This window comes from Acidovorax sp. (genome assembly GCF_046291265.1).
In the GTDB taxonomy this organism is placed as follows: Bacteria; Pseudomonadota; Gammaproteobacteria; order Burkholderiales; family Burkholderiaceae_C; genus Acidovorax.
In genome coordinates this window covers 1-47,894 of sequence record NZ_JBKBTV010000037.1, presented here as the reverse complement: position 1 = coordinate 47,894, position 47,894 = coordinate 1, and the positions used below count along the sequence as shown (strand labels likewise).

General features: G+C 64.3%; 45 protein-coding genes. 14 read left to right on the top strand and 31 right to left on the bottom strand.

Annotation, left to right across the window (positions count from 1 at the left end; all coding sequences use genetic code 11):
- The 7 genes from gshB to ACK41V_RS14775 form a co-directional block, all read right to left on the bottom strand.
- The coding region (gene gshB, locus ACK41V_RS14805; RefSeq protein WP_409783364.1) for a glutathione synthase at positions 1 to 846 on the bottom strand (846 nt) is incomplete at its 3' end.
- A gap of 131 nt (positions 847 to 977) precedes the next feature.
- Positions 978 to 2,165: a benzoate/H(+) symporter BenE family transporter gene (locus ACK41V_RS14800; RefSeq protein WP_409783363.1), complete on the bottom strand. Its 1,188-nt coding sequence runs from the start codon at positions 2,163 to 2,165 to the stop codon at positions 978 to 980.
- A 137-nt stretch (positions 2,166 to 2,302) separates the two neighbouring features.
- A complete protein-coding gene (locus tag ACK41V_RS14795; RefSeq protein WP_409783362.1) occupies positions 2,303 to 4,171 on the bottom strand; it encodes a potassium transporter Kup in 1,869 nt (622 codons plus the stop codon).
- 182 nt (positions 4,172 to 4,353) lie between these two features.
- Positions 4,354 to 5,649, bottom strand: a complete 1,296-nt coding sequence (gshA, locus tag ACK41V_RS14790) for a glutamate--cysteine ligase (protein ID WP_409783361.1) — start codon at positions 5,647 to 5,649, stop codon at positions 4,354 to 4,356.
- 87 nt (positions 5,650 to 5,736) lie between these two features.
- Positions 5,737 to 7,203, bottom strand: a complete 1,467-nt coding sequence (locus tag ACK41V_RS14785; protein ID WP_409783360.1) for a TrkH family potassium uptake protein — start codon at positions 7,201 to 7,203, stop codon at positions 5,737 to 5,739.
- A gap of 24 nt (positions 7,204 to 7,227) precedes the next feature.
- Positions 7,228 to 8,685, bottom strand: a complete 1,458-nt coding sequence (gene trkA, locus ACK41V_RS14780; RefSeq protein ID WP_409783359.1) for a Trk system potassium transporter TrkA — start codon at positions 8,683 to 8,685, stop codon at positions 7,228 to 7,230.
- A gap of 330 nt (positions 8,686 to 9,015) precedes the next feature.
- Positions 9,016 to 10,296, bottom strand: coding sequence for a glutamate-5-semialdehyde dehydrogenase (locus ACK41V_RS14775; RefSeq protein WP_409783358.1), 1,281 nt, complete (start codon positions 10,294 to 10,296; stop codon positions 9,016 to 9,018).
- Between the two features lie 85 nt (positions 10,297 to 10,381).
- On the opposite strand from ACK41V_RS14775, the gene ACK41V_RS14770 reads away from it, so the two are divergent.
- Positions 10,382 to 10,660, top strand: a complete 279-nt coding sequence (locus ACK41V_RS14770; protein WP_409783357.1) for a hypothetical protein — start codon at positions 10,382 to 10,384, stop codon at positions 10,658 to 10,660.
- Between the two features lie 95 nt (positions 10,661 to 10,755).
- Here the strand turns inward: ACK41V_RS14770 and ACK41V_RS14765 are convergent, their stop codons facing one another.
- Together ACK41V_RS14765 and holA are read right to left on the bottom strand one after the other, a co-directional pair.
- Complete coding sequence (locus ACK41V_RS14765) at positions 10,756 to 11,877, bottom strand: hypothetical protein (protein WP_409783356.1); 1,122 nt, start codon at positions 11,875 to 11,877, stop codon at positions 10,756 to 10,758.
- 120 nt (positions 11,878 to 11,997) lie between these two features.
- Positions 11,998 to 13,053 carry a DNA polymerase III subunit delta gene (gene holA / locus ACK41V_RS14760; protein ID WP_409783355.1) on the bottom strand — a complete coding sequence of 352 codons (1,056 nt, stop codon included), beginning with the start codon at positions 13,051 to 13,053 and terminating at the stop codon, positions 11,998 to 12,000.
- A 263-nt stretch (positions 13,054 to 13,316) separates the two neighbouring features.
- Between holA and ACK41V_RS14755 the strand changes: the two genes are divergently transcribed.
- Complete coding sequence (locus ACK41V_RS14755) at positions 13,317 to 14,417, top strand: ornithine cyclodeaminase (protein WP_409783354.1); 1,101 nt, start codon at positions 13,317 to 13,319, stop codon at positions 14,415 to 14,417.
- On the top strand, positions 14,414 to 15,370 hold the full coding sequence (rocF, locus tag ACK41V_RS14750) for an arginase (protein ID WP_409783353.1): 957 nt from the start codon (positions 14,414 to 14,416) through the stop codon (positions 15,368 to 15,370). The genes ACK41V_RS14755 and rocF overlap by 4 nt, the downstream gene beginning before the upstream one ends.
- Positions 15,371 to 15,489: 119 nt before the next feature.
- Here the strand turns inward: rocF and lptE are convergent, their stop codons facing one another.
- From lptE to ACK41V_RS14720, 6 genes are all read right to left on the bottom strand, one after another.
- Positions 15,490 to 15,993 (bottom strand): LPS assembly lipoprotein LptE, encoded by a 504-nt coding sequence (lptE, locus tag ACK41V_RS14745; protein WP_409783352.1) that lies wholly within the window; start codon positions 15,991 to 15,993, stop codon positions 15,490 to 15,492.
- A 5-nt stretch (positions 15,994 to 15,998) separates the two neighbouring features.
- Positions 15,999 to 18,722, bottom strand: a complete 2,724-nt coding sequence (leuS, locus tag ACK41V_RS14740; RefSeq protein ID WP_409783351.1) for a leucine--tRNA ligase — start codon at positions 18,720 to 18,722, stop codon at positions 15,999 to 16,001.
- 124 nt (positions 18,723 to 18,846) lie between these two features.
- Positions 18,847 to 19,296, bottom strand: a complete 450-nt coding sequence (locus tag ACK41V_RS14735) for an ExbD/TolR family protein (protein WP_409783350.1) — start codon at positions 19,294 to 19,296, stop codon at positions 18,847 to 18,849.
- Between the two features lie 23 nt (positions 19,297 to 19,319).
- Positions 19,320 to 20,003 carry a MotA/TolQ/ExbB proton channel family protein gene (locus tag ACK41V_RS14730; RefSeq protein WP_409783349.1) on the bottom strand — a complete coding sequence of 228 codons (684 nt, stop codon included), beginning with the start codon at positions 20,001 to 20,003 and terminating at the stop codon, positions 19,320 to 19,322.
- Positions 20,004 to 20,017: 14 nt separating this feature from the next.
- Positions 20,018 to 20,866, bottom strand: coding sequence for a 4-hydroxy-tetrahydrodipicolinate reductase (gene dapB, locus ACK41V_RS14725; RefSeq protein WP_409783348.1), 849 nt, complete (start codon positions 20,864 to 20,866; stop codon positions 20,018 to 20,020).
- Positions 20,867 to 20,930: 64 nt separating this feature from the next.
- The gene (locus tag ACK41V_RS14720; protein ID WP_409783347.1) at positions 20,931 to 21,491 is read right to left on the bottom strand and encodes an outer membrane protein assembly factor BamE; all 561 of its coding nucleotides are present in this window, start codon (positions 21,489 to 21,491) and stop codon (positions 20,931 to 20,933) included.
- An 88-nt stretch (positions 21,492 to 21,579) separates the two neighbouring features.
- Between ACK41V_RS14720 and fur the strand changes: the two genes are divergently transcribed.
- Positions 21,580 to 21,996, top strand: a complete 417-nt coding sequence (fur, locus tag ACK41V_RS14715) for a ferric iron uptake transcriptional regulator (protein ID WP_409783346.1) — start codon at positions 21,580 to 21,582, stop codon at positions 21,994 to 21,996.
- Between the two features lie 174 nt (positions 21,997 to 22,170).
- Here fur and hprK read toward each other — a convergent pair whose 3' ends face one another.
- From hprK to ACK41V_RS14695, 4 genes are all read right to left on the bottom strand, one after another.
- Positions 22,171 to 23,127 (bottom strand): HPr(Ser) kinase/phosphatase, encoded by a 957-nt coding sequence (gene hprK / locus ACK41V_RS14710; protein ID WP_409783345.1) that lies wholly within the window; start codon positions 23,125 to 23,127, stop codon positions 22,171 to 22,173.
- A 37-nt stretch (positions 23,128 to 23,164) separates the two neighbouring features.
- Entirely contained in the window at positions 23,165 to 23,632 is a 468-nt protein-coding gene (locus tag ACK41V_RS14705; RefSeq protein ID WP_409783344.1) for a PTS sugar transporter subunit IIA, read from the bottom strand.
- Between the two features lie 114 nt (positions 23,633 to 23,746).
- Positions 23,747 to 24,082 (bottom strand): ribosome hibernation-promoting factor, HPF/YfiA family, encoded by a 336-nt coding sequence (hpf, locus tag ACK41V_RS14700; RefSeq protein WP_409783343.1) that lies wholly within the window; start codon positions 24,080 to 24,082, stop codon positions 23,747 to 23,749.
- Positions 24,083 to 24,335: 253 nt separating this feature from the next.
- Positions 24,336 to 25,562 carry an MFS transporter gene (locus tag ACK41V_RS14695; RefSeq protein WP_409783342.1) on the bottom strand — a complete coding sequence of 409 codons (1,227 nt, stop codon included), beginning with the start codon at positions 25,560 to 25,562 and terminating at the stop codon, positions 24,336 to 24,338.
- A gap of 267 nt (positions 25,563 to 25,829) precedes the next feature.
- On the opposite strand from ACK41V_RS14695, the gene ACK41V_RS14690 reads away from it, so the two are divergent.
- Positions 25,830 to 26,753 carry a phosphoribosylaminoimidazolesuccinocarboxamide synthase gene (locus ACK41V_RS14690; protein WP_409783341.1) on the top strand — a complete coding sequence of 308 codons (924 nt, stop codon included), beginning with the start codon at positions 25,830 to 25,832 and terminating at the stop codon, positions 26,751 to 26,753.
- A gap of 25 nt (positions 26,754 to 26,778) precedes the next feature.
- On the opposite strand, the gene ACK41V_RS14685 is transcribed toward ACK41V_RS14690, so the two are convergent.
- Positions 26,779 to 27,597, bottom strand: a complete 819-nt coding sequence (locus tag ACK41V_RS14685) for an META domain-containing protein (RefSeq protein ID WP_409783340.1) — start codon at positions 27,595 to 27,597, stop codon at positions 26,779 to 26,781.
- A 79-nt stretch (positions 27,598 to 27,676) separates the two neighbouring features.
- On the bottom strand, positions 27,677 to 28,585 hold the full coding sequence (gene trxA / locus ACK41V_RS14680) for a thioredoxin (RefSeq protein ID WP_409783339.1): 909 nt from the start codon (positions 28,583 to 28,585) through the stop codon (positions 27,677 to 27,679).
- 330 nt (positions 28,586 to 28,915) lie between these two features.
- Between trxA and purE the strand changes: the two genes are divergently transcribed.
- The 4 genes from purE to ACK41V_RS14660 all read left to right on the top strand — a co-directional run bounded on the left by purE (position 28,916) and on the right by ACK41V_RS14660 (position 32,723).
- The gene (purE, locus tag ACK41V_RS14675; RefSeq protein ID WP_409783338.1) at positions 28,916 to 29,407 is read left to right on the top strand and encodes a 5-(carboxyamino)imidazole ribonucleotide mutase; all 492 of its coding nucleotides are present in this window, start codon (positions 28,916 to 28,918) and stop codon (positions 29,405 to 29,407) included.
- Between the two features lie 79 nt (positions 29,408 to 29,486).
- Positions 29,487 to 30,659: a 5-(carboxyamino)imidazole ribonucleotide synthase gene (locus ACK41V_RS14670; protein WP_409783337.1), complete on the top strand. Its 1,173-nt coding sequence runs from the start codon at positions 29,487 to 29,489 to the stop codon at positions 30,657 to 30,659.
- 17 nt (positions 30,660 to 30,676) lie between these two features.
- Positions 30,677 to 31,693 (top strand): L-threonylcarbamoyladenylate synthase, encoded by a 1,017-nt coding sequence (locus tag ACK41V_RS14665; protein ID WP_409783336.1) that lies wholly within the window; start codon positions 30,677 to 30,679, stop codon positions 31,691 to 31,693.
- A 76-nt stretch (positions 31,694 to 31,769) separates the two neighbouring features.
- The gene (locus ACK41V_RS14660) at positions 31,770 to 32,723 is read left to right on the top strand and encodes an SGNH/GDSL hydrolase family protein (RefSeq protein WP_409783335.1); all 954 of its coding nucleotides are present in this window, start codon (positions 31,770 to 31,772) and stop codon (positions 32,721 to 32,723) included.
- Positions 32,724 to 32,865: 142 nt separating this feature from the next.
- Here ACK41V_RS14660 and ACK41V_RS14655 read toward each other — a convergent pair whose 3' ends face one another.
- The 3 genes from ACK41V_RS14655 to dacB form a co-directional block, all read right to left on the bottom strand.
- Complete coding sequence (locus tag ACK41V_RS14655; protein ID WP_409783334.1) at positions 32,866 to 34,164, bottom strand: lipase family protein; 1,299 nt, start codon at positions 34,162 to 34,164, stop codon at positions 32,866 to 32,868.
- 159 nt (positions 34,165 to 34,323) lie between these two features.
- Positions 34,324 to 34,593, bottom strand: coding sequence for a SemiSWEET transporter (locus tag ACK41V_RS14650; protein ID WP_409783333.1), 270 nt, complete (start codon positions 34,591 to 34,593; stop codon positions 34,324 to 34,326).
- Between the two features lie 63 nt (positions 34,594 to 34,656).
- Positions 34,657 to 36,132 carry a D-alanyl-D-alanine carboxypeptidase/D-alanyl-D-alanine-endopeptidase gene (gene dacB / locus ACK41V_RS14645; protein ID WP_409783332.1) on the bottom strand — a complete coding sequence of 492 codons (1,476 nt, stop codon included), beginning with the start codon at positions 36,130 to 36,132 and terminating at the stop codon, positions 34,657 to 34,659.
- Positions 36,133 to 36,219: 87 nt separating this feature from the next.
- Between dacB and ACK41V_RS14640 the strand changes: the two genes are divergently transcribed.
- The 5 genes from ACK41V_RS14640 (at position 36,220) to corA (ending at position 40,499) form a co-directional block, all read left to right on the top strand.
- On the top strand, positions 36,220 to 37,236 hold the full coding sequence (locus tag ACK41V_RS14640) for a DMT family transporter (protein ID WP_409783331.1): 1,017 nt from the start codon (positions 36,220 to 36,222) through the stop codon (positions 37,234 to 37,236).
- A 48-nt stretch (positions 37,237 to 37,284) separates the two neighbouring features.
- Positions 37,285 to 37,998: a tRNA (adenosine(37)-N6)-threonylcarbamoyltransferase complex dimerization subunit type 1 TsaB gene (gene tsaB, locus ACK41V_RS14635; RefSeq protein ID WP_409783330.1), complete on the top strand. Its 714-nt coding sequence runs from the start codon at positions 37,285 to 37,287 to the stop codon at positions 37,996 to 37,998.
- A 5-nt stretch (positions 37,999 to 38,003) separates the two neighbouring features.
- Positions 38,004 to 38,498, top strand: coding sequence for a ribosomal protein S18-alanine N-acetyltransferase (gene rimI / locus ACK41V_RS14630; RefSeq protein WP_409783329.1), 495 nt, complete (start codon positions 38,004 to 38,006; stop codon positions 38,496 to 38,498).
- Between the two features lie 27 nt (positions 38,499 to 38,525).
- Positions 38,526 to 39,299: a uracil-DNA glycosylase family protein gene (locus ACK41V_RS14625; RefSeq protein WP_409783328.1), complete on the top strand. Its 774-nt coding sequence runs from the start codon at positions 38,526 to 38,528 to the stop codon at positions 39,297 to 39,299.
- Positions 39,300 to 39,512: 213 nt separating this feature from the next.
- Complete coding sequence (gene corA, locus ACK41V_RS14620) at positions 39,513 to 40,499, top strand: magnesium/cobalt transporter CorA (RefSeq protein ID WP_409783327.1); 987 nt, start codon at positions 39,513 to 39,515, stop codon at positions 40,497 to 40,499.
- A 291-nt stretch (positions 40,500 to 40,790) separates the two neighbouring features.
- On the opposite strand, the gene ACK41V_RS14615 is transcribed toward corA, so the two are convergent.
- From ACK41V_RS14615 to ACK41V_RS14585, 7 genes are all read right to left on the bottom strand, one after another.
- Positions 40,791 to 41,564: a 5'-methylthioadenosine/adenosylhomocysteine nucleosidase gene (locus ACK41V_RS14615; protein WP_409783326.1), complete on the bottom strand. Its 774-nt coding sequence runs from the start codon at positions 41,562 to 41,564 to the stop codon at positions 40,791 to 40,793.
- A gap of 75 nt (positions 41,565 to 41,639) precedes the next feature.
- Complete coding sequence (locus ACK41V_RS14610; RefSeq protein ID WP_409783325.1) at positions 41,640 to 43,319, bottom strand: long-chain-fatty-acid--CoA ligase; 1,680 nt, start codon at positions 43,317 to 43,319, stop codon at positions 41,640 to 41,642.
- Between the two features lie 144 nt (positions 43,320 to 43,463).
- Positions 43,464 to 44,888, bottom strand: coding sequence for an NAD(P)(+) transhydrogenase (Re/Si-specific) subunit beta (locus ACK41V_RS14605; protein ID WP_409783324.1), 1,425 nt, complete (start codon positions 44,886 to 44,888; stop codon positions 43,464 to 43,466).
- Positions 44,885 to 45,214, bottom strand: a complete 330-nt coding sequence (locus ACK41V_RS14600; protein WP_409783323.1) for an NAD(P) transhydrogenase subunit alpha — start codon at positions 45,212 to 45,214, stop codon at positions 44,885 to 44,887. Before ACK41V_RS14600 ends, ACK41V_RS14605 begins: the two co-directional genes overlap by 4 nt.
- A gap of 19 nt (positions 45,215 to 45,233) precedes the next feature.
- Complete coding sequence (locus ACK41V_RS14595) at positions 45,234 to 45,779, bottom strand: phenylacetic acid degradation protein (protein ID WP_409783322.1); 546 nt, start codon at positions 45,777 to 45,779, stop codon at positions 45,234 to 45,236.
- Between the two features lie 37 nt (positions 45,780 to 45,816).
- Positions 45,817 to 46,536 carry a hypothetical protein gene (locus ACK41V_RS14590; RefSeq protein ID WP_409783321.1) on the bottom strand — a complete coding sequence of 240 codons (720 nt, stop codon included), beginning with the start codon at positions 46,534 to 46,536 and terminating at the stop codon, positions 45,817 to 45,819.
- 23 nt (positions 46,537 to 46,559) lie between these two features.
- A complete protein-coding gene (locus tag ACK41V_RS14585; RefSeq protein WP_409783320.1) occupies positions 46,560 to 47,702 on the bottom strand; it encodes a Re/Si-specific NAD(P)(+) transhydrogenase subunit alpha in 1,143 nt (380 codons plus the stop codon).
- Positions 47,703 to 47,894 lie beyond the last annotated feature (192 nt).

The following is a 47,894-nucleotide window of genomic DNA, read 5'->3' as shown; positions in this document are numbered from 1 at the left end:
GATCTCGGTGACGCAGTCGCCGATCACATCCACGCCAGCCAACAACAGGCCGCGCTCCCGCAACACCGGGCCAAGGGCATTGCCAATTTCCCAGTCGCGTGTGGACAGCGGACGGGCTACACCCTTGCCGCCAGCTGCCAGGTTTCCGCGCACTTCACTGCCTTGCGGAATGCGTGCAAGACAGAACGGGACTGGTTTGCCCCCGATGATCAAGACCCGCTTGTCGCCCTCCACAATCTCGGGCAGAAACTTCTGCACCATCACACTCTGCGCGCCATTGCGGTTCAAGGTTTCAGTGATGCTGCCCAGATTGAGGCCATCCGGCCCCACGCGAAAGATGCCCATGCCTCCCATGCCATCCAAGGGCTTGAGGATGATGTCCTGGTGCTCGCCATGAAAGCGCTTGATGTCCTCTGCATCGCGCGTGACCAAGGTGGGGCCGATGAACTGGGGGAATTCCATGATCGCCAGCTTTTCCGGATGGTCGCGCAACGCCCTGGGCTTGTTGAACACCCGGGCGCCATCGCGCTCAGCCTGTTCCAGAAGGTGCGTTGCATAGAAGTATTCGCTATCGAAAGGCGGGTCCTTGCGCATCAACACCGCATCGAAATCGACCAGAGCCACACTGCGCTCAGGGCGTACGTCGTACCAAACGGTGGTGTCCCCTGTAAGCGTGATGTCCTGCACACGCGCCGTTACCTTGCTGCCGCGCTGCCAGGAAATGTCCTGGGGCTCACATACGGCCAAGGTGTGGCCCCGCCGCTGGGCCTCGCGCATCATGGCGAAGGTGGTGTCCTTGTAGATCTTGAAGCTTTGCAGCGGGTCAGCGATGAAGAGCAGTTTCATGGTGTCAGATCAGTAGATTAGAGTGCGCGCCCCCAGGAGGGGAGCGCGTACATACATATAGAAGAGGGAGAACAAGGCGAGAACGGTCTGATCCGCCTTCGCGGTACATGCCCCGAGGCATGCCGCCCAAATCAGCCGCCCTTGGCGCGCGAACGCCTGTACTGTTGCACAAATAGCGCAAAGCTGCCCGCGACCACCCCCCAAAAGGCCGAACCCACTCCGGCAATCACGACACCACTCAGGGTGACAAGAAAGGTGATCAGCGCCGCCTCGCGGTGCGACTCCTCCTGCATCGCGGCCGCAAGGCCGTTGCCGATGGTTCCGAGCAGCGCAAGCCCCGCAATCGCCACGACCAACTCATTGGGAAACGCGGTCAACAGCCCGGTGATGACCGCGCCAAAAAGCCCTATCGCCACATACAGCGCACCACACGAAACCGCTGCAGCGTAGCGTCGGCTGCGGTCCGCATGCGCCTCCGAGCCCATGCACATCGCAGCAGTGATGGCGCTGAAATTGAGGGCAAACGCACCAAAGGGCGCCAACACCAAGGTGGCAAGACCTGTCAGCGTCAGAAGTCGGGACACCGGCAGGTCGTATCCCGAAGCGCGAATCACCGCCACACCTGGCAGGTTCTGGGAAGCCATGGTGACGACAAACAGTGGAATGGCCAAGCTGACCGTCGCCGCCACGCTGAACACGGGCGCTGTAAAAACCGGTACCGCCAACTCCAACTGCACGGCGGACCAGGTCATCTGACCCTGCGCCGCCACATATACCACGCCCACCGCCAGGGTGATGACCACCGCATAACGCGCCACCCACCGGCGCGACACCAGATAGACCCCCAGCATCAGCAGCACCAGCGGCAACGCCGTCTGGGCCGCAGTAAACGCCTGCAAACCAAACCGCGCCAGCACGCCGGCAAGCAAGGCGGCTGCAATTTCCATCGGAATACGGTTCATCACCCGCTCGAACCAGCCGGTCGCGCCCGCCAGGGTGATCAGTGCAGCGCTGACCATGAACGCCCCCACGGCATCGCCCATGCCAAAACCGCCTGCAGCGCCCGCCGTGGCCAACACCGCAGCGCCCGGTGTGGACCAGGCAATCATCACCGGCTTGCGCAGTACGAGGGACGGCACCAGCGAACACAACCCCATGCCCAGCCCCAGCGCCCACATCCAGGACGTGATCTGCGCAGGCGTGGCACCAAACGCCTGCGCGGCCTGGAAGACAATGGCCACCGAACTTGTGAAGCCCACCAACACCGCCACAAAGCCCGCAGTGGCTGCTGACAGGCTCAGATCTTTGAAGAATTGCATGGGCAGGATTCTGGCACCGCGCCCCGGATTGCGCCCCGCCTTGGTGCAGACCGCTGCCTCAGGGCTGCAAAAACTACCAAATTGATAGCTATCAGCGCTTTATGGATAAGCGCTAGAGGCCAAAAAGACCAAAACTTTTAGATTTCGATCTTGGAGCCCAGCTCCACCACCGCGTTGTTGGGCAGGTGCAGAAAGTCGGCGGCGCCGCTGGCGTTGTGGTGCATCTGGGCAAACAGCTTCTCGCGCCAGGGCGCCATGCCGCCACCCATGGTGGGGATTACCGTGTCACGCGACAGAAAGTAGCTGGTGGTCATGGCCTCCAGCTCGCAGCCGCGGCCGCGCAGCAGTTCCAGCGCACGCGGCACATCCGGGTCGTTCTTGAAGCCGTAGTGGATCACCACTTGCCAGCAGTCATGCCCTAGCGGCTCGACCTGCAAGCGCTTGTCCAGGCCAATCCAGGGTGTCTCGTGGTTGTGCACGGTGACGAACAGGTTTTGCTCGTGCAGCACCTTGTTGTGCTTGAGGTTGTGCAGCAGCGCATTGGGCACCGCGCCCGCCTCGGCCGTCAGGAACACCGCCGTGCCCGACACCCGTGTGGGCGGGCTGATGAACACCGACTCCAGAAAATCCTTGAGATCAATCGCGTCGGCACGCAGCTTCTCGTTGAGGAGACGACGCCCTTCCTTCCAGGTCATCATCAGCGCAAACACGATGCCGCCGATCATGAGCGGGAACCAGCCGCCCTTGAACAGCTTGAGCAGGTTGGATGCAAAAAACGCCAGATCCACCACAAAAAAGCAGCCCGTGGCCGCTATGCACAAAGCCAGCGGGTAACCCCAGCCATAACGGATCACGAAGAACGTGAGCGTGGTGGTGATCAGCATGTCCAGCGTGACGGCGATGCCGTAAGCTGCGGCCAGGTTGCTGGACGAGCGGAACATCACCACCGCCAGGACGATGGCAAAAAACAGCCCCCAGTTCACCAGCGGGATGTAGATTTGTCCGGTGTCACGCACGCTGGTGTGCTGGATGTTCAGGCGCGGCAGGTACCCCAGCTGGATCACCTGCTTGGTCACGCTGAACGCACCAGTGATCAGCGCCTGCGACGCAATCACGGTGGCCATGGTGGCCATGACGACCAGCGGAATCAGCGCCCAGTCGGGCGCCATCATGTAGAACGGGTTTTTGACGGCCTCGGGCTCGGCCAGCAACAGTGCGCCTTGGCCGAAGTAGTTGAGGGTGAGCGCGGGCATGGCCACCGCAAACCAGGCGATGCGAATGGGGCGTTTGCCGAAGTGGCCCAGGTCGGCATACAGCGCCTCGGCGCCCGTCACACACAGCACCACCGCGCCCAGAATGATGAAGGTCGTGCCCGGATAAGACCACATGAACCCCAGCGCATGGTGCGGACTGACGGCCCAAAGGATCTCGGGATGGCCCACGATGTGCGAGACACCCAGCACGGCAATGGTGAAGAACCACACCAGCGTGATAGGCCCAAAAAACTTGCCGATGCCGCCGGTGCCGCGCTTTTGCACGGCAAACAGGCCAAACAACACGACCAGCGTGATCGGAATCACGTATTGCTTGAAATGCGGGGAGACCACCTCCAGCCCCTCAACCGCCGACAGCACCGAGATGGCGGGGGTGATGACGCCGTCGCCATAAAAAAGCGCCGTGCCAAACATGCCCACCGCCAGCAGCACACTGCGCAACTGGGGCTTGTCTTTGACGGCCTGCGAGGCCAGGGCCAGCATGGCCACCAGCCCGCCTTCGCCGTTGTTGTCGGCGCGCAGCACCAGCACCACGTACTTGAGCGAGACGATGACCGTCAGCGTCCAGAAGAAGATCGAGAGGATGCCGTAGATGTTGTCCGGGGTGAAGGGCACGTGGCCCGACCCAAAGACTTCCTTGACCGCGTACAGCACGCTGGTGCCGATATCGCCATACACAACACCGATGGCGCCGAGCGTGAGCGCTGCGAGCGATGACTTGGAACTTTGCACTGACCGCCCCCGGGCGCAGGGCCAGACGGGGTTCCGTTACTTTTGGGAACGCTATTGTGCGCCTGCGCTCCAGGAACCGTCTGGAGGGGTCGCCCTATGTTGCACCGCAGCAACTCATCCTTGGCAAGCGGTGGCAGACGTGGCAAGCCCCGCCTTGACATCGCCCGCCCCCGTCCATGGCTTCAGTCGTACACCTCGGCGTCGGGATTGGTGGCTTCCAGTTCGTAGCTGGCGGCCAGCATGGCCAGGCGCGCCACCACACCGTACATGTAAAAGCGGTTGGGGGCGCTCACCCCGGGGCGCACGCCGGGCTGGGGCATGTGGGTGCTGTGCTCAAACGCCAGCGGAACAAAACTCGCACCGGGTGCATTGAGGTTTTCGTCCACGCCGCGCTCGGCGTGCATGCGATAAAACCCGCCCACCACGTAGCGGTCCATCATGTAGACCACGGGCTCGGCCACGGCGTCGTTCACGCGCTCCTGCGTCAGCACGCCTTCCTGGATGATGAGGTCGCTGACCGGCTGGCCGTCCTTGATGACGCCCATCTTGTTCTTGGTCTTGCGGTTGACGGCGTCCAGCTCCTTCGCATCGCGCACGGTCATGATGCCCATGCCGTAGGTGCCGTTGTTGGCCTTGACGATGACAAACGGCTTCTCGTTGATGCCGTATTCCTTGTACTTGCGGCGCACCTTGGTCAGCAGCGCATCCACGGTGGTCTGCAGCTGGTCCATGCCTTTGTCTTCAGCAAAGTCCACCCCGTCGCACTGGCTGTACATGGGATTGACGAGCCAGGGGTCGATGCCCAGCATCTTGCCGAAGCGTTTGGCCACTTCTTCATAGTTCTTGAAGTGGGTGCTCTTCCGGCGCACGCTCCAGCCCGCATGCAGCGGGGGCAGCAGGTACTGCTCGTGGATGTCTTCCAGAATGCCCGGTGCGCCCGCCGTGAGGTCGTTGTTCAGCAGGATGGTGCAGGGGTCAAAGTCCTTGAGCCCCAAGCGCCGTTTGGTACGCACGACGGGTTCCAGCGTCACGGTGTCGCCGTTGGGCAGCTCTATCAGCGTGGGCTTCTTGATCTCGGGGCTGACGGAGCCCACGCGCACATTCAGACCCGCCATGTTGAAGATGCGCTGCAACTGCACCACGTTCGACAGGTAGAAGGTGTTGCGCGTGTGGTTCTCGGGAATGATCAGCAGGTTGCGCGCCTCGGGGCAGATCTTCTCGATGGCGGCCATCGCGGCCTGCACGGCCAGGGGCAGCATCTCCTTGGTCAGGTTGTTCCAGCCACCAGGAAACAGGTTGGTGTCGACCGGCGCCAGCTTGAACCCCGCGTTGCGGATATCGACCGAGGTGTAGAACGGTGGCGTGTGCTCCATCCACTCCAGCCGGAACCAGCGTTCGATGGCGGGCATCGAGTCGAGAATGCGCTGTTCGAGTTCGTTGATCGGCCCGGTCAGGGCCGTGATGAGATGCGGAACCATGGAAAGCCCTCGGGAAGCAATTGCGACGAATTGTAGAGAGATGGGGTGACGCGCCGGTTTCGCAAGGCGGGCCGATTGCCCGTCATGTCAACGGCGCCAGAAAGCGGGGGTCAGCAACGCCATGAAACTCAGGATTTCGAGTCGCCCCAGCAGCATGGCCAGGGAGCACACCCAGATCTGGAAATCGGTGAGCACGGCGTAGTTGGAAGCGGGCCCCACACTGCCCAGGCCCGGCCCCGCGCAATTGACGCTGGCCAGCACCACCGAGAACGCGGTCACCGGGTCCAGATCGGTCAGCAGCATCACCATGCTCAGCCCGAACACCGTGCCGCCGTAGACCAGCATGAACGCCAGCACCGAAAAAATCACGCGGTTGTCGACCACCGATTCGCCCAGGCGAACGGGCTGCACAGCCCGGGGGTGCACCAGGCGGTTCATCTCGCGGCGCGCCTGCTTGACCAGGATGAGCATCCGCACCATCTTGATCCCCCCGCCCGTCGAGCCCGCACTGGTGGCCACGCCCGACAGCAGCAGCATGAACACGGGCGCAAACACCGGCCAGGCGAGGTAGTCCACCGTCGCAAAACCAGTGGTCGTGGCCAGGGAGATCACATTGAACATGGCATGGCGCAAGGCATCGAGCGGCGCGTAAACGCCCTTGACCCACAGCAGCACCGCCACCAGCAGCCCCCCAGCCACCAGCGCAAACAGCGTGGCGCGCAGCTCCGGGTCGCGCCAGAAGCCGCCCCAGTGCCCTTTACGAAACGCCACAAAATACAGCGCGAAATTGCAGCTGGCCACCAGCATGAAGAAGATGCAGATGGCCTCCAGCAGCGGGGACTGAAAATGCCCAAAGCTCGCATCGTACGAAGACAGCCCCCCCAGGCTGACCGTGGCAAACATGTGCATCAACGCATCCAGCGGGCCCATGCCTCCCAGCCAATAGGCCAGGCCACACGATGCGGAAAACAGCGCGTACACGCCCCAGAGGCCCTTGGCCGTTCCGGTCATGCGCGGGGTGAGCTTGGAGTCCTTGAGCGGCCCGGCAGCCTCGGCCTTGAACAGCTGGCTGCCACCCACACCCAGCAGCGGAAGCACCGCCACCGCCAGGATCAGGATGCCCATGCCGCCCATCCATTGCAAAAAGGTGCGCCATACGTTGACCGACACCGGCAGCGTGTCCAGCCCGCTGAGCACTGTGGAGCCCGTGGTCGTCAGCCCCGACACGGCCTCGAAGTATGCATGCGTGAACGACATGGGCCGCCCGATGTGGTGCCCGGCCAGCATCAGCGGCACGGCGGCAGCCAGCGGCAGCAGCATCCAGACCAGCGAGACCAGCATCACGCCGTGGCGCGGCTGCAGCTCCTGCCGAAAAAGGCGCAATCGCCACCACAACCACGCGCCCACCGCCATCGTCCCGGCCATGGCCAGCGGGTACACATGCCACACGCCGTCGCGCGTCCACAGCGACACCGCCAGCGGCAGCCCCATGGACAACGAAAAAATCATCGCCAGAATGCCCAGCACGCGCAGGACGGGAAACATGTCCACCATGACGTAGTGCTCGCTGTGCGGGGGTCAGAAAAACGTGGCGCTCACGCGAAAGAGCTTTTCCACATCGCGCACCAGCCGCTTGTGTGGCAGGAAGAACACCACGTGGTCGTTGCTTTCGATGACGGTGGCGCTGCGCGGAATGATCACCTCGGGCTCGCGCAGGTCGTCCGGGGGCATGTCGGGCGACTCCGGCAGCCCGCGCACGATGAGGCCCATGTGCACATCGCGCGGCAATTGCAGTTCGCTCACCTTGCGGCCCACCACGCGCGAGGTCTTGCGGTCGCCACGCACCACGATCTCCAACGCTTCAGCGACGCCCCGGCGCAGGCTGTGCACGGCCTGCACATCGCCCTGGCGCACATAGGCCAGCAACTCGCCCAGCATGGCCTGCGCGGGCGACAGCGCAATGTCGATCTGCGTGCCGTGCATCAGGTCGGCGTAGCTGCGTCGGTTGATCAGTGCCAGCACCCTGCGCGCGCCCAGGCGCTTGGCCAGCAGCGACGACATGATGTTGTCCTCGTCATCGTCGGTCAGCGCCAGGAACAGGTCCACCTCTTCGATGCCCTCGTCGATCAGCAGATCCTCGTCCGTCGTGTCCCCCTGGAGCACCAGCACGTCCGAGGGCAAGGCCGACGCCAGCTCGACGCAGCGGTCGGCATGGTCTTCGATGATCTTGATGTGAAACCGTCCACCGGCCGACTGCCCCAGCTGGCGGGCCAGCCGAAGCCCCACACGCCCGCCGCCCGCGATCATGATGCGGCGCACGGGCTGCGAGAGTTGCGACTCGGGCCGGTGCAGCGCCCCCAGCACATTGGCAATGTGTTCGTGCGCCGCCAGCACAAAAACCTCGTCCCCCGGTTCGATGCGGGTGCGGCCGTCGCACGCCACAAAACGGTCCGGCTCGTCGGGAAAACGGCGGTAGATAGCCACCATGCGCATGGCCATGTCCGGTGCGCTTTCGCGCAGCGCGCCAATGGTGTGACCCACCATGGGGGCGCCGACCCGTGCCCGCACCGACACCAGGCAGGCGCGCCCGCCCGCGAACTCCCGCACCTGCATGGCCTCGGGGTACTCGATGAGCTTACCGATGTAGCGGGTGAGCGACTCTTCCGGGCAGATGATGCGGTCCACCGCAAAGCCTTCGGGGCCAGTCAGGCGCTCGTCCATCGCAAAGCCCGTGGAGCGCACCCGCGCCACGCGCTTGGGGATGTTGAACACCAGTTGCGCGATCTTGCAGCACACCAGGTTGGTTTCGTCCTGCGCGGCGCAGGCGATCAGCAGATCGGTGTCCTGCGCGCCCGCCTCGGCCAGCACCGAGGGTTCGATGCCATTGCCCACCACGCCGCGCAAGTCAAAGCGCGATTCGAGGTCACGCAGACGCGCGGCGTCGGTGTCGATCACGGTGATGTCATTGCGCTCGGACACGAGGCTGTCCGCAACGCTCTGGCCCACGCGGCCCGCCCCCAGGATGATGATTTTCATGACAGAGAACCTGCTCAATGCCTTTTTGAAGATCGCATTGGAGTGCAATCGGGATGAGTGGATGCTTCGGATGCGCCGCATGGGCTCATGCCCATGCGAGCAGTCGGAGCGTCCAATCGCCCGATTTCACTCCAACCCGCAGGGCAAGTGCCTTTTCGGGCGGTCTGCGGCGTTGCGGCGCTTGTGGATAGCCGGGCTATCCACTGCACACCGCGCCTAGCATCCCATCCCGGAAAGGTACTTGTGCGACTGCAAAAAGACATTGAGCAGGTTCTTTCGGCCTCTAGCGCTTTACCAACAAGCGCTAGAGGCTATTAAATTAGGAGTACATCAAGCCCGTATCTCGCCTTCGCCCAGCACCACGTACTTGAGCGAGGTCAAGCCTTCCAGCCCCACCGGACCCCGCGCATGAAACTTGTCCGTGCTGATGCCGATTTCGGCGCCCAGCCCGTACTCAAAGCCATCGGCAAAACGCGTGCTGGCGTTCACCATCACGCTGGCCGAATCCACCTCGCGCAAGAACCGCTGGGCATGCACATGGTTGGTGGTCAGGATGGCGTCGGTGTGGTGGCTCGAATACTGGTTGATGTGGGCGATGGCTTCATCCACACCGGCCACGATCTTCACGCTGATGATCGGGGCCAGGTATTCCTCGCTCCAGTCCTGCTCGGTGGCGGGCACCAGCTGCGCGCCGGGCACCGCCTGCAGAATCGCCAGCGACTCGGGGCAGCCGCGCATCTCCACGCCCTTGGCGGCATAGACGGCGCCGATCTGGGGCAAAAACTCCGCCGCCACACCGCGCGCCACCAGCAGGCCTTCGCTCGCGTTGCAGGGGCTGTACTTGTTGGTCTTGGCGTTGTCGGCCACCTTCACCGCCATGGCGATGTCGCAGGGGTCGTCCACATAGGTGTGGCAGTTGCCGTCGAGGTGCTTGATGACGGGCACCTTGGCGTCGCGGCTGATGCGTTCGATCAGCCCCTTGCCGCCGCGCGGGATGATCACGTCCACAAACTGCGGCATGGTGATGAGCTGGCCCACGGCCTCGCGGTCGGTGGTCTGCACCAGCTGCACGGCGTCTTGTGGCAGACCGGCTTCGGCCAGCGCCAGTTGCACCAGCTTGGCCAGCGCCTTGTTCGAATCAATCGCTTCAGAGCCGCCGCGCAGGATGCAGGCGTTGCCGCTCTTGATGCTGAGGCTCGCAGCCTCAATCGTCACGTTGGGGCGGCTTTCGTAAATCATGCCGAACACACCAATCGGCACCCGCATCTGCCCCACCCGGATGCCGCTGGGCTGCTGCTTCATGCCCAGGATCTCGCCAATGATGTCAGGCATGGCGGCCAGTTGCTCGCAGCCTTCGGCGCAGGTCTCCAGCACCTTGGGGCTGAGCTTCAGGCGGTCCACCATCGGCTCGGCCAAGCCTGCGGCGCGGGCGCGCTCCAGGTCGCGGGCGTTGTCCACCGGCAGCGCATCCACGTTCTCGCGCAGCAAGCGAGCCAGGGCCTTGAGTGCTTTGTTTTTAATAGCTGCTGGCGCTTTGGCCATCAGCGCTGAGGCGGTTTTTGCCTGGAATCCGAGGGTGTGGGTGTATTCAGCCACGTTGAGCGCGTTCATCCGGCGATTTTGCCGCAGATGCCCTGGCGCGGGGAGTTTAAGGACGGTTACCCTTGCAGCCCCGGCTTTCTTCCACCCCACTGCCATGACCCGATCCCACCTCGTCACCCCAGTGCAAGACGCGCTGACCGCCTTCACCCAGGGCTCCGTGACTGCGTTTGCCCTCAGCCACACCGCCCGCGACCAGGCCGACCTGCTCGCCGCCCTGCCGCCGCGTTATGCCGAGGTGCTGCACGGCCTGCTCGACCGGCTCGAATCCAGCGCGTTGTTCTCGGAAGAAAGCTGCTCGTTCAGCCAGAAAGACCTGGTGGACAGCCTGCAGATGTGGGTGGACAAGGCGCGGGGCGTGCTGGAGGGCCACTGACAGAGCGCACGTCTGAGACCCAGCGTTTGGTAGATGGCCGAGCGTTGGATGTTCATGGACTCAATTGAGAAAACATCACTCGGTGGGAAATCGCGTTAAAGGGTACGCAGCCCCAGCTGACATTCAAGCTCTCGGATGTGGTTATCAATCCCGTCTAGCAACTTCTCTACTCTCAAGTTCCGCGCTTCAGTATCAGCCCCTACTGACATCTCGGCCTCTCTGTATGCGGCCAAAAGACGGCTTCCGTCCCTGGAACCCCAATGCCGCTTGTAAAAATCCGTCAACTTCTCATTCGCCGTCTCACCTTCTCTCACAAAGAGCGCCTTCGCGACCTCCCGCAATGCGACGTCCGTCGACCAGAGGCTCCAGCGCGGACCTTCGGTCTCTCGTACATGCCTGCCAAACTGCCGAAGGAGATACATATCCCACGTTGCGTTTCGAATTCCCGCTTGAAGTAGAGATAGGTTTTCCGAAAAAATGCCCTTCAACATTCCACCCTTTGGCGGAGCATGCGAGATTGCCGCGATGCAATACATCCCCGCCGGAGCATTGAAGAAGGCCTCCTCTGTCTGCCATCGCGCGAATTCCATCGCGGCTTCAAATGGTGCAAGGCCAGCGCGTCGCAAAGCGATTGCCTTGAGGGCGTACAGATAATTGGGTTTCCACAGACTGAGGGCGCGTTCAAAGTTCTTCTCTGGCGACCTGTGGTTAGCTATTTCCGGGACCCCGCTCAGGTGCTCCAGCATCTCGCCCGGTAATTTGTCGGCTCGGCCAAGCGCGATATCCAAATAAGCAATTGCGTCAGAGTTGTCCGCAATTCTGAAGAGGCGAGCATCTGACTGGGCCGCGTCGTTTCCTGCATCTGCGGCGTACTCGTACAGAGAGATGTTCGGCTCAATCAAAATTTTCGCCAAGATACAGAAGCAAGCACAAGCAGCCGCCAACCTCGCGTTGGCTTCCGCCTGACTTGACTGCGGAACTCGTCCCCCACCCGCCAGCGCGATGAGCGGTGAGATCAGATTTCGATCGAACAATGACCGGAATTCGCAATCCTCGACCGCTGCAGCAGCGAGGTAATTCAGAACCACATATGGGTCATCGCCAGCGTAGTTGCCCTGAACGAGGACGCCCGAATTTCGAAGCACCGTTTGAAGACAGCGCAGTTCGTCTGGCTGCAGAGGCAGCCATATTCCGATGGACATTTCTTCGTCACTCATGTCACTGCCTCGCGAATGGTGGAAGCGCTAGAACGAGGCCAGTTGCAAAGCAGGCCAACAGCCGCCAACGACAGGGGTGGGCCGCGTCCGTGCGTGCTCGCCCCCCCTGCGTATTGGCCGTCACCGCGCGGCGCTGGTCAGCCTGCACATCTGAAACGCCAGCCGCTGCAGCGCCTGCCAGCCATCGGTAGGCCAGTCCGGCTGCTTGAGCCCTTTCACAATGCCGTCCACCGTGTGGGCGGATTGCAGCAGCCGCGCCAGCGCGGCATCGCTGGCCTTGGGCAGGATGCGTTCGTACAGCTTTTCCTTGGCGCCCCAGACGCGGTTCTCGCGCAGGGCCATGGGCAACGGGCGGCCGGCGTTCATGGCGTCTTTCACGCGTTTGAGGCCGCGGATGTCTTCGGACAGCGCCCAGTGCACCAGCACCTCGGCCTCGCCCTCGGCCTGCAGGCCGTCGAGCATGCGCTGCACGCGGCCGGTGTGCCCGGCCAGCACCGACTCGGACAGCTTGAACACGTCGTAGCGCGCCACGTTGAGCACGGCGGCTTCGACCTGCTCCAGCGTCAGTTCACCCGCCGGGTGCAGCAGTGCCAGCTTTTGAATCTCCTGGTGCGCGGCCAGCAGGTTGCCTTCCACGCGGTCGGCAAAAAACTGCAGCGTGCGCTGGCCTTCTTCGCCCGACACCACGCGCTGGCCTTGCGCAGCCAGGCGCTGGGCTATCCACTGCGGCAACATGCCGCGCTCGATGGGGTCGATCTGGATGGAGGTGCCGCTGGATTCGAGCGCGGCAAACCACGCACCGGTGCGGGTGGCTTTGTCCATGCGCGGCAGCATCACCAAGGTCAGCGTGCTGTCGTTGCCCAGCGCCGACGCCGCCACCTGCTGCAGCGCCACGCTGCCGTCCTTGCCGGGCTTGCCAGACGGGATGCGGATCTCGACGATCTGCTTGTCCGCAAACAGGCTCAAACTGCCGCCCGCTGCCAGCACAGCACTCCAGTCAAAGTGAGCGCCTGCTACGGTGTATGACGTGCGTTCGGTGTAACCCTGCGCGCGGGCCGTGGCGCGGATGGTGTCTGCGGCCTCTTGCTGCAGCAAGGGTTCGTCGCCATGCAGCACATAAAGCGGCGACAGGCCCCGTTGAAGGTGCGAAGAGAGTTGGGCCAGGGCGACTTGCATGCGGCAAAGTTTATCGCCTTGGTGCCGTCGGGCGACCCTTCACGGCACACACCGGTTCAGCGCGTGATGCTGCAGTTCTGCGCAAAACGTCAACTTAGCTGAGCAGATTGCACGTTTCGCATCAAAAACTGCACAGCTTTCTCCCTTTTATTTGGCTACCGCCCGCCGGACAATTTTGTGCATACAGCCCATACAGCCATCACAAGCCGAGCGCGGGGCCTTCACACCAGCGCTCGCATTCAAAACATACGGAGACACACACCATGGTCAACTATCTGGGCGTCCACAGCATGCGCCAACTGGTCAAACAAGTCGGCCTGGCCGCTTTTCTTCAGCAACTGGTGGACGCCATGGAGCACGACTACCGGCGCTGGGAGAGCTTCGACAAATCCGCACGCCACGCCATCCATTCGCCCGGCGGCGTGATCGAACTGATGCCCACCAGCGACGGGCAGATGTATTGCTTCAAATACGTGAACGGCCACCCCAAAAACACCGCTGAGGGCCTGCTGACAGTGACCGCCTTTGGTGTGCTGGCCGATGTGGACACGGGCTACCCCTTGCTGGTGTCTGAACTGACGCTGACCACCGCGCTGCGCACCGCCGCGATGTCGGTGCTGGCGGCACGCCACATGGCGCGCAAAGAAGGCCCCGGAAGTCGCACGATGGCGCTGATCGGCAACGGCGCACAGAGCGAGTTTCAGGCGCTGGCGTTCTACCACCTGCTGGGCGTGCGCGAACTGCGCCTGTTTGACACCGACCCGGCCGCCACTGCCAAGTTGGCCCGCAACCTCAAACATCTGCCATTGCAGGGGCTGACGGTGGTGCCCTGCAACTCCGCCGCCGACGCTGTGCGCGGCAGCGGCATTGTGACCACGGTGACGGCCGACAAACGCAACGCCACCATCCTCACGCCCGAGATGATCGAGCCCGGCATGCACCTGAACGCCGTGGGCGGCGACTGCCCCGGCAAGACCGAGCTGCACCCCGATATCCTGCGCCGCCCGGATGCGCGGGTGGTCGTGGAGTTCGAGCCCCAGTCCCGCATCGAAGGCGAGATCCAGCAGATGCCCGCAGACTTTGCGGTGACGGAATTCACCCAGGTGCTGCGCGGCGCGGCCCCCGGGCGCAACAACGATCAAGAAGTGACGGTGTTTGACTCGGTGGGCTTTGCGCTGGAAGATTTCTCTGCGCTGCGCACGCTGCATGCGCTGCTGCACACCCACCCCCACCTGGCCACCCCCATCGACCTGATCCCGCAGATGGACAATCCGAAAGATCTGTTTGGTGTGCTGCACGCTGCGCCCGCATCCACCACACGCCCTCGCCCCACCATCGCCCTTCAGGAAGCCCCGACACCATGAACTCCACTGCCCTCCTGCGCACCGCCCAGCCCACCAGCCTGATTGGCGCCCCCACCGACATCGGCGCGGGCGCGCGGGGTGCATCGATGGGCCCCGAGGCACTGCGGGTGGCGGGGCTGCAGGCAGCACTGGAGAGCCACGGCCTGCAAGTGTTTGACCGGGGCAATCTGAGCGGCCCGCCCAACCCCTGGCAGCCGCCGGTGGACGGCTACCGCCATCTCGCCGATGTGGTCGACTGGAACCAGCGGGTGTTTGATGCCGTGTATGCCGAACTGCAACTGGGCCACCTGCCCATCCTGCTGGGGGGCGACCACTGCCTGGGCCTGGGCAGCATCAGCGCGGTGGCCCGCCACTGCGCCGAGGCGGGCAAAAAGCTGCGCGTGCTGTGGCTGGATGCGCACACCGACTTCAACACCAGCGACCTCACGCCCAGCGGCAACGTGCACGGCATGCCCGTGGCGTGCCTGTGCGGCTTTGGGCCCGAGGCGCTGACGCTGCTGGCGCGCATGCCCGGCGGCGGCCCCGCGCTGCAAACAAACCAGATCCGCCAGATCGGCATCCGCAGCGTCGACGAGGGCGAAAAACGCTTTGTGCACGAACAAGGCCTGGAGGTTTTCGACATGCGCTACATCGACGAAGTGGGCATGCGCCAGACCATGCAACAGGCGCTGGAGGGCGTGGACGCCAACACCCACCTGCACGTGAGCTTCGACGTGGATTTTCTGGACCCCGCCATCGCGCCCGGCGTGGGCACCACTGTGCCCGGCGGCCCCACCTACCGCGAGGCGCAGCTGTGCATGGAAATGATTGCCGACAGCGGCCGCCTGGCGTCGCTGGACATCATGGAGCTGAACCCCGCGCTGGATGTGCGCAACAGCACCGCGGTGCTGGCGGTGGACCTGGTGGAGTCGCTGTTTGGCAAAAGCACGTTGATGCGCATCCGCCCCGCGTAAGAGTGCCAGGGGGCGGCGGTATCACCGCGGCAGGCCCACACTGCGATTACTATCAAATAGATAGCTATTAACGCTTATCTAATAAGCGCTAGAGCCCTATTTCATTCAAATTTTCGCGGCTAGCTGGCCGCGCGCGTCAGCGACAACCGGCGCATCAGCTGCTGCACCAGGTCGGTCTGCATGTTGCGAAACAGCAGCGCCTCTTCGGCTTCTTTGGCCAGGGCGATGGTTTCGTTGTAGCTGATGTCGCGCTGCTGCAGCAGTTCGGTCTCGGGAATCCATTCCACCCCGGTGGGCGTGCGCAGGCGGAACTTGATGCGCAACCGCAGCTGCAGTTCACGCACCTGGCCCGAAGCGTTCTGGCCGACGACCACGCGCTCTTGCTGCTCCTGCAGCAAGTCCAGGATGACCTCTGCGGTGGGCATCAACGCGGCGTCACGCAGCACCTGAAGCGGGCTGCCCGAGCCCTGCAGCGTGCGCTGCAACTCGCGCGCCAGCGGCGAGCCTGTAGGCGCTGCGATGTAGACCGACTTGAAGGCGAACTCGGGCACGCCCCGCAGCCGAAAACCGCAGGCGGACAGCAGGGCCACCGGCGCGAGGGAGAGCAGTGTGCGCTTGTTCATCACCGTTACACCACAATGTTCACAAGGCGGCCGGGCACCACGATGACGCGCTTCGGATGAGCGCCTGCGGCCTGGGTGGTGAAGGCTTCGCTGGCCAGCGCCACACGCTCGATCTCGGCCTTGTCGGCCTGCGCGGGCACGTGGATGGAGCCGCGCAGCTTGCCATTGACCTGCAGCATGAGTTCGATCTCGTCCTGCACCAGCGCGCTGGCATCCACCCGGGGCCAGGGCGCGTCCAGCAGCTCGCCCAGTTGCGTGCTGTAACCCAGGCCGCTCCACAGGCTGTGCGCCACATGGGGCGTGGCGGGGTACAGGCAGCGCAGCAAGATGCCAAAGCCTTCGATCAGCGCCACCTGGGCACCGGCCGAGTCGGTGGCCTTGAAGTCTTCCAGTGCGTTGATCATCTTCATCGCGCCCGACACCACGGTGTTGTACTGCATGCGCTGGTAGTCATAGTCCACCTGCTTGAGCACGGTATGGATCTCCAGCCGCAGGGCCTTGGCCTCTTTGCTGAATTCCACATCTTTCAGGGCGCTAGCGCTTGCCACGCTTGCGCTTGCAGCTTCCATATCCATAGCAGACAACTTGACGCCGAAGTTCCACACACGGCGCAGGAAGCGGTAGCTGCCTTCCACGGCCGCGTCGTTCCACTCCAGCGTGGCTTCGGGCGGGGCGGTGAACATGGTGTACAGGCGGGCGGTGTCGGCGCCGTATTTTTCGATCAGGTCCTGCGGGTCCACGCCGTTGTTCTTGGACTTGGACATGGTGCCCACGCCCTCGTAGTCGATGGGCGTGCCCACGGGCAACAGGCCATCACCGCTGGTGGCTTCATTCTTCAGCTTGGCGCCAATGATCTTGCCGCCTTCATCCAGCACATGCTCCACATCGTGCGGCCAGAAGTAGTCCTTGCCGCCCTTGGCGGTGCGGCGGCTGTAGATGTGGTTGAGCACCATGCCCTGGGTGAGCAGCTTGGTGAAAGGCTCATCGACCTTGACCAGGCCGAGGTCGCGCATGACCTTGGTCCAGAAGCGCGCGTACAGCAAGTGCAGGATGGCGTGTTCGATGCCACCGATGTACTGGTCCATGCCGCTGCCGCCGGTGGCATGCGTCTGGTCGCGCATCCAATAGGCGGTGCCGTCGGCCACCATGGCGTCGGTGTTCTTCGGGTCGCAATACCGCATGAAGTACCACGAGCTGTCCACGAAGGTGTCCATGGTGTCGGTCTCGCGCCGTGCGGCCTTGCCGCAGACAGGGCAGACCACACCGGCGTGGAAGCCTTCGTGCTTGTGCAGCGGGTTGCCCGAGCCATCGGGCACGCAGTCGGTGGGCAGCACCACCGGCAGGTCTTTTTCGGGCACGGGCACGGCGCCGTGTTCGTCGCAATGGATGATGGGGATGGGCGTGCCCCAGTAGCGCTGGCGGCTGACACCCCAGTCACGCAGGCGCCAGGTGGTTTTTGTCTCGCCCAGGCCCTTGGCCTGCAGGGCATGGGCCACGGCGGCCACGGCCTCCTTGTACGAGAGACCGCTGAAGCTGTCGGAGTTGATGGTGACGCCGCGCTGCTTGTCGCCGTACCAGTCATTCCACTGGTGGTAGTCAAAGTGTTCGCCGTCGACCAGCACGACCTGTTTGATCTCCAGCTTGTACTTGAGGGCGAACGCAAAGTCGCGCTCGTCGTGCGCGGGCACACCCATCACGGCGCCGTCGCCATAGCCCATCAACACGTAGTTGCCGACCCACACCTCGACCTTTTCGTCGGTCAGCGGGTGGGTGACGAACAGCCCCGTGGGCATGCCCTTTTTCTCTTGCGTGGCCAGCTCGGCCTCGGTGGTGCCGCCGCTCTTGCATTCTTCAATGAAGGCTGCGAGCGCGGGGTGGGTTTTGGCAGCGTGCGCCGCCAGCGGGTGCTCGGGTGCCACGGCGCAGAACGTCACGCCCATGATGGTGTCGGCACGCGTGGTGAAGACATACATCTTGCCGTCGCCAATCAGTGCGCCGTCATCACCTTTGATGTCGTGCGTGAAGGCGAAGCGCACGCCCTCAGACTTGCCGATCCAGTTTTCCTGCATCAGCTTCACACGCTCGGGCCAGCCGGGCAGCTTGTCGCCGGTCACAAAGTCGAGCAGCTCTTCGGCGTAGTCGGTGATCTTGAGGTAGTAGCCGGGGATCTCGCGTTTTTCGACCGTGGCGCCGGTACGCCAGCCCTTGCCGTCGATCACCTGCTCGTTGGCCAGCACGGTCTGGTCGACCGGGTCCCAGTTCACGACCTGGGTTTTGCGGTAGGCGATGCCCTTTTCCAGCATCTTTAAGAACAGCCACTGGTTCCACTTGTAGTAGGTGGGGTCGCAAGTGGCGACTTCGCGACTCCAGTCGATGGCCAGGCCCATGGCCTGCATCTGCTTTTTCATGTACGCGATGTTTTCGTACGTCCACTTGGCGGGCGGCACGCCGTTTTTGAGCGCTGCGTTTTCGGCGGGCAGGCCAAAGGCATCCCAGCCCATGGGCATCAAGACGTTGTGGCCGTTCATGCGCAGGTAGCGCGTGAGCATGTCGTTGATGGTGTAGTTGCGCACATGGCCCATGTGCAGCTTGCCGCTGGGGTACGGCAGCATCGAGCAGGCGTAGAACTTCTTCTTGTTGTTGTCTTCCGTCACGCGGTAGGCGTCGGTGGCGGTCCAGTGGTCGTGCGCGGCGCGCTCGACGTCTTGGGGAGAGTATTTGTCTTGCATGAGGGCTCGGGGGTGAGAGAAGTGGGCAGCCGCGGGGCCGCGCTGGGGCGATTTTAGGCTGTCATGCCCGTTAACCGGCTCACCAGCGGGACGAGCGCCTTCCGGGCAGCGTCAAACAGACGCCTCAGGGTGCTTTGGCAGGAGCCGAGGGAGCACCAGGCGCCTGGGGTTCGGCCACAAAACCGATGCGCTGCAGCCCGGCCAGGTGGGCCGCACCCATGACCTCGACCACACGCCCATACGGCACGGCGGCGTCGGCGCGTAATTGCACTTCAGTGTCTGGCCGCTCGGCACCGATGCGGCGCAGGCGCTCGGCCAAGGCGGGCTGAGACAGCGGTTGATCGTCGAGAAAGGCCTGGCCGGTCGCATCGACCACCAGCGTGACGAACTGCGGCGCGGCACCGGGCGTGGCGCCCTCGGTGGCGGGCAGGTCGAGCCGGATGGAGCTGGCCATCAACGGCGCCGTGAGGATGAAGATGACCACCAGCACCAGCATCACGTCCACGAGCGGCGTCATATTGATGTCGCTCATGGGCTGCGGCCCCGTTGTGCGCTCAAGTCTTCCGAAGGCCATGGCGGTGGTCGAACTTTTGGGGCTCAGGACTTCGAATCGACGGGTTGCGCCGTGTCGATGAGCAGTTCCCGCAGATCGCGCGCAAACCCTTCCAGGTCGGCCTCAATGCGGCCAATCAGGCGGCCAAACACGTTGTAGGCCAGCACGGCCGGGATCGCCACGGCCAGCCCGGCGGCGGTCATCACCAGCGCCTCGCCCACGGGGCCGGAGACGCGGTCGATGGTGATCTGCCCCGCCCCCGCCATGGCCGTGAGCGCATGGTAAATACCCCACACGGTGCCCAACAGCCCCACAAACGGCGCCGTGGAACCCACCGTGGCCAGCAGCACCTGGCCAAACTGCAGGCGCCCGAGCACCTGATGCAAGGCATCGCGCAACACGCGAGTGAGCCGCTGCGACAGGCTGCCTGCGGTGGCCAGCGTGGCCTGGCTGGCGGAGTCGGAGTGGTTTGCTATTGAATTTGCAGCAACAACCAGAGGCAGGACAAGCGCTGAGCGGTCAAATGACTGCAAACGCTGCGCCGCAACGTCGATGGAAGGTGCCTGCCAGAACGCGGCTGTGCAGCGGGTCACGTCAGCGCTGGCCTGGCGCATCAGCCGCAGTTTCCAAACGATGACCACCCAACTGGCGACAGACATGGCCAACAGAACGAGGGCCGCGCCCTGCGTCACCGCATCGCCCTGGCGCCACCAGTGGAGAGCGTCCATGGAGTGCCGTCGGCCTAGTTGCTGTTGTTCAGACCGAGCACGTCGAACATGTCGAACATGCCCGTTTTGTGCCCGGTGAGGAACCGCACCGCCCGCAGGCTGCCCTGTGCATAAGTAGCGCGGCTGGAGGACTTGTGCGTGATCTCGATGCGCTCGCCAATGCCCGCAAACAGCACCGTGTGGTCGCCCACGATGTCGCCACCGCGGATGGTGGCAAAACCGATGCTCGATGGATCGCGCTCTCCCGTGACGCCGTCGCGGGCGTACACGGCGCATTCCTTGAGATCGCGGCCCATGGCGTCGGCAATCACTTCACCCATTTTGAGTGCGGTGCCGGAGGGCGCGTCCACCTTGTGGCGGTGGTGCGCCTCGATGATTTCGATGTCGTAGCCGGTGGCCATGGCTTTTGCGGCCATCTGCAGCAGCTTGAGCGTGACGTTCACGCCCACGCTCATGTTGGGCGCCATGACGATGGCGGTGCGCTCGGCAAACGCTGCGATTTCGGCCTTTTGCGTATCCGAAAATCCCGTCGTGCCGATCACCGCTTTCACCCCCAGCTGGCTACAGACGGCCAGATGGGCCAAGGTGCCTTCGGGGCGGGTGAAATCAATCAGCACGTCGGCGTTCTTCAACCCCGTGGAAAGGTCTGCCGTGATGGCAACGCCGCTGGCATGGCCCAGGAAAGCCGTGGCGTCCGAGCCAATGGCGGGGCTGGCGGCGACGTCGAGCGCCCCGGCCAACACGCAGTCGTCGCTGGCACGGAGGGCCTCGATGAGCATGCGGCCCATGCGGCCCGAAGCTCCGGCAACGGCGACACGGCAGGGAGTTGCAGCGGTCGCTGCAGGCAAAGATGTCCCAGTCATGAGAGTCCTGTACGTTCAAGGGGCAGCGGGCAGGCCAGAACCGTGCGCCGCCGTGCCGCTCACGTCAGCGCGCTGGCGCTTCGAGCGGCGGGTAACTGATGGAGGCGGGTTCCAGCGGCGCTGCCGTTGGAGCCGTGGGCGGGCGTTGCGAAGCGGGGTACTTGGCGAGTTGCTCTGGCGTCGCCTCCAGCACCGGCACCTTGCCTTTGCTGCCACGCGAGCCGAGGGTGGCCACAAACTCGGTTTCGGTGGGCATTTCGTCGCCTTCCGACCGCTGCAGCACATCACCGGTGAAGTACACGGTCAATTTGCGGGTCTGGATTTCTTCGCCGGGACGTTTGATGGTGAACACGTATTCCCAGCGGTCTGCATGAAACACGCTGGTCACCAGCGGGGTGCCCAGGATTTCACGCACCTGCTGGCGACTCATGCCGGGTTGCAGGGCTTCAACTTGTTCGCGCGACACAAAATTGCCTTGCACCACATCCACCTTGTAGGGCGTGACCAGGTTGGCAAGGCGGTTACTGGCGCCATCGAAGCTGCTGCAACCAGCCAGGGCAACCAAGCTGGCACCGATCGACAGGACCAGGCCCAGACGGGCGCTGCAACGGGCTTTGACGTGCATGAGTAAAAGGGCTGAGGATATGATCGCCCCATTGTAGCGGCTGACCTTGCGACCCCAAGGAGGAGGCCCGTACCCGAAAGAGCATGCCATGACCAATATCGACGAACTCAAAAGCACGGGACTCAAGGCCACGCTACCCCGCCTCAAAATTCTGGAAATCTTCCAGAAGGGCGCCCAGCGCCACATGACGGCAGAAGACGTGTTCCGCGTGCTGCTGGAAGAGCGCTCAGACATCGGCCTGGCCACGGTGTACCGCGTGCTCACGCAGTTCGAGCAGGCCGGCATTCTGATCCGCAGCAACTTCGAGAGCGGCAAAGCGGTTTACGAGCTGAACGAAGGCCAGCACCACGATCACTTCATCTGCACGTCGTGTGGCAAGGTGGAAGAGTTTTACGACCCTGAGATCGAAAAGCGCCAGCAGATCGTGGCCAAGGCCAAAGGCTGGGTGGTACAAGACCACACCATGGCCTTGTATGGCCAGTGCGCCAGCTGCGCAAATAAATAGGCCCCCCCTGAGGCGCTTCGCGCCATCCCCCGGAGGGGGACACACCCGGTGGCCCGGCGAAGCCGGTTCCACGGGTGCACTGGTTTTGGGGCGCGCCAGTTTTGGCGGAATTGGGTAAAAACCGGTGTTCGCGCTTATCAAACAAGCGCTAGTAGCTATCAAATACGAAGCAGATTAGCTGCCTGTGTCATGCTCCATGGCGCGGCGGTGCCGCTCCACAAATTCCTGGTAGGTATCAATTCCGCGCAGTTGCAAGATGGTGTTGCGCACGGCAGCCTCGACCAGCACGGCAATATTGCGGCCGGCCACCACCTGGATCACAACCTTGAGCACGGGCACACCCAGCACATCCTGCGTGAGGGGCTCATAAGGCAGGCGCTCGTAGTCGCGCTCCAGCGTTTCCTTGCGCACCAGGTGCACGATGAGCTTGAGCCGCATCTTGCGGCGCACCGCCGTTTCTCCAAAGATGGCACGGATGTCCAGCAAGCCGATGCCGCGCACCTCCAGCAGGTTCTGCAGCAGCTCGGGGCACTTGCCTTCGATGGTCGTCTGGTTGATGCGAAACAGGTCCACCGCATCGTCGGCCACCAGGCCGTTGCCGCGCGAGATCAACTCCAGACCCAGCTCGCTTTTGCCAAGACCGGACTCGCCCGTGATCACTACGCCCAGACCCAGAATGTCCATGAACACACCGTGCATCGTGGTGCGGTCGGCAAAATGCTTGGACAGGTAGGCACGCAGCACGTCAATGACAAACGCCGACGACTCGTGGGTGGAGAACATCGGGATCTGCGCCCGTTCGCACATCGACACCAGCGCGTCTGGCGCCACTTGGCTGTCGGCCAGTACCAGCACGGGCGGCTCCAGCGTCACGATGCGGGCGATGCGCCGCTTGCAATCGTCCGGGGAGGCGCTGCTCAGGTACGCAATTTCTCGCTCGCCCAGAATCTGGACGCGGTAGGGATGGATGTAGTTGAGGTAGCCGACCAAGTCCGCACCAGAGCGCGCTGAGCGCACGGCCACTTCGTCAAATCGTCGCTCAGAGGCTCCGAGGCCCGCCACCCACTCCCACTTCAGAAGGCCGCGAAACTCTTCAAAGAGGACATCGGCACTGACAACGTTGGGCTTCACGGCGGTGGCTAACGGCGAATGCGAAGCAGAGAAAGGACTAAGCCGTTTGCGTCGACTGCCAGCTGGCAATCATGCCGTGCAGCGCAGTGGCATCGGTGCAGGCCTTGAGGTTCTCACGCAATACCGAGTCGCTCAACAGCTCGGCAATCTCGGACAAGATTTCGAGGTGTTTTTGGGTTGCCGCCTCGGGCACCAGCAAAAAGATCAGCAGGCCCACCGGCAACTCGTCGGGTGCATCAAACCCGATGGGGTTGAGCAGCTGAAACACGGCAGCCATGGGCGCCTTGAGGCCCTTGATGCGCCCATGCGGAATGGCCACACCATGACCCAGACCTGTGGAACCGAGGCGCTCACGCGCAAAGAGGCTGTCAGTGATGAGCGCTCGCGAGAGGCCGTGCTGGCTCTCGAAAAGCAGACCCGCCTCTTCAAAAGCACGCTTCTTACTGGTGGCGTCCAGGCTCACTAGCACTTGAGCGGGAGGCAGGATGGAGGCAAGTCGGTTCATGGTCAAGGGTAACAATTATGCACATGTTGGCGAAAACCCTGAGCACAGCGCACTGGGGGCAACAAAAAAACCGCCCAAGTGGGCGGCTGCTGTGCCAGGCTCAGGGATGGCGCATCAGGCGTGCATCTCGCGCTTGGCGGCTTCGTGGTGGTGGTCCTGAATACGATCCTTGTGGCGCACCACCTGGCGGTCCATTTTGTCGACGAGGTCGTCGACAGCGGCGTACAGATCAGCGTGTGAGCTTTCGGCAAACAGGTCACTGCCCTTGACGTGGATATTGCATTCCGCTCGTTGCCTCTTCTCCTTCTCCTTTTGCTTCTCTACTGTCAGCAGCACTTTGACATCGACAACCTGGTCAAAGTGGCGGGTGATCCGGTCCAGCTTGCTGGTGACGTAGTTGCGCAAGGCAGGGGTAACTTCGAGGTGGTGACCGCTGATCGTCAAGTTCATAAATAAGTCTCCTATGGCTCTCTGTGGAAGAAAGGCCGCCCTGGATCAGAGGAGCGGCGCGGCGAACTTGCATGCATCCATCGACGTGAGTTCACTATGCCCCTGCCCCCACCGAAAAGCAATCCCATACCGACCCAGCCCGCTGGGTTATGTCCGGCAAGGTGCCAAGCCCCCCAAATGCGCGCACAATGCCTGAGTTGCCGCACAGCGCCCCGCGGTACAGACAGTCCCGCGGCTGTGCATCAGAAGAGCGTCACTTCGAGGTAGCCGTGGCGCCATGCAGGTGCAACCGGCCCACCACCGCGATCGAGAGCAGGCTGGCGGTAATACCCACCACCGCTGACATCCAGTAGTTCTGCACCAGCCCCTGCGCATCGCGGCTGATCAACATCCCGCCCACCAGAGAGGCCACGCCCATGGCGGCCGACTGCACCGAGGCGTTGAGCGTCATGAACGTGCCGCGCAACGGCGCCTGCGCGGCCGAGGCCACGATGGCCATGCCGGGAATCATCCGCCCGCTCACAAAAGCAAACATCAGCGTGGACACCACCAGCACGCCCCACAGCGGCATCCCCTGCACCAGCGTGATGGCCAGCAGACAGGGCGCAGCCGCCAGCGCTAGCCAGCGAAACGTGGGCACCTTGCCGCGCCGGTCTGTCAACCGGCCGAACAGGCGGGCGGTGAACAGGGTGGCAACGCCCCCGCACAAGTAGGCCAGCGGGATCTGGTCCGCTCGGACGCCAGCATTGGTCTGCATGTAGATGGTGATGTAGGGGATCACCGTAAAACCCGTAAACATGAGCAGCGCAGAGAACAAGAACGCCCAGCGGTGGTTCGGGTCTGCCAGCACCTGCCCGATGCCGCCCAGCGCGGTTCGGCCGTGGGCGGCGTGGACATGCGCGGTCATCACGGGCATGGTGCGTGCCGCCAGAATGGCCAACACCCCCACCATGGCGGCGATGGCAATGAAGGGCATGTTCCACCCGCCATGCTCCGCCAGAATCAGGCCCAGCGGCACCCCGGCGACGGTGGACACCGAGAAAGATGTCATCACGATGCCCATGGCACGCCCGCGCCGCTCAAACGGCACCACATCGGCCACGATGGTTTGCGACAAAGCGGACAACACACCGCCAAACGCCCCGGCCAGAACGCGCGCCACCATCAGCGCCCCGTAGGTCGGCGCGATGCCGCACGCCAGCGTGGCCAAGCCAAACAGGACATACAACACCAGCAACAGGCGTTTGCGCCCAAAACGATCAATGTAGGTAGAGGCCAGCAAGCCCGACACCCCGGCCGACAGCGTGTACGCCGACACCAGCAGGCCAAACTGCGCATCGCTGATGGAAAACAACTGCGTGAACCGAGGCCCGAGCGGCATCATGATCATGAAGTCGAGGATGTGCGTGAACTGAATGCCTGCCAGCGTGAACAGCAGCCAGAGTTCGCGGCGCGGGGTGAGAGTGGAGTTGGAGGGCAAAGGAGAGCGCCAGAGGCGGCCATGTCGGATGCGGGGCCGCACAGTGTGCCGCAATGCGGGCGAGCGCGCAGGGCGGCCGGGGGCGTGGGTTGTATTGCGCCACGGCGCCCCGACTTCCAGGAGACTTCGACCGGCAGCCCCACCCGGGGCACGGGTTCCTGGCCCGGCGCGTAAAATCCACCGGTTGCGCGGGATGACCGTTTCCGCGACTCCGCTCCACGTTTTCCGGCCTGCCTGCAGCGGGTACTGACCGCCCATACCGACACCATGACCCAGCCCAGCTCCATCGCCCTGCATACCTCTGCCCTGAACTCGCTGCCCCTGCTGGCACGCGGCAAGGTGCGCGACAACTACGCCGTGGGCGACGACCGCATCCTGATGGTGGCCAGCGACCGCCTGTCGGCGTTCGACGTGATCATGGGCGAGCCGATTCCCGGCAAAGGCGAACTGCTGACGCAGATGGCGCTGTTCTGGTTCGACAAACTCGGCCACATCTGCCCCAACCACCTGACGGGCGATGCACCTGAAAGCGTGGTCAGCCCAGAGGAAGCCCCCCAGATCCGTGGCCGGTCGATGCTGGTGCAGCGCCTCAAACCCATTCCGGTGGAGGCCGTGGTGCGCGGCTATCTGGCAGGCAGTGGCTGGAAGGAATACCAGGACTCCCAATCGGTGTGTGGTGTCCCCCTGCCTGCCGGGCTGACCAATGCCGCCAAGCTGCCCGAGCCCATCTACACCCCCGCCGCCAAGGCTGCTGCGGGCGAGCATGACGAAAACATCACGTTCGAGCAAACCGTGGCCATCGTCGGCCCCGAGCTGGCGGCCCAGATCCGGGATCTGAGCATTGCCATCTACAAGGCGGCTGCCGAGATTGCATTGACCAAAGGCATGATCATTGCCGACACGAAGTTCGAGTTTGGCCTGGCGCCCGATGGCACGCTGGTGCTGATGGACGAAGTGCTCACGCCCGACAGCTCGCGCTACTGGCCCGTGGAAGGCTATGAAGCGGCCTTGGCGGCGGGTCAAAACCCGCCCAGCTACGACAAGCAGTTTGTGCGCGACTGGCTGGAGCAGGCCCAGGTCAACGGCAAGCCCTGGGACAAGACCCCGCCCTCACCCCGCCTGCCGCAGGCCGTGATTGAAAAAACCGCGGCCAAATACCGCGAGGCGCTGGAGCGACTGACGTCGCAGTAAATAAGGCCCGCAGCAATGCCTGCGGTCAGCTCAGCGGCGTTTCGGTGGCCTCGAACCGCAGCAGGGGTTTTCCGTCTGCATCGCGCAGCAGCAGTTGCAGGCCCTGCTGCCGAAAACTCTCGACCAGGGCCAGGGCGCTGAAGAAACGCTCTTCCACGCCGCTGGAATCCAGGCACAGCGCGATGTTGGACACCACGCGCCCAAAGCGCAGCCGCCCTCCCTGCACTTCATAGTCGGCCAAAAACCGGTTGCACCCGCCCGACCCGGTGGCGCGGGGCTCGTCGGTTTGCAGCACCAGGTGTGGCCCCGGCGCACCCTCGGCAGGCCGGGGCACGGTTTCGCCGTCGATCTCGGTCAGCCGCCAGTGTGTCAGTGCCAGCGGCACGCCCGCATCCACCCGGGCCAGCTGGGGCAGCAGGCGCAATAGCTGGATGCTCACGTGGCGGTAGGCCGAATCCTGGGGAACCGGGTTGCGCAGGTCCGTGGTCCACAACACGCGCCCTTCCAGCGAAATGGTGGCCCGCACCTCATACCGGCCCTTGTGCACAAACCGCGACGACGGATAGGGAATGTGGATCGCAAATGGCGGCTGGCCCGCGGGTTCGCGCCGTTGGCGACCCAGCACCACCGGCGGCACGTCGGGGTTGGTCACGTCCAGCAAGGTGGCCTCGAACACCGCCTCGGGCGGCAAGACGACGCGTTCACGGGTCAAAGCAACGCCGGTGACCACGGCGTCGGGCTCGGGCGGTCGGGTGGCGCACCCTGCCACCCAAAGGCACAGGCACAGCAGCCCTGCGCCGACATACCGGGCCCTGGTGCGAAAGACCGTCACTGCGGCACGCATTGCGCCAGGGGTCGGCCCACCCATTCACCGGAGTTTTTCACAGCCTGTGCGAAGGAAAACTCCCGGATGCTCAGAATGGTCAGCTCAGCACCACGCTCGACAGGCGGCGGCGGTAAGTGGCCACCACCGGGTCATCGGGCGGGATCTGGCCGTCAGCCACCTTGACCTTGGGTGGCTCGATGATTTCAAGGATGGACACGTAGGTCTTGCGCGCCAGCTCTTCGCCCCAGGCCTTGTCGCGCATGAGGATTTCGAGCAGCTCGTCCATGGCGTCCGTCCAGCGCTGGCCCGCCATGAGCCAGCGTGCGCGGGCGTAGCGGGTGTCAAAGTCGCGCTTGTTGGCGGCAATTTTTGAGTCGAAATCGGCTCCAGCGCTTTCTCCATAAGCGCTAGTAGCTACAAAATCAAGAGCATCCATCCACACCTTCAGGGCGCCCAGCTTGCGCGAGGCGGCGGCCTTGGCGATCACCGGGGCAAAAGCCACTTTGGCGTCGTCTTCACGGCGCAGCTGCAGCAGGAGCTTGACGTAGTCAAAACGCACGTCGTCGTTGGACGGGTCGGTGACCACGGCGTGTTGCAGCTTTTCGAGTGCGGTGCCGGTGTCGCCTTCGGCCAGGGCTTCGAGTGCTTCTTCTTCCTCGGCTTCGGCCACGACCTCGTCAGCGGTGGGCACATGTTTGTCGAGAAACTCTCGCACCTGGCCTTCGGGCAGCGCACCCATGAAGCCGTCCACGGGCTGGCCGTTCATGAGCAACACGCAGGTGGGAATGCTGCGAATACCGAACATGCCCGCCAGCTGCTGCTCCTGGTCCGAATCGATCTTGACCAGCTTGAAACGGCCGTCGTAGGCGGTCTCCAGCTTTTCGAGCACCGGCCCCAGCGACTTGCAGGGGCCACACCACGGCGCCCAGAAGTCCACCAGCACGGGGACATTCATCGAGGCGGCAACCACCTCGGTTTCAAAGTTCTCTACGGTGACATCAATCATGGTGGTGGGCCCGGGGCCGATGGTGCTTGTTCGCGCTATTTTGGCCCATCGAAATGTCCGGGTGCCGAGAAGGGGGGCGCAAAAAGTAAAATCGCGGGTTCTACCTACAGCGGTGCAGGCGGGTTAAACCGAGATTGTTCATTAGGACGCAGGTGGTTGGCGAGGCGAGTTGCGAGGGAGTTTGGTCACTGGTGAGGAGCCGAGAGCCCCGCTATCGGTGACGAGGCAGGGGCCAAAATGGCCGCAAATCGACCGCCAGACACTGCGTAGGCACGAAGTGCCGCCTAATGAACAATCTCGGTTCAACCCGCCACCTGACACCCCAACACCATGAAACCCATCCAGATCGGCGTGGTCATGGGTTCCAGCAGCGACTGGGACACCATGCAGCATGCAGTGCAAATTCTTGAGCAGTTCGGCATCGCCCACGAGGCCCGCGTCGTGTCGGCCCACCGCATGCCCGACGACATGTTTGCCTACGCCGAGGCCGCTGCGGACCGGGGCCTCAAGGCCATCATCGCCGGGGCCGGGGGAGCCGCCCATCTGCCCGGCATGATCGCCGCCAAGACGACGGTGCCCGTGCTGGGCGTGCCCGTGGCCAGCCGCCACCTGCAGGGCGTGGACTCGCTGCACTCCATCGTGCAAATGCCCAAGGGCATTCCTGTGGCCACGTTTGCCATCGGCACAGCGGGCGCCGCCAACGCGGCCCTGTTTGCCGTGGCGCTGCTGGCCAATGAAAGCCCCGAACTGCGCCAGCGGCTCGAAGCATTCCGCGCCGAGCAGACCGAGGTGGCGCGCAACATGACCTTGCCGCCCCCATGAACAAGACCCCCACGCTCCACCGCTGCGCGGGTCGCTGCCCCCCGAGGGGGCCGCTTTTTCATCTTGGGGCGGCCCGGCGATGAAAAATTTCACCAATCAGCCCCTTCTCCCCGGCGCCACGCTAGGCGTGCTGGGCGGCGGCCAGCTGGGCCGCATGTTTGTGCACCAGGCGCAGGCCATGGGTTACTTCACCGCGGTGCTCGACGCCGACCCGACCAGCCCCGCCGGGCTGGTGAGCCATCACCACATCCAGACAGGTTATGAAGACCCGCAGGGCTTGGCCGAACTGGCCCGCCTGTCGGATGCGGTGACGACCGAGTTCGAGAACGTGCCCGCTGCCGCGCTCGCCACGCTGGCCGCTCTGCGCCCGGTATCGCCCGCAGCCAGCGCCGTGTCGGTGGCGCAGGACCGTGCGCGAGAGAAGGCCCACTTTGTGGCCTGCGGAGTGCCCTGCGCACCGTATGCAGTGATCGAAACGGCCGAGCAGCTGGCGGCCGTATCCACTGATCTCTTGCCTGGGATTTTGAAAACGGCCCGCATGGGCTATGACGGCAAGGGCCAGGTCCGCGTGAAGACAGCCGCCGAACTGGCCGCTGCCTGGGCTTCGGTCGGCAACGTGCCCTGCGTGCTGGAGAAGATGCTGCCGCTGGCGCTGGAATGTTCGGTGATCGTGGCGCGGGGCGCTGGCGGCGCCACCGTGCACCTGCCCGTGCAGCGCAACCTCCACCGCGACGGCATCCTGGCCGTGACCGAAGTTTTTGAGCAAAATCTGCCTCCAGCGCTTATACAGCAAGCGGTAGCAGCTGCGATTTCGATAGCAAATGGCCTGCAGTACGTGGGCGTGTTGTGCGTGGAGTTCTTCGTGCTGCAGGACGGCAGCCTGGTCGTCAACGAGATCGCCCCCCGCCCCCACAACAGCGGCCACTACAGCCAGAACGCCTGCGATGTGTCGCAGTTTGAACTGCAGGTGCGCACCATGGCGGGCCTGCCGCTGACGCAGCCGCGCCAGCACAGCCCGGCCGTCATGCTCAACCTGCTGGGTGATTTGTGGTTTGCCCATGGCGATGCCGAGCAGACGCCCCCCTGGGCCGAGGTGCTGGCCTTGCCCGGCACGCACCTGCACCTGTACGGCAAACGCGAAGCCAAGCGGGGCCGCAAGATGGGCCACCTCAACATCACCGCCGCCACCGCCCAGGCCGCCCGCGCCACCGCCCTGCAAGCCGCTGCGCTGCTGGGCATTGCGCCGTTCTGAAGACAGCGTTCCAACCCATGATTCTTGACGGCACCCTGCCCGACTCCATCGCCACTGCAGCGCGGGCTGTGCGCAGCGGCGCCCTGCTGGGCCTGCCCACCGAAACCGTGTACGGTCTGGCCGCCGACGCCAGCAGCGATGCCGCCGTGGCGCAGATTTTTGCCGCCAAGGGGCGCCCCAGCGACCACCCGCTGATCGTGCACGTGGCCAACGCCGACGGCATTGCGCACTTTGCCAGCGAGGTGCCCGAATTTGCGCAAAAGCTGGTCGACGCCTTCTGGCCCGGCCCGCTCACCCTCATCCTGCCGCGCCTGCCGGGTGTCGCCGCTGCTGCCACCGGCGGCCAAAACAGCGTGGGCCTGCGATGCCCCGCGCACCCCGTGGCGCATGCGCTGTTGTTGGCCTGTGCGGCGCCCGGCGAGGGGGAGGCCCAGGGCGGCCCACCCGTGTGGGGCGTGGCCGCGCCCAGTGCCAACCGCTTTGGCCGCGTGAGCCCCACCACCGCCCAGCATGTGCAGGACGAGCTGGGCGCCGACCTGCTGGTGCTGGACGGCGGGCCCTGCGCTGTAGGCATTGAATCGACCATTGTGGATTGCACCCGCGGCGTACCCGTGCTGCTGCGGCCCGGCGCCATCACGCGCGAGCAGATTCGGGCGGTCTGCGGCACGGCGCCCTTGTCCCAGGAAGACCTGCCCGCGCTCACACCCCGCGCCTCGGGCACGCTCGAAGCCCACTACGCGCCCCATGCCAAAGTCCGGCTGATGGACGCCAAGGCCCTGCAAACCGGCCTGGACCTGCTGGGCGCGGAAGCCGCCCACATCGCGGTCTACGCGCGCGCCGTGCTGCGCACCCAATCCTCCAAGCTCGTGATGCGCCGCATGCCCGACGACGCCGCCGCCACTGCGCAGCAGCTGTTTGCGGTGCTGCGCGGCTTTGACGATGTGGGCGCGAAACTGATCTGGATCGAAACCCCGCCCGCCAGTCCCGACTGGGAAGGCGTGCGCGACCGACTGCAACGTGCATCCGCCGCCTGATCCCGCCCGCGCAAGGCGGCTTTACATGCGTTGACGTTGCACCGCTAAACTACCCCCCACTTTTCTGGAGAAATACATGGCAGCAAATTGGATGCGCCGCACCGTACTGGTCGCCGCATGTGCGTCGGCCGCGTTGCTTGCGGCCTGTGGTTCAAGCACCACCGAATCAGCCATCACCCCTGAGCGCTTTATCGCGTTTGGCGATGCCAACAGCGACGTGGGGCAAAAAGGCTCGCTCTACACCGTCAACGACGGCAGCGTGAGCAACTGGACCCTGCAGGTAGCGGCCAACTATGGCAAGTCCCTGACACCAGCGGCAACGGGCGGCAAGAGCTACGCAGTCGGCAATGCCCGTGTGGCCGCCAAGCCCGACGCGGCAGGCAACGCCAGCACCCCCACCATCACCGAGCAGATCGATACCTTTCTGGCCAGCGGCAGCTTTGGCGCCAACGATGTGGTGATCTTGAGTGGCGGCATCAGCGATGTGATCGCCGGCATGGCCGCCGTCAACGCAGGAACGCAGACCGAAGCCGCCATGGTGGCCGCCTCCCGCAAGGCTGGTGAAGACATGGCCGCACAGGTGCGACGCCTGGTGACGGCCGGCGCCAAGTACGTGGTGGTGGCCGGCACCTACAACCTGAGCAAGACCCCCTGGGCCAAGACCATCGGCCGTGAAGCCCTGCTGGCAGATGCCAGCAGCCGCTTCAACGACGGCTTGCTCGTGGGCATTGTGGACCTGGGCGCCAACGTGTTGTACGTGGACCTGGCCTACTACGTGAACCTGTACGCCGACATACCCGCCAACTACGGCTTCAACAACTCAACAACCGCCGTGTGCACATCGGTGGACGCCACCAACGGCATCGGCATTGGCGCGGGCCAGGTCAACTCGGCCCTGTGCAACACCTCGACCCTGCTGTCGGGTGCCAATCAGGCTTCGTATGTTTTCGCCGATTTGGTCTACCTCACTCCGTCGGCGCAGCGCCAGTTCGGGACCTACGCCCATGACCGCCTGAAGGCACGCTGGTAAACCATCCGCCGTGGTGTGACGGCGCGCGTGGAGCGCGCCGCCAAGACACACACAAAGCAATAACGCTCAAAGAAAAAGCCGACCCCAGGGTCGGCTTTTTGCTGTGCGCCCGCCCTGCACAGGCAGGGCAGACGCGCTTCGCTTACTTGACGGTTTCGAACACGGCACGGGCCTGCGCATGGCAGAACGGTGGCTCATACGTACCGTGGTAGCTGCCGTAGTAGGCCGCAAACGCGGGCGAGATGGGGTCGGTCGGGGCTTTGCCGCCCGTGCCGAAGGTGGCCTGGATGGCTGCGTCCACGTCCACCGATGTCACGTTGGTCAGGCCCCGGCTGTCAAAGTCGGCCTTCATCACCACCTGGTGGATGGCTGGCGGCACCGTAGGGTCCCCCGCGCCGCCGCACAGCAGCGTGCGCGCCTTGGGGCTCCAGCCCAGAAGATCGTTCTTTTTGGCGGCAAGGAACAGGGGGTGGGTGGTGCTGGTCTGCGAGCCCGTGATGAAGTCTGGCTGGAAGACCGCATCACGCGCCTGGTTGGGCGTGCCGCCGGGCAACATGCCGGAGGTGACCAACGTCGTGTAGTTCAGCGTCGGGTTGGGCAGCAGGTTCTCGATGTAGCCGGAGTAAGGCGCCTTGAACACCGTCTTCACGTCGCTGTAAACATCGCCGTATACCTTCTGCCACGCAGTCACCAGGTAGGGCACGAAGAACTGCACACCGGCAATCGCGTCAGGAATGCGCAGCGAACCCGACAGGTTGTAAGGGCCGGCCAGGTGGGCGCCCGCCACCACATTGAATTCAGTGCCGTAGTCGCGCTCAGCCGAGCGATGCGCCGCCATCGACGAGTGCCCGCCCTGCGAGTAGCCGGTGAACATGACCTTGCCCGACAGGTTGGCGCCCACGGTGCCCGCCGCATTGCGGGCTGCGCGCACCGAGTCGATGACCGAGGTGGCTTCCGAGTCGGCATGCAGGTAGGGGTGGTAGCTGTAGCCCGACTTGGCAAAACCCAGGTAGTCGGTGGCCACCACGGCATACCCTTGGGCTGCATACATGGCGGCCAGCAAGAAGGTCTCGCTGTCTTGCGGGTTGGCCAGGGTGCGCGGCTTTTGCACGTCGGTGCCCTTGGCGTAGGCCACCAGGGGTGCAGCGGTGGTGCAACTGCCTGCGGGCACCAGCATCACGCCCGAGGCGTTGGTGCTTTCGCCGCTTTTGGCGCCTGCGGTGGCGTAGTTCAGCGCCACCACCTTTACATCACATTTGGCCTTGCCGCTGATGGCCTGCAGGCCACTGGCAGCGGTGCCCGCGTCGATCTGGGCCGCGGTCAAGGTGGTCAGCGTGGCTGGCGGGTCGATCAACGCCCCGCGCGCGGGGTCGTCAGAGCCACCGCAGGCGACAAGCAGGACCGCAGCGGCGGCGACACAGGTAAGGCGGAAATACGTCATGGATGGAACCCTCGGTCAGTGAAGAACGACGCATCGTGCGCGCACCTGCACTGCAACATCCATTGGGGATAACGCGGGCGACACCGCGTGACAGACGCCTAGGCGACAGGCTCGACGCCCGCCAGCCCCCAAACATCCCAGCCCACAACGGCTCAGCCGTCAGCGAGGGCCACGCGCTCCATACATCAGCTTCATCCCCAGGATGGCGCTGGCCAACACCAAGGTGATGGCGTTGGCCGCCACGATGGGCCACGCCGCCAGCGCCAGCCCGTACACCAACCACAGTGCAATGCCCGCGGTGAACACGCTGTACATGCCCAGCGAGATGCCACTCACGTCCCGCGTGCGGAAGGTGTGCAGCGCCTGGGGGACAAAGCTGCAGGTGGTGAGGGCAGCGGCCAGGTAGCCAATGAGTTCAGAGGATGGCATGGAAGGACGGGCCAAGAGCCTGTTCAAAGTGCAGCGCTGGCACAGCAGCGCGCCGGTGATTATTCACTGGTCGCGGGCGGTCCAGTCGGTGAGGGCATCCAGAACAGGGCGGGCGCCCCCCGCGTTGGCATGGTTGACCACGGCCACCAGCACATACCGGCGCCCGCTGGCGGCGTGCACATAACCAGCCACCGCCATCACATCGCGCAGACTGCCCGTTTTGAGGTGGGCGGTGCCTGCGCGGCTCTGGCTGCGGCGCAGGGTGCCATCGACTCCCGAGATGGGCAGCGAAGCCACCAGCTCCGGCATCACCGGCGACACCCAGGCCACCTGCAGCATGCGGGCCAGCGCCTGCGCCGTGATGCGGGCGTCGCGGCTCAGCCCCGCGCCGTTGTCGGCCAGCGGCAGCTCCGCGTCACCCATGCGCACCTGCCACCACTGGCGAAGGGCTTCACGCGCGCCGTCGAAGGTGGCGACGCCGTTCTTTTGCAGCGCCAGGGTCAGAAACACGTGCTGCGCCATCACGTTGTTGCTGTATTTGTTCACGTCGCGCACCACCTCGGCCAGCGCAGGCGAAGTGACCACAAATGCAGGCTTGAGCCCCGCAGGCACCTTGCCCTCGCGCACACTGCCCGTGAGCTTGCCGCCCAGCTCGCGCCACATGCCCTCCACGGCGCGCGCCGCAAAGCCGCGCGGGTCGGGCGCCGCCACGGGCCACACCCGCTCGCCACAGGCTGCGGGGTACACGCCCTGAAAGCTGACCTTGACCGGATCGACAAGCTCTGCCCGCAAGGCCCCGCGCCAGTCACCACACTCGGTGCCTGCCGCCGCCAGCGCCACGGTGGCCTGGCGCTGCACGCCCGCCAAAGGCGGGTCGTACTGGATGCGGGCCAGGCCTGCCGACACGTCGGGCACAAAGGTCATCACCGACGATTTGTAGTTCAGCAGCAAAGCATCGGGCGCGGCGTTGTAGGGCCGCAAGGGCTCACCGTCAAAACGGGCCGGATCGTGGTCGGGTACATCGAAGGCCGTGCGGTCGAGCACGATGTCGCCCACGATGACCTGAATGCCCTGGCCTTGCAGGCGCCGCATCATCAACCACAGGCGCTCCATGACCAGCTTGGGGTCGCCCTGGCCCTGAATGAACACATTGCCCCGCAAGCTGCCTTCCTGCACCGAGCCCTGCACGTACACCGGGGTATTCCACACGTAGGCAGGGCCCAGTTGCTCCAGTGCGGCATAAGTGGTTACCAACTTCATCACCGACGCCGGATTGACGGGCACCTGCGCCCGGTGGGCCAGGCGTACGGGGGTGCGCCCGCCTTGGGCATCCACCACCACCACCGACAGGGCATCCCGCGGCAGCCTGGCGCGGGCCAGGGCTGCTTCGACTTCTGAGGGCAGCGGACTACTGGGCGCAGAGGGGGCGGGCTGTGCGCCTGCTGACATGACAGGCAAGGCCATGGCGGTCACGATGACAGTTAAACCCATGGCGTTGCGCAGAGCAGCCCGGCGCCAGATATCAGGAAAGGACAACATGGCGGGAGTCTAGCTTTCGACGAGCCGCCAACCCACAGCAAGCCCGGCGGCCAGCGCAGCAGACCCCCCGCACCGATAATCCACCGGATGCGCTTTTCTCCTCGAACCTTGGGCCTGCTGGCGGCGGTGGTCACCGTCGTCATCTGGACGGGCTTTATCGTCATTGCCCGCGCCTCGGCCCAGCGCACGCTCACCCCCTTCGACATTGCCCTGCTGCGCATCACCGGCGCCAGCCTGGTGCTGCTGCCCTGGGGATGGTGGATGGTGCGGCGACGCCGGGCGGCGCTGGGTGCACAAAGTGTCCAAGCGCCTGCGTCCAGCCTCTGGGGCGTCTCGCCCTTGCCGTTGCGCACCACGGCCTTGCTGGGCACGTTTGGTGGCTTGCTTTACGCCATGCTGGCTTACTCGGGGTTCTTTCATGCCCCCGCCACCCACGCCGCAGTGCTCATGCCCGGCAGCCTGCCACTGTGGACGGCGATTCTTGCTGCCGTGCTGCTGCGCGACCACATCACCCCACTGCGGGCCGCCGGGCTGGTGCTGATCGTGGCGGGCGACCTGCTGGTGGGTGGGCGCAGCCTGCTGGCGGCTTTTTCGGGGGGTGATGTGTGGAAGGGCGACGTGCTGTTCATGCTCGCCGCCTCGTGCTGGGCCACCTACAGCGTCTTGGCGCGGCGCCACGCAGTCGATGCGGTGCAGGCCACCATTGCGATCACTGCCTTTGCCTGCATGGTCTATGTACCGTCCTACGCACTGCTGGTGGCACTGGGTGCGGTCACCAGCCACCTGTCCATCGCGCCGTGGAGCGAAATCGCCTTTCAGATGGTGTTCCAGGGCGGCGGCTCGGTGGTGATCTCGGGCATCAGCTTTACGCGCATGATCCAGCACTATGGCCCCGTGCGTTCGACCATGATCACCGCGCTGGTGCCCGGGCTCTCGGCCATGGGCGCCGTGATGTTTCTGAACGAACCCATGTACTGGAACCTCATTGCCGGGTTGCTGCTGGTGACCGCCGGTATCCTGCTGGGCGTGCTGCGCAAAAGCCAGGGCGCTGTGCCGGCGGCCCCAAAGCCCCCCGCGGCAGCCGTGGGCAACTCCGCGCCTTGACCATTCATTGACCACCGACTGTTTTCACCGCCCCCGCACCTTGGTCCCATGAACCTGCTTGCCTTTGACACCAGTACCGACACGCTTTCTATCGCCGTGCAGCATGGCGATACCGTGTGGCAACACACGGGCCCCGGCGGTCCGCAGGCTTCGGCCACCCTGATCCCCACGGTGCGCCAGTTGCTCGCGCAGGCAGGACTGTCGTTCGACACGCTGGACGCCATCGTGTTTGGCCGAGGCCCCGGCTCGTTCACCGGCCTGCGTACGGCCTGTGCAGTGGCGCAGGGGCTGGCTTTTGGCGCGCGCGGGGGCCAGGGCGTGCCCGTGTTGCCGATAGATACCCTGCTGGCCGTGGCCGAAGAAGCCCGCCAGCAATATGGCTGCACGCAGGTGGTGGCCGTGCTGGACGCGCGGATGGACGAGGTCTACCACGCGCAGTGCGAGTGGCTGGGCGGCGACAGCGGATGGCGCACCGATGCCGACTTTGGTCTGGGCGCCCCCGAAACCGTGTTGCCTCCCGCCGGGTGGACCGTGGCGGGCAACGCACGCGCGCCCTATGGTGACCGCCTGGCCCCCACCGCCCCCCACGTGGTGGCGTTGCCCACCGCCACGGCCCTGTTGCGCCTGGCGCCCGCCCTGCTGGCCGCGGGCGGCGGCATGCCCGCCAGCGATGCACTGCCCCGCTATATCCGCGATAAAGTGGCACAAACCACGGTCGAACGCGCTGCCCTGCGCGCCAACCCGCCCGCAGCCCAACCCTGACCCGCATGAGCGCCTTACCCACGTCCTCTGACGACGACGCACCGAATTCGCGGCCTGAAGCGCGCTTTGAAGCGCTGACGCTCGCGCAGCTCGACGCCGTGCTGGCGGTGGAGCTGCGCGCCTACACCCACCCCTGGACACGCGGCAACTTCACCGACGCGCTGGCTTCGGGCTACCAGGCCCAGGTGCTGATGGCCGGGGACCACCTGCTGGGCTACTTTGTGGCCATGATGGGCGTGGACGAAGTGCACTTGCTCAACATCACCGTCACGCCCGAGTTTCAACGCCAGGGCTGGGCGCGGGTGCTGCTGGATGCGCTGGCCCTGTGGTCGCGCGGGCGCGGTGCCCAATGGCTGTGGCTGGAGGTGCGCGCCAGCAATCTGCGCGCCCAACACATCTACCAGGTCCATGGCTTCCGCCGCGTGGGCGAGCGCAAGCGCTACTACCCCGCAGACCAGGGTCAACGCGAAGACGCAGTGGTCATGAGCCTGCCGCTTTAATCCCGCCAAGATGCACCGCACACCCGTATGAGCCTTCACCTCGATGCGCGCCAACGCGCCATGCTGCTAGAAATGGGCGTCACCGTGTGGGGCCCGCCCGCAACTGTGACCGCTGCGCCCGTGGCCCCCAGCCACCCCGCTGTAGAACAACCGCGGTCGTCCATCCCTGTCGCGGCGCCGCGCCCACCCGCACCGCTGGCTGCACGCACGACGGCAGCGGCGCCAGCCAGTACGAACAACATCCCCCAGACCACCGCCCCTGTCGCTGCCTCTGCCTCTGCGGCCCCCGCGCTCAAACTGCACCCCGCCCAGGCGCTCTACCCCGGTGCCGATCCGGCCCAGACACCCACCGAGCTGGGGGCAGGTTGGCTCATCGTCACCGAAAGCCTCACCCCCGCCGACCCGCTGGGGGGGGATGCCGGGCGCCTGCTGGACAACATGCTGCGCGCCATGCAGCTGCACCGCCACCCGCGGGTGTTTCTGGCGACCTTGGAACGTGCCGCGCCTGGCACCGAAGCCCAGGGCGCCGACATCGCGGCCACCCTGGCAGACACCGTCGCCACCCTGCAGCCCGCCATGGTGCTGGTGCTCGGCCATGTGGCCGCCCGCGCAGCGCTGGGCCGCACCGAGCCCCTGGGCCGCCTGCGCGCCGGGCCGCACCAGCTGGCCGGTTGCCCGGCTGTGGTCACCTACGACCCGGCCTTTTTGCTGCGATCCCAAGACAACAAGGCCGCCGCCTGGGCGGACCTGTGCCGTGCGCTGGCCACGGTGCGCGGCGCAACCGCCGTCCGCGCAGACTGAGACCGTGTTGTTCACGGTCTCAGCGGAGGGCCCGGCGTCACCGCCTTGCCGCCCCGCGGTGCCATAATCCGCCGCTCGCTTACTTTTACGGAGAAAGCTCCTTGGAAACCTACCCCAGTTGGTAGCTTTCAGCTCCCTGGCCCAGCTGCTGTGGGGTTGAAAGCAACCCATGCCCCCACCGCAGACGACGCCACATAACAAGGGAGTGAGCCCATGCTCAACATCTTCACGCTCGCCAATGGCCGGCTGTTCCAGGAAGAAATCGAATCCCTGGAAGAACTGACCCGCTTCCAGCCCATCTGGGTCGACCTGGAAGCCCCCACCCTCGAAGAAAAACGCTGGATCAAGCAGCACTACGGCCTGTCCATCCCCGAGGATGCGATGGACGAGGACATCGAGGAATCCGCCCGCTTCTACGAAGAAGACAATGGCGAGCTGCACATCCGCAGCGACTTTTTGATCGATGACGACGAAGACCCCCGCTCGGTGCGCGTGGCCTTCATCCTGAACCAGCACAACGCCAACCTCAAAAGCCGGGGCGTGCTGTTCTCCATCCACGATGAAGACGTGCCCGTGTTCCGCCTGCTGCGCATGCGCGCGCGCCGTGCGCCGGGCCTCATCGAAGACGCCAAGGAGGTGCTGCTCAAGCTGTTCGATGCCGACGCCGAGTATTCGGCCGACACGCTGGAAAACATCTATGACGAGCTCGAAGCGGTGAGCAAACAGGTGCTGGCAGGCGACGTGACCGACACCCGCGCCGGAGAAGTGCTGGCCGCCATCGCGCGCCAGGAAGACTTGAACGGCCGCATCCGCCGCAACGTGATGGACACGCGCCGCGCGGTGAGCTTCATGATGCGCAGCAAGATGCTCAACTCCGAGCAGTTCGAGGAAGCCCGCCAGATCCTGCGCGACATCGAGTCGCTGGACAACCACACGGCCTTCCTGTTCGACAAGATCAACTTCTTGATGGACGCCACGGTCGGTTTCATCAACATCAACCAGAACAAGATCATCAAGATCTTCTCGGTGGCCAGCGTGGCGCTGCTGCCGCCCACGCTGATCGCGAGCGTGTACGGCATGAACTTCAAATTCATGCCCGAGCTGGAGTGGGCGTACGGCTACCCCTATGTGGTGGCGCTGATGGTGGCCAGTGCGCTGGGGCCTATGTGGTACTTCCGCAAACGCGGCTGGTTGAAGTAGCTCCCCTGTGGCGCTGCGCGCCTTCCCCCCCGAGGGGGGACGCCTCCAGCGGCCCGGCAGAGCCGGTTCCGCGGTGGCGCTGGTATTTGGGGCACGCCGGTTTCACGGCGTGGTGGCGGAACTGGGGGCCGCGGGCACTACGACTCCCCCGAACCCAAACCCACGCCCCTGCCCGTTCGGGCTGAGCTTGTCGAAGCCGGGGCCAAGCCGATGATGGGACTGGCGGTCACTTCAGCGAAAAATATGAGTCAAATTAGCCCCTAGCGCTTATCCATCAAGCGCCAACAGCTATCAATTTGATAGTTTTTGCAAAAACGCCAGCACCATGTGTTCGGCGTAGCGGCTGGCTACGGTTTGCACGAAGAGGGGGAAGTCCACGTGGGCGGTGTCGTCGGCGCGGTCGGAGATGGTGCGGGCGGCGGCGAAGGGGATGCCGTAGTCGTGGCACACCTGGGCGACGGCGGCGCCTTCCATTTCTACGGCCAGTACGTCGTGGCCGGCGTCGTGCAACGTGGTGCGCAGGCGCACACACTCATCGGCGCTGGAGACAAAGCGGTCGCCGCTGGCAATCAGGCCGTGGTGGGCACGGTGCAGTGGCGCTTCCGATCCGCCCTGCGCCGAGGATTTCAAGCCAAATTGGCCGCTAGCGCTTGATACACAAGCGGTAGCAGCTCCTAAAAGCAGAGCAGACAGTGCCACATCACAGACCAGTCGGCTGCGCGCGTAGCCGGGCACCTCCCAGCGCGGGAACAGGGGGGAGGCGTCCATGTCGTGCTGGAGGTAGTCCTGCGCCACCACCACGTCGCCCACCTGCACCCCATCCCCCACGCCGCCCGCCACACCGGTGAACACAATGCGCGCCACGCCAAACCGCTCGATGAGCGCCGTGGCTGTAGTGGCAGCAGCCACCTTGCCAATGCCCGACAGCGCCAGCACCACCCGCCTGCCGTGCAGGTCACCCAGCCAGAAGGCGCGGCCCGCGTGCATCAGGCGCTGGGGGTGCGCCAAGTGCTGGACGAGCGAGCTTTGCTCTTCGGGCAAGGCGCTAAGGATGGCGGTGGTCATGGACTCTCCAGGAAAAACAAAAGCGGCCGAAGCCGCCTGAGGGGTGAGACGGGGCGTGTAAGCCCCATCCATGCGTCACTTCTTGTCGCGCAGCTCGCGCCGCAGGATCTTGCCCACGGGAGTTTTTGGAAGCTCGGTACGGAACTCGATCACACGCGGCTGCTTGTAGCCCGTGAGGTTGGCCTTGCAGTATTCCTTCACCTGCGCTTCGGTCAGCGCCGGGTCTTTCTTCACGATCACGAGTTTGACGGCTTCGCCCGTCTTCTCGTCGGGCACACCCACCACGGCGCATTCGAGCACGCCGGGGCAGTTGGCCACCACTTCTTCGACCTCGTTCGGGTACACGTTGAAGCCGCTGACCAGCACCATGTCCTTCTTGCGGTCCACGATCTTGAAGTAGCCGCGTTCGTCCATGATGCCGATGTCACCCGACTTGAAGTAGCCGTCGTCGGTCATGACCTTGGCGGTTTCGTCGGGGCGCTGCCAGTAGCCCGCCATGACCTGCGGGCCCTTGATGGCGATTTCGCCGGGCTGGCCGAGGGTGGTGACTTCGTTGCCCTCGTCGTCCAGCAGCTTCATCCAGGTGCCAGGAATCGGCACGCCGATGGTGCCGGTGAACTCTTTGGCGGTCACGGGGTTGCAGCTGGCCGAGGGGCTGGTTTCTGACAGGCCATAACCTTCGCAGATGGGGCAACCCGTCTTCTCCAGCCACAGCTTGGCAACCGCGCCCTGCACCGCCATGCCACCACCCACCGAGACCTTGAGGTTCTTCCAGTTCACGGTGTTGAAGTCGGGGTGGTTGGCCAGCCCGTTGAACAGCGTGTTCACAGCCGGGAAGCTGTGGAACGTGTGCTTGGACAGCTCTTTGAGCACCGCAGGCAGATCGCGCGGGTTGGGGATGAGGATGGTTTTGCCGCCGGTGCGCATGCTCAGCATCATGTTCACGGTGAACGCGAAGATGTGATACAGCGGCAGCGCGCAGATGCTGGTGGGCTGCTCGCCTGCTGGCACCTGTTTCATGACGGGGTTGTTCCAGGCTTCGGACTGCAGCACGTTGGCAATCACGTTGCGCTGCAGCAGCACGGCACCCTTGCTCACGCCGGTGGTGCCACCGGTGTATTGCAGCAGGGCAATGTCGTCGGGCTTGATGTCAGGTTTTTTGAGCGTGCCGCGTGTGCCCTGGGCCACCGCATCGTTGAAGCGCACGGCGCCGGGCAGGTCGAACGTGGGCACCATCTTCTTGACGTTGCGCACCACGTAGTTGACCAGCGTGCCTTTGAGCAGGCCCAGCTGGTCGCCCATGGCCGCCAGCACCACATGTTTGACCGGCGTGTTCGCAATGCAGCTTTGCAGCGTGGCGGCAAAGTTTTCGATGATGACGATGGCCTTGGCGCCGGAGTCCTTGAGCTGGTGCTCCAGCTCGCGCGGCGTGTACAGCGGGTTCACGTTGACCACCACAAAACCAGCGCGCAGGATGGCGGCCACGGTGACGGGGTACTGCGGCACGTTGGGCATCATGATGGCCACGCGGTCGCCCTTGGTCAGGCCCAGGCCCTGCAGGTAGGCCGCAAACGCGCTAGAGAGCGAGTCGGTCTGGCGATAGGTGACGTCCTTGCCCATGAAGCTGTAGGCCACGCGGTCGGCGTACTTGGTGAAGGCCTCGTCCATCAAGGCAACAAGGGACGGGTACTGCGAGGTGTCGATGTCAGCAGGAACGCCTTGCGGGTAAGCGGTCAGCCAGGGGCGGTCGGTCATGGTGTGTCTCTCCAAACTTGTCATTGCGATGGAACCCCGGCATTGTGTCTGCCGGTGCTGGTTCTGGGGGTGTGTAGTTTCCCTATGCGGAACGGGCTGTGGGGGGAAGCCCGTCCGCTTTGTGCGGAAAACCGTCTACTCGATCTACTCGATGGCTTTGCCGATGTCTTCGACGACCTTTTTGGCGTCGCCAAAGACCATCATGGTCTTGTCCATGTAGAACAGTTCATTGTCCAGGCCGGCATAACCCGCCGCCATGGACCGCTTGTTCACGATCACCGTCTTGGCCTTGTAGGCCTCCAGAATGGGCATGCCGTAGATGGGGCTGCCCTTGGTGTGCGCGGCGGGGTTCACCACGTCGTTGGCACCAAGAATGATGGCGACGTCGGCCTGGCCGAACTCGCCGTTGATGTCTTCCATTTCGAACACCTGGTCATAGGGCACTTCGGCCTCGGCCAACAGCACGTTCATGTGGCCGGGCATGCGGCCCGCCACGGGGTGGATGGCGTATTTGACGGTGATGCCCTTCTCGGTGAGCTTGGCGGCCAGTTCCTTCACCGCATGCTGGGCGCGTGCCACGGCCAGGCCGTAGCCGGGCACGATGACCACGGTCTCGGCATTGCCCAGCACAAAGGCGGCATCGTCGGCACTGCCGGTTTTGACGGGGCGCTGCTCCGTCGCACCCGCGGCAGCGGTGGTCGCGTCCCCGCCAAACCCGCCCAGGATCACGTTGAAGAACGAGCGGTTCATGGCCTTGCACATGATGTACGAGAGTATTGCGCCCGAGCTGCCCACCAGCGATCCGGCAATGATCAGCATGGAGTTGTTGAGCGAGAAACCAATGCCCGCCGCCGCCCAGCCCGAGTAGCTGTTGAGCATGGAGACCACCACCGGCATGTCGGCGCCGCCAATTGGGATGATGATGAGCACGCCCAGGATGAAACCCAGCGCAATCACCAGCACGATGTCAATCCAGCTTTGCGAATGCCAGAAGCCAAAGCAGAAGAACAGCACGGCCAGGCCCAGCAACAGGTTGAGCTTGTGCTGCCCGGCAAACTGCACCGGTGCGCCCTGGAACAGGCGGAACTTGTACTTGCCCGACAGCTTGCCGAAGGCAATCACCGAGCCACTGAACGTGACCGCGCCAATGAACGCGCCCAGCGCCAGCTCGATGCGGTTGCCGCCCGGAATGGGCTCGCCCCTGGCCACAATGGCAAACGCCCAGGGCTCGGCCACCACCGCCACTGCGATACACACCGCTGCCAGGCCGATCATGCTGTGCATGAAGGCCACCAGCTCGGGCATCTTGGTCATCTCGACGCGGTTGGCCATGATGGCGCCCGCCGCCCCCCCCACCACCAGCGCGCCCAGCACGTAGACCATGCCCTGCGCCTTGCCACCCGACAGCTCGACGATGAGCGCGGCGGTGGTGAGCACGGCAATGGCCATTCCGGTCATGCCAAACACGTTCCCGCGGATGGATGTGGTGGGGTGCGACAGGCCCTTGAGGGCCTGAATGAAACAGACGCTGGCCACCAGGTACAGCAGCGTGACGAGATTCATGCTCATGCCTGGCCTCCTTCAGCCTTGGGGGCTGCGGTCTTCTTCTCTTTTTTCTTGAACATCTCCAGCATGCGGCGCGTGACCAAGAAGCCGCCAAACACATTGACGGCCGCGAGTGCCACCGCCAGTACGCCCATGCTTTTGCCCAGGGTGGTCTCCGTCAGTGCGGCGGCCAGCATGGCCCCCACGATGACGATGGCCGAGATCGCATTGGTTACCGCCATGAGTGGTGTGTGCAAGGCGGGGGTCACGGTCCACACCACGTGGTAGCCCACATAGATGGCCAGCACAAAGATGATGAGGTTGATGAGGGTGGGAGAGACGGCGTCCATGGGAGTCCTTCGTTCAGCGTTATGTTCCAGAAGACCAGGGTCCAGAGGCCGCCTGCTTCTTGGCGAAGTAGGCGTCCACGGCATCCATCAGCTGCTGCTGCGCGGAGTTGATGGGCGGCTCGATCAGTGCTGCCGAGCGCATGACCACCTTGAGGGTCTGCAAGTGGTAGTCGGTGAACTTGTCGGCACTTTGCGCCAGCACGGCGGGAAGCTCGCTCACATCCAGCGGCCGGTTGCGCAGCAGATGGGCGCTGGCCACCCAGAGGTTGCTGGCATCCGAGTCGCTCAGCGCCAAATGGTCACGCAACAGCGCCTGAACGCCCGCCTTCTGCTCGACCGTGATGGCGCCGGTGGTCTGCACGGTGGCCAGGGCCAACACGGCAACCACGTCCACCGGATGGTCCAGCGCATACAACGGCGGGGTAGAGACCTTCTTGCGCCAAGCGCGCCGATGAAAGAACGTCAACGGATTGAGCCAGCCCACGTCAATCCCAAAGCGGCGCAAGGCTTCCATCGCCATGGTGAACGTGATGACCAGACCCAGAATTTGCAGGACAACGCCCATGTCGATGGCTCCAGATCAGGGTGAGAGAACGCAGGGGCTACTGGGGCAAAGGCAGGGGAAACGGCGGAACGGCAAAAAAGCCATCCGCCATGCCCGTGCTCAGGCGCGCGGCGTCTGCCACCTTTTTGCTCCACTCTTGCGCGGGCTGTCCCGCGCGCAGAAATTCTTCGTTATTGGACGTCTTGGGACGCAGCAAACGCTGGTCCACCATCGCATTGACCTCCACGTATGAACCTCCCTCGGTCGCAAATCGGTAGTTCAGGTGCGAGTAAGGCTGGGCCGGTTCTGCGTTGCGCTGGGCCATCCAACGCGCTACCTCGGGGTGGTTCTTCTCGATCCAGCCGGCATTGTTGGCCCAGCGCTTGAAGCGCAAGCAATCAATGCGCACCGGACTGGCAGACGTGGCGTCTTCCACCAGCAAGCCCTGCTGCTGCGGACAAGCGCCCGTCCAGAGGGTGGGGTTGCGGGGCTGGTCGGTGCGGTTGGTCTGCACCAGCAGCACGGCCATCAGCTCCTTGTTGGCACCGCGCAGCGCCATGGCGCGGGTCTGCAGAGGAAACGCACCCGGACCAGGCGCCAAAGGCAATGCCTCGTTCGAAGCGCCCAAATCTTCCCAGGCGGTATTCGGCAGCACAACACGCGTGCGGCCCGCGCTGTATTCGGCTGGGCCTGCGGGAATGGGGGCACAACCCACCAGACCCGCCACCGCCGATGCGGCCAGCAGCAAGCTGCCGCAACGTGATTTCAGGGAAAACATATCTTTCAGATTCTTCAGTCGGCTCATGCGCGCTTCACCGTACCCTCGTGCGCCATGAGGCAGGCGACGACGATGTCGTCCTGCAGGTCCATGTGCAGGGCACCTTCCTTGTTGATGATGAGTTTGAGAAAGTCGAGCACGTTGCGCGCATACAGCGACGACGCATCGGCCGCCACCAGGGCGGGCAGATTGGTTTCGCCCACCAAAGTTACGCCGTGCTTGACCACAATCTTGTCCGCTTCCGTGAGCGGGCAGTTGCCGCCGTGGCCCCCATGAGGACCCTCCGGCCCCTTGCCAGCAGCGATGTCCACAATCACCGAACCGGCCTTCATGGACTTGACCATGTCTTCCGTCACCAGCACGGGCGCAGCGCGGCCGGGGATGAGGGCTGTGGTGATGACCACATCGGCCTGGGCCACCCGCTTGGCCACCTCGGCCTTCTGGCGGTCCAGCCAGCTTTGGGGCATGGGGCGGGCGTAGCCGCCCACGCCTTCGGCGGCGTCTTTTTCTTCCTGGGTTTCGTAGGGCACGTCAATGAACTTGCCACCCAGCGACTCCACCTGCTCCTTGACACTGGGGCGTACGTCCGACGCCTCGATCACAGCGCCCAGGCGCTTGGCCGTAGCAATGGCCTGCAGCCCCGCCACACCCACACCCAGGATCACCACACGGGCCGCCTTGACGGTGCCCGCGGCGGTCATCAGCATCGGAAAAAACCGCTGATACCGGTCGGCCGCAATCATCACGGCCTTGTAGCCTGCAATGTTGGCCTGGGAAGACAACACGTCCATGCTTTGTGCGCGCGTGGTGCGCGGAGCGGCTTCGAGTGCGTACGCGATGACCCCTGCAGTGGCCAGGCGCTGCAGGCCTGCCGCGTCAAAGGGGTTGAGCATTCCCACCAGCGTGGTGCCCGAGCGCAGACGCGGTGTTTCGGCCTCGGAGGGGCCGCGCACCTTGAGTACGAGATCAGCGCCCCAGGCGCCAGCGGCGTCAGATATTTCGGCGCCCGCAGCTTCATACGCCGCATCTGGCACGCTGGCCGCAACGCCTGCCCCCGACTCGATGCGCAGGGTGTGGCCCTGGGCCTTGAGCTTCTTGACCGTCTCGGGCGTCACAGAGACCCGGGTCTCTCCTGCCATGGATTCCGCAGGCACACCAATCAGCATGTCATCTCCTCGGTGGGGGTCAGTGGTATTACTTACTGACCGCGAGCTTACATGAAGAATTTCTTATGGCTGTCGCGTTTGTCTGATGTAGAGGGAACTCTCCAGCGCTAAGAGCCTGTTCACGATCTCCCAGGGGTCGCGCAGCGGTTTTGGCGGGAGGGGATGCAAGGCGCGGTGCGCAGCCAATAGCTC

Bases quoted from the DNA above. Each gene is read 5' to 3' on its own strand.
- ACK41V_RS14705 (WP_409783344.1), bottom strand. From the start codon at position 23,632: ATGAACCGACTTGCCTCCATCCTGCCTCCCGCTCAAGTGCTAGTGAGC.
- dapB (WP_409783348.1), bottom strand. From the start codon at position 20,866: ATGACTGGGACATCTTTGCCTGCAGCGACCGCTGCAACTCCCTGCCGT.
- ACK41V_RS14720 (WP_409783347.1), bottom strand. From the start codon at position 21,491: ATGCACGTCAAAGCCCGTTGCAGCGCCCGTCTGGGCCTGGTCCTGTCG.
- rimI (WP_409783329.1), top strand. From the start codon at position 38,004: ATGAGCGCCTTACCCACGTCCTCTGACGACGACGCACCGAATTCGCGG.
- gshA (WP_409783361.1), bottom strand. From the start codon at position 5,649: ATGGTTCCGCATCTCATCACGGCCCTGACCGGGCCGATCAACGAACTC.
- fur (WP_409783346.1), top strand. From the start codon at position 21,580: ATGACCAATATCGACGAACTCAAAAGCACGGGACTCAAGGCCACGCTA.
- leuS (WP_409783351.1), bottom strand. From the start codon at position 18,722: ATGCAAGACAAATACTCTCCCCAAGACGTCGAGCGCGCCGCGCACGAC.
- ACK41V_RS14655 (WP_409783334.1), bottom strand. From the start codon at position 34,164: ATGACGTATTTCCGCCTTACCTGTGTCGCCGCCGCTGCGGTCCTGCTT.
- rocF (WP_409783353.1), top strand. From the start codon at position 14,414: ATGAACTCCACTGCCCTCCTGCGCACCGCCCAGCCCACCAGCCTGATT.
- ACK41V_RS14730 (WP_409783349.1), bottom strand. From the start codon at position 20,003: ATGGACGCTCTCCACTGGTGGCGCCAGGGCGATGCGGTGACGCAGGGC.
- ACK41V_RS14600 (WP_409783323.1), bottom strand. From the start codon at position 45,214: ATGGACGCCGTCTCTCCCACCCTCATCAACCTCATCATCTTTGTGCTG.
- ACK41V_RS14650 (WP_409783333.1), bottom strand. From the start codon at position 34,593: ATGCCATCCTCTGAACTCATTGGCTACCTGGCCGCTGCCCTCACCACC.
- corA (WP_409783327.1), top strand. From the start codon at position 39,513: ATGCTCAACATCTTCACGCTCGCCAATGGCCGGCTGTTCCAGGAAGAA.
- ACK41V_RS14785 (WP_409783360.1), bottom strand. From the start codon at position 7,203: ATGGTGGACATGTTTCCCGTCCTGCGCGTGCTGGGCATTCTGGCGATG.
- dacB (WP_409783332.1), bottom strand. From the start codon at position 36,132: ATGTTGTCCTTTCCTGATATCTGGCGCCGGGCTGCTCTGCGCAACGCC.
- ACK41V_RS14625 (WP_409783328.1), top strand. From the start codon at position 38,526: ATGAGCCTTCACCTCGATGCGCGCCAACGCGCCATGCTGCTAGAAATG.
- ACK41V_RS14665 (WP_409783336.1), top strand. From the start codon at position 30,677: ATGATTCTTGACGGCACCCTGCCCGACTCCATCGCCACTGCAGCGCGG.
- hpf (WP_409783343.1), bottom strand. From the start codon at position 24,082: ATGAACTTGACGATCAGCGGTCACCACCTCGAAGTTACCCCTGCCTTG.
- ACK41V_RS14755 (WP_409783354.1), top strand. From the start codon at position 13,317: ATGGTCAACTATCTGGGCGTCCACAGCATGCGCCAACTGGTCAAACAA.
- ACK41V_RS14775 (WP_409783358.1), bottom strand. From the start codon at position 10,296: ATGAACGCGCTCAACGTGGCTGAATACACCCACACCCTCGGATTCCAG.
- ACK41V_RS14690 (WP_409783341.1), top strand. From the start codon at position 25,830: ATGACCCAGCCCAGCTCCATCGCCCTGCATACCTCTGCCCTGAACTCG.
- ACK41V_RS14640 (WP_409783331.1), top strand. From the start codon at position 36,220: ATGCGCTTTTCTCCTCGAACCTTGGGCCTGCTGGCGGCGGTGGTCACC.
- ACK41V_RS14735 (WP_409783350.1), bottom strand. From the start codon at position 19,296: ATGGCCTTCGGAAGACTTGAGCGCACAACGGGGCCGCAGCCCATGAGC.
- lptE (WP_409783352.1), bottom strand. From the start codon at position 15,993: ATGAACAAGCGCACACTGCTCTCCCTCGCGCCGGTGGCCCTGCTGTCC.
- holA (WP_409783355.1), bottom strand. From the start codon at position 13,053: ATGCAAGTCGCCCTGGCCCAACTCTCTTCGCACCTTCAACGGGGCCTG.
- ACK41V_RS14615 (WP_409783326.1), bottom strand. From the start codon at position 41,564: ATGACCACCGCCATCCTTAGCGCCTTGCCCGAAGAGCAAAGCTCGCTC.
- trxA (WP_409783339.1), bottom strand. From the start codon at position 28,585: ATGATTGATGTCACCGTAGAGAACTTTGAAACCGAGGTGGTTGCCGCC.
- ACK41V_RS14670 (WP_409783337.1), top strand. From the start codon at position 29,487: ATGAAAAATTTCACCAATCAGCCCCTTCTCCCCGGCGCCACGCTAGGC.
- purE (WP_409783338.1), top strand. From the start codon at position 28,916: ATGAAACCCATCCAGATCGGCGTGGTCATGGGTTCCAGCAGCGACTGG.
- ACK41V_RS14800 (WP_409783363.1), bottom strand. From the start codon at position 2,165: ATGCAATTCTTCAAAGATCTGAGCCTGTCAGCAGCCACTGCGGGCTTT.
- ACK41V_RS14605 (WP_409783324.1), bottom strand. From the start codon at position 44,888: ATGAGCATGAATCTCGTCACGCTGCTGTACCTGGTGGCCAGCGTCTGT.
- ACK41V_RS14770 (WP_409783357.1), top strand. From the start codon at position 10,382: ATGACCCGATCCCACCTCGTCACCCCAGTGCAAGACGCGCTGACCGCC.
- ACK41V_RS14585 (WP_409783320.1), bottom strand. From the start codon at position 47,702: ATGCTGATTGGTGTGCCTGCGGAATCCATGGCAGGAGAGACCCGGGTC.
- ACK41V_RS14660 (WP_409783335.1), top strand. From the start codon at position 31,770: ATGGCAGCAAATTGGATGCGCCGCACCGTACTGGTCGCCGCATGTGCG.
- ACK41V_RS14595 (WP_409783322.1), bottom strand. From the start codon at position 45,779: ATGGGCGTTGTCCTGCAAATTCTGGGTCTGGTCATCACGTTCACCATG.
- tsaB (WP_409783330.1), top strand. From the start codon at position 37,285: ATGAACCTGCTTGCCTTTGACACCAGTACCGACACGCTTTCTATCGCC.
- trkA (WP_409783359.1), bottom strand. From the start codon at position 8,685: ATGAAAATCATCATCCTGGGGGCGGGCCGCGTGGGCCAGAGCGTTGCG.
- ACK41V_RS14765 (WP_409783356.1), bottom strand. From the start codon at position 11,877: ATGAGTGACGAAGAAATGTCCATCGGAATATGGCTGCCTCTGCAGCCA.
- ACK41V_RS14610 (WP_409783325.1), bottom strand. From the start codon at position 43,319: ATGACCGACCGCCCCTGGCTGACCGCTTACCCGCAAGGCGTTCCTGCT.
- ACK41V_RS14590 (WP_409783321.1), bottom strand. From the start codon at position 46,536: ATGTTTTCCCTGAAATCACGTTGCGGCAGCTTGCTGCTGGCCGCATCG.
- ACK41V_RS14685 (WP_409783340.1), bottom strand. From the start codon at position 27,597: ATGCGTGCCGCAGTGACGGTCTTTCGCACCAGGGCCCGGTATGTCGGC.